The organism is Undibacterium sp. TC4M20W (assembly GCF_049340245.1).
Classification (GTDB): Bacteria; Pseudomonadota; Gammaproteobacteria; order Burkholderiales; family Burkholderiaceae_D; genus Undibacterium.
On the sequence record NZ_JBMPPI010000026.1, the window covers coordinates 1 to 57671 of the forward strand.

The window sequence follows — 57671 nt, forward strand, 5'->3', positions numbered from 1 at the left end:
GTCTTGGCATAGCGTTCAAAGCCACCTTCGGCAAATGTTGTCTGTCTCATGGTATTTATGATTCAATGGAAAATAAGCTTATATTACCGTTTCTGAATCATTGCTCGGGGACTTAATCAGAGATTCCCTAAATCATCGCTAGAAACCTGATATCCATCAAAATATGCACGGAACATTTTCAGTATCGAGGCCAGGCGAACGCTGACATTTGAATAGAAACCGGGAAAACAAAAAAGCCCGGTAATGAACCGGGCTTTTTGAAGCTAAGCTTTGATTTGCTTCGCGAAATTTTGGGGTGACCGATGGGGTTCGAACCCACGACAACAGGAATCACAATCCTGGACTCTACCAACTGAGCTACGGCCACCACTGTATCGAGCACAAATATTGCAGTGCAAGAGAGCTACGCATTATACGAGGAATTTGGCTTGCTGGCAATAGCATTCTTGGTAATCAGGCTCATTGCCACTTAAGCCATCAACCTCACAAATCCTCGCGAAACCATGTTACGCCCTGCCGCATGCGATAGATTGATCAGAATTTACCACCACCACCCGCGCCCTCACGCTGGCGCCCCATACCGCCTTTGCGCTGTGGAGCCTCGCCGCTATCCGGGCGCTTGGCTTTAGGCGCATCTGCGGTGGTACCGGTGGTACGCAAGGATGCATTGATAAACAATTGCAAGGCCTGGCGTTGCTTGTCATCCAGCGCATCATTGAGCGTCAACACCAGTTCACGCATTTGCTTGTTTTCTTGCAAGCTAGTTTGCTCTTCCTGCTCTATCTGCGGGTTCAGCTCACGCAATTCGATATTATTTTGCTCCAGACGCAACTCCAGCTCGGATTGCAGACGGTTCCGGCGGACATCGCGCTGATGCTGCATGGACGTCAGCTTGTTTTCCGTCTGCTGCCATAGCAATTGCTGATTGGCATTCAGGTTTAATTCTTTCTTCAACTCTCCTGCTTTGGCGAGCAAACTATCCAGGCGAACTTCCATGACTGGCGTTGCGTGTGCGAGGGAGGTAAACAGGGTGAAACAAGCGGATAAAGCTATCTTGCGTAAGTTGATAGTGTGCATATCATTCCTGCCAATAAAAGTAGCGGGCATAAAAAAGCCCACGCAAATAAATGCGTAGGCGAAATCTCACTGAGGTAGTGAGTTGAAGGAGCGTGCAATGAAACATAATCAATATATTCCGACAAGAACCCAACTCCACCATGTATTACAAATTCTTACGAATACTCGCGTTTCATTTACAAATTAGCTCATGTATCAGACTTGAATTTGGCACTCTCAAGCACATTCAACCATGATCATGCAGCAGAGGCTTGGACTTCTTGGCCGCGGTCGAAGGTAGTTACACTTTTCATGGCTAACGCAGCCTCCAGCAGCAACTCTGGTTGACCAGATGCAAGCCTTTTACTGTCTGACAGTATCTGGCGGAAAACACGTGCACCGACCAGACCCATCATAAGCCCCAGCATGTGCCGGATAACCGTATTCAGGCGCAGGCCTTTGCCGCCATTGCCATACAATTCCAGTTGCTGATAGATGTAGGGAATCATGTGCTGCAGAATTTCTTCCCTGCTTTTCACCGGAGTAGCGTCGCCATAATAGCGCTCGTCAAAACTCGCCATGAAGTAAGGGTTATGATAAGCCTCGCGACCTATCATGACACCATCAACATGCTGCAAATGCAAGTCCATGTCTTGCAGGGTCTTAATGCCACCGTTGAGAATGATTTCCAGATCAGGAAATTCTTTTTTCAGGCAATAGGCATAGTCATATTTAAGCGGCGGGATTTCACGGTTTTCTCTTGGCGAGAGGCCTTTGAGTATCGCATTGCGGGCATGGACAATAAAGGTCTTGCAACCCGCATCAGCAACGGTGCCCACAAAGTCACGCATGAACTCATACGAATCGACTTCATTGATGCCTATACGGTGCTTGACCGTGACATCAATCGAGACCACGTCTTTCATCGCCTTGACGCTATCAGCAACCAGTTGCGGCTCTGCCATCAGGCAGGCACCAAATGCGCCTTTTTGCACACGTTCAGACGGGCAACCGCAATTAAGGTTGATTTCATCATAGCCCCACTGCTCACCCAGCTTGGCAGCATGCGCCAGATCAGCCAACTCACTGCCGCCTAGTTGCAGGGCAACGGGGTGTTCGCCAGGATTAAACTCAAGATGACGTTGGACATCACCATGCAAGAGTGAACCGGTTGTCACCATTTCGGTATAGAGCCAGGAGTTGCGGGTGATATGGCGGTGAAACTGGCGGCAGTGTCTGTCAGTCCAGTCCAACATGGGGGCCACAGAAACGCGGCGCGGGGGTAGTGCTTTTGTATTCACAATAAAACAAGACGGCAATTTACGATATCGTATTGTACCTTGTCATTGGGAAATCGCCTTCGAGTGATACATATACTGGCAAAGCCACGACAACAGGAAACACAATCCCCGACTCTACAAATACCATGATTTACTCAGAAATTACCCCTTGCTTACGGGCTTATGCTGCGTGCCTTCACCACGCGTCATAAATAACATACGACTTTCTGCAAACACTTTAGCCGTATGCCAGCGCCCCTTGGGCACTAATACTGCCTCACCTGCTTTCATGTGTATATGTTCAACGGTATCTTCCAGCTCAATAAGAAAATCAGCGCGACCGGATAGCAAGTACACAAATTCATCAGCCTGCGGATGCATCTCCCAGCTGGGCCAATCTGATTCGCATGTGAATTCACTGATCAGCCAATGTTTGCCGTAGGCCTCGATTTCTGCTTCGGGCAAACTCCAGAATGCGGGACCTTGCTCCAGCACAGTCGCCATGCCGTCAGCCGCCAGCGCCACATAGGTTTTTTGAGCTTCTATTTTCATGCCTGATCTCCCTGGGAGTATGGATCATCTGCAAAAGACTATATGTATGGATGGAAACCCCATATTGCCAATTGGACAATACTAACTCAATAAGTTCAATAACCAGCAGATAAGCATGGCAAGTGCCAGGCAATTGAAGATAACTGTGGCAGCAAATGCGAGCCGGAAAGAAGTTTTAATGGTTTTGTGACGAAACCACCTTTGCGCCAGCATGGCACCCGGCCAGCCACAGGCGAGGCCACACAATAATAAAGTGCGTTCAGAAATTCTTGAGTCGCGCCGCCTGGCTGCTGCCTTATCCAGGGCATACATGATGAGCGTTACGACGCTCATGCTGGCATAGATGACGACTATGAGCAGCAATTGCAGTTGCTGATCGGTGCGCACAAGGGAAAATGCTTCTGTCATTTGATCAAAAAAATCCACGTCAGCCTGGTGAGAGTATGAGAAACCGGATTATTGCAGACCAAACATCGCCAGTCCATTCTTATAGGCAATGCGCTCTGCCACATCTGCTGGTAAATCACTGAGCATACGGCGATAGAAAGCCATCAACTGCGGCACATCATCCCAACGAGACGTCACCCAGGTATCGGTGCCGAGCACGAACCGGTCAGGGTAGCGCAAAAACAGACGCTTCCATTGCGGATTGAGACCACCGTTTTGCTCAAGATCCGAGCGGAAAGACAGTTCACCAACCAGATTTGGATATTGGGCAAACATGGCCTCGACTTTATCGAGAGAAGTGCTCATGCCGGTATGCGCCCAGATCAGTTTTACGCCGGGTGCGTGATGCAAAATACGTTCTATCGCATCTTCGTCAGAATGGGCATGCAGCCACAAATCACGCGCTTTGGCCAGCCTGGCAATTTTCGCCATATAGGGCGCATCAGCATCCTTGCCAAAGATATGGAATTCACCTATGCCGCGATAGATGCCGCGTTGCAGTTCTTTTTCAACGAAGCGCTCTATCTCGGGATTGGCAAACCAGTCATGTCTGTCGGGCTGCACTCTGTAGGGACGCAGGAAAGGAATTATCTTGATGTCAGGCGCATTTTGCGCGATCAAATCCAGCGTGCCATCATTTGGCCTACTGGTCGCCAGCACGGCACGTATGCCAAGCTGACGCCACAAAGCAATAACACGCCGCGGCGACCAGGTGCTGCGTGCTTCGATGTTGTAATGCATGTGGGCATCGAATATGGGCAAGGGCTCTGCTGCTGATGCAATAGCCGACATCATGAGCAAAGAGCAGGTCAATAAGAAATTCTGTAAACGCATTTTCATAGTCATGCTCCCTTGCCAAATTTGATACTCCTTTTGAATCAAGAATACACGCTATGAATGAAGCGTCAACTCCAGAATTACAACATCCTGGCAATCAAGGCTTTTTCATGTCTGGCATCCAGCGGAATACGTACCTTATGCCCTGCCCCACCTATGATGCTCAGAGGCTGGTTATCCGCATTGCGCATCTCGGCCAGTCTGATCATTTCATTGCCATTCGGTGAAATGATTTCTATCTCATCGCCAACAGCAAAGCGGTTTTTGACTTCGACTTCTGCCCAGCCATCTGTCAGCTGCAAGACTTGCCCGACATACTGGCTGCGGTGCGCCTTTGATACACCTTCCATGTAATTTTGATGTTCTTGCGTATGATGGCGCTGATAAAAACCATCGGTATAACCGCGATTGGCGAGACCATTCAGTTGGCCCAGCAAATCAGTGTTGAATGGAAGTCCAGCCACCGCATCATCAATTGCACGTCTGTAGGTTTGAGCAGTGCGGGCGACATAGTAGATAGATTTGGTACGCCCTTCGACTTTCAGTGAATCGATACCGATTTTCGCCAGGCGCTCGACATGCTCAACGGCGCGCAAGTCTTTGGAGTTCATGATGTAGGTGCCGTGTTCATCTTCAAGTATGGGCATGAACTGGCCGGGCTTGCCGCCCTCTTCTATCAGATACGGGCGGTCAGCCAGGGGATGACGCGGCATATCGCCCATGGCAGAAAAAGATTGATTGGCTTCTTCCAGCGCTTGCTGGTAATTGAATTTGATACTTTCAACCGGGACACGCGCGAGGTCACCGATTTCATTTTCTGTCGCATTTTCGACCTTGTAATCCCAGCGACAGGAATTGGTGCAGGTACCCTGGTTAGGGTCGCGATGATTGAAATAACCGGACAACAGGCAACGCCCTGAATAAGCAATGCACAAGGCACCGTGCACAAAAACTTCCAGCTCCATATCCGGGCATTGCTGGCGTATTTCTTCTATTTCATCGAGCGATAATTCACGCGAGAGAATGACACGGGTCAGGCCCATCTTTTTCCAGAATCTGACATCGGCCCAGTTCACGGCATTCGCCTGCACCGACAGATGTACAGGCACTTCTGGCCACTTCTCACGCACCATCATGATAAGGCCAGGGTCGGCCATGATAAGCGCATCCGGCTTCATGTTGATGACCGGCTCCATGTCGCGCAGATAGGTTTTGAGTTTGCTGTTATGCGGGAAGATATTGCTGGCGACGAAGAGCAATTTACCGCGCGCATGGGCGCCGTCTATGCCTTGCTGCAGTACATCGAGAGTAGAGAATTCATTATTGCGGGCACGCAGGCTATAGCGTGGCTAGCCTGCATACACCGCATCAGCACCAAAGTCGAAAGCGGCATGCATTTTTTCCAGCGAACCGGCGGGTAGGAGAAGTTCCGGGGATTTTATTGCGTTTTTTACTGAGGAGACAGTCATGGCAGGGTAATCCGAAAAGACAAATGTTCGCGATCATAAATCCCTGCCCTGCCATTTCAAAATTTACCTTTACAAGATTTGATGCGGATCAATCACGCCGCATGTCGGTCAATTCATTGAAGACCAGTGCTGTCAGCACGATAGCTCCACCTATTATGCTGGATTGCGCAGGCACCTCACCAGCACCCAGCCATGCCCAGATCGGTGCAAGTAATACCTCCAGCAAAGACAGTAAGGATATCTCCGGTGCGGACAGGCTGTTGGATGCCTTGACCATCAGCATGCAAGGCAGGCCCAGTTGAAAAAATCCCAAAATCGCCAATATGGCAATGTCGTGCAATGAAGTATGGAATGGCCAGGCCAATGGCAGCATGATCAATGCAGACAGGCTGCCACCGACAAATACAGCTGGCACCAGATCTACTGCATGCCCACCCTTTTTCAGGATGATGACATTGATTGAAGAAGCGAACGGTATGCCGAGCGCAATCAGCATGCCAGTCAGGCCACGGCTGTCCACCCCAGTCAAACTGCCAGCAAACATCCAGCACATACCCGCACCAGCAGCAGCAATTGCCCACCAAGTGCGCGCAGGAATATGCTGGCGCAATATCAACCATGCCAGGAAGGCCGTGAACAGAGGCGTCAGGCTTTCCATGATGGAGGTATTGGCCACCGTGGTCATGGTCAGGGCTATCATGAAACAGCTATACATGGTGGCCCACATGCAACCAGACAAAAAGCCTATTCTGCCCAATAATTTAAGGCGCGGAATGAAAGCCCATTTGTATTGCCTGACCATGACACCCGCAATAAAAACAGCGGCAAAAAAACTGCGCCAGAAAGTAACTTCAAAATCACGCGCAACTTCGAGGTGACGGGTAAATACACCGGCAATACTCCACAGGGTAGCAGCACAAATCATCAGCATCACCGCTTTGCGGTGAGACATTTTATTTTGCATATGGGTCCAAATAAAAAACCCGTTTGACCCTGACCAGACTGGCTAGAGCAAAACGGGTTAATCTTCATGCGGTAGTACTAAAACACTAGCTACCGCATTAGTCAGAACAGATCACGTTAATCGCGTGATGCCTTTTTACGTTCGTGCTCTTTCAGGAAGCGCTTGCGCAGACGAATGCTCTTAGGTGTAACTTCAACCAGTTCATCATCATCAATAAACTCAACCGCGTATTCCAGGTTCAACTGAATAGGTGGAACCAGGCGTACCGCTTCATCCGTACCGGAAGAGCGAACGTTGGTCAATTGTTTGCCCTTGATCGGGTTCACGACCAGGTCATTGTCACGGGAATGGATACCGATGATCATGCCTTCATACACTGGGTCATTGTGGCTGACGAACATACGACCACGGTCCTGCAATTTCCAGATAGCGTAAGCAACTGCTGCGCCGTCATCTTGCGAGATCAGTACGCCATTGCGACGGCCACCGAGTTCGCCTTTGGAATTATCAACTGGCGCATATTCATCAAACACGTGGCTCATCAAGCCTGTACCGCGCGTCAATGTCATGAATTCGCCCTGGAAGCCGATCAGGCCACGTGCAGGAATACGGTATTCCAGACGTACACGACCTTTGCCGTCCGGTTCCATGTTTTGCAGATCGCCACGACGACGACCCAGCTCTTCCATGACACCACCCTGATTGACTTCTTCTACGTCAACTGTCAGGTTTTCATATGGCTCATGACGTACGTCACCGACCATTTTGAAGACCACGCGTGGACGGGATACTGCCAGCTCAAAGCCTTCACGACGCATGTTTTCTATCAGGATAGTCAGATGCAACTCACCACGGCCAGAAACTTCGTACGTGGAATCATCGCCTTCAGCCTGCACTACGCGCAAAGCCATGTTGGATTTCAATTCACGTTCCAGACGGTCACGGATTTGACGTGTCGTCACGAATTTACCTTCGCGGCCAGCCAGTGGGGAGCTGTTAACCATGAAGTTCATGGTCAGAGTTGGTTCATCGATTTTCAACATCGGCAAGCCATCCGGCGTATCTGGTGCGCAGATAGTGGAGCCGATACCGATTTCTTCAATACCGTTGATCAGGACGATGTCACCTGCCAATGCTTCGTCAACCAGAACGCGGTCCAGGCCTTTGAATGTCAATACTTGATTGATACGTGCCTTGGTTGGCTTGTCTTCAGGACCATTCATCCAGACTACATCTTGCAATGCCTTGACGCGGCCACGCAGGATACGGCCAACGCCGATTTTACCAACGTAGGAAGAGTATTCCAGGGAAGTGATTTGCAATTGCAGAGGACCATCTGGATCATCTTCACGCGCAGGAACGTGTTCCAGGATAGCGTCAAACAAGGGCTCCATATTGCCTTCGCGCACGGAGTCTTCCAGACCTGCATAGCCTTTGAAACCGGATGCATAAACGATAGGGAAATCGAGTTGCTCGTCAGTTGCGCCGAGTTTGTCGAACAATTCAAAAGTCGCGTTGACGGCTTTTTGTGGATCAGCGTTTTCACGGTCGATCTTGTTGACGACAACGATAGGTTTCAAACCCAGAGCCAGTGCTTTACGCGTTACAAAACGCGTTTGTGGCATTGGGCCTTCTTGTGCATCTACCAGCAACAAAACGCTGTCCACCATGGACAGAACACGTTCTACTTCACCGCCAAAGTCGGCATGGCCTGGCGTATCGACGATGTTGATGTGTGTGCCCTTGTATTCAACAGCACAGTTCTTGGACAAAATAGTGATACCGCGCTCTTTTTCGATATCATTCGAATCCATAACACGGGCATCAACCTGCTGGTTGTCGCGGAAAGTACCGGACTGACGCAATAACTGGTCAACCAGAGTGGTTTTGCCGTGATCGACGTGAGCGATAATGGCGATGTTACGAATAGCGCGTTTTGAAGTAGACATGATAGCGTTCTTATTGGGTAATTCTATGAGGTAAATCGGATAACCTGCGATTATAACATGTTGCAGCGCAAAAGTAGAAAAACTCCTATTATTTCAAGGAGTTGCTACCGCGCGATGACACAATTAATGTTCAGTGGCAATCAGGCGCTCGGGCGCGAGTATGCCGTATTCCTGTAACTGGGCAGAACCCAGCAACTGCCCGTCCGATTCACGATAGACGCGAACGCGGCCAGTTTCAATGGGTAAAACGACTTCTTCTTTATTTAATGGCAGACGCTGTCCATGCAGAAAGCGGCGAGACAGCTCATCTGTGAGATAAATCGGATCAAAGCTGGACAATAAGGCATCAACCGGGTCCAGCAATGCCAGACGTTCTGGCTCTGGCAGACTTTCGAAATACTCCAGGGTAATGGATTTCTCCAATACCAGATGACCCACACCTATACGGCGCAATTCTTTCAAATGGGCACCACAACCCAGCATTGCACCTATATCTTCACCCAGCACGCGCACATAAGTGCCCTTGCTGCATTTGACCTTCAGGCTCAGGAAAGGTGCTTCATAAGCCAGTAATTCCAGCTCATGAATGACAACACTACGCGCTTCGCGCTCCAGCGTGATACCGGCACGTGCATATTCATACAATGGCTTGCCGTCGCGCTTAAGCGCAGAATACATGGGAGGCACTTGCTGTATGGGACCGGTGAATTGCTGTAAAGCATGCTGGATTTGCTCAATGCTGACCCCTACTGGTTTTTCTTCCAGCACTTCACCTTCGGTATCTCCGGTCGTCGTTGTGACGCCCAGATGAACGACTGTAGTATAGGTTTTATCAGCCTCCAGCAAATCCTGGGAAAACTTGGTAGCTTCACCAAAGCACAAAGGCAGCAAGCCTGTGGCAAATGGATCAAGCGTACCAGTATGCCCGCCTTTGGCGGCATTCAAAAAACGCTTGGCCTTGATCAGGGCATCATTACTGGAAAAACCAACTGGTTTATCCAATAGCAATACGCCGTGTACAGGCACACGTTTTCTTTTTATCTGCGGAGTCGTCATGTTGTCAGCAGCCTGTTACCAGGCTGCGCAATGTATCGTTCAGAATTTACTCTTCGCCATCGTCTTTGGCGCGGGTGGCATTGGCTTCATCGATCAATTTCGACATCGCCATGCCACGAATGGTGGATGTGTCATGCACAAAATGCAGTTGCGGCAAGGTGTGAATGTGCAAACGCAGACCCAGTTGATTGCGCAGGAAGCCAGATGCTTTGACCAAGGCCTCAACAGTATTCTTGACGGCCACAGGATCATCTACCAACGTAGTGAAATACACTTTTGCATGGGCGTAATCGGGAGTCAACTGCACTTCAGTCAGCGTGATCATGCCTACACGCGGATCTTTTAATTCAGACCAGATGATTTCTGCCAGGTCTTTTTGAATCTGATCTGCTACACGCAGGCCACGACCGGGGATATTTTTGCTATGTTTTGCCATAATTTTCTTACATCTCCATAAACCACAACCCCGGAACTAGTCCGGGGTTATCTTGAGTTACAGAGTACGTGCTATCTCTTGTACTTCAAATATTTCAAGCTGATCGCCAACCTGAATCTCGTTGTAGCCTTTCAGTGAAAGACCGCATTCCAAACCGGCTTTGACTTCTTTGGCATCGTCTTTGTAACGCTTGAGCGAATCCAGCTCGCCTGTCCAGGTAACCACGTTGTTGCGCAGCAAACGGACAGAGGATGTACGCCTGACCACACCATCGGTAACCAGACAGCCGGCAATCGCACCAACTTTGCTGACCACGAAGACCTGTCGAATCTCGACCATACCAATGATCTGTTCGCGCTTCTCTGGAGCCAACATGCCGGACAATGCTGCTTTGACTTCATCTACTGCATCGTAAATGATGTTGTAGTAGCGAATGTCAACGCCGTTAGACTCTGCCAATTTACGGGCAGATGCATCAGCACGGGTGTTGAAGCCGATGATGACCGCTTTGGAAGCGACAGCCAGATTGACGTCGGATTCGGAAATACCACCAACTGCTGCATGTACAACTTGTACACGCACTTCGCTGGTCGACAATTTGACCAGGGATTGCACCAGCGCTTCTTGCGAACCTTGTACGTCGGTCTTGACAATGATAGGCAAGTTCTTGACTTCGCCTTCGCCCATGTTTTCGAACATGTTTTCGAGCTTGGCCGCTTGCTGTTTCGCCAGTTTGACGTCGCGGAATTTACCTTGACGGAACAAAGCGATTTCACGCGCTTTGCGTTCATCAGCCATAACCATGACTTCTTCACCGGCGGACGGCACTTCTGTCAGACCTTGAATCTCTACCGGGATGGACGGGCCAGCCTCAGAGATATTCGCGCCATTTTCATCCAGCATCGCACGGACACGGCCATAAGCTGAACCAGCCAATACCACGTCACCACGCTTCAAAGTACCGGACTGCACCAGGATAGTGGCAACAGTACCGCGACCTTTATCCAGACGCGCCTCCACGACCAGGCCTTTGGCAGGAGCATCTTTCGGTGCTTTCAATTCCAGCACTTCAGCTTGCAACAAAACATGTTCCAGCAAGGCATCTATACCCAGACCAGTTTTTGCAGATACCTGTACGAATGGTGAATCACCACCGTATTCTTCAGGCACAACGCTTTCAGCGATCAACTCTTGTGTCACGCGGTCTGCATTGGCACCCGGCTTATCAATTTTATTGATAGCAACAACCAAAGGCACGCCAGCTGCTTTCGCATGAGCAATCGCCTCTTTGGTTTGCGGCATGACGCCGTCATCTGCAGCTACAACCAGAATAACAATATCCGTCGCCTTGGCACCACGGGCACGCATCGCGGTAAACGCTTCATGGCCCGGCGTATCAAGGAAGGTGATCATGCCACGTGGTGTTTCTACGTGATAAGCACCGATATGCTGCGTAATGCCACCGGCTTCACCAGACGCGACTTTGGCGCGACGGATGTAATCCAGCAGAGATGTTTTACCATGATCAACGTGACCCATGACAGTGACTACAGGTGCACGTGGGAAGGATTCATATTCACCGTGCTCTGTCGTATCCGTCAGCATTGCCTCAGGATCATCCAGTTTTGCAGCAAAGGCTTTATGACCCATCTCTTCAACCAGGATCATTGCTGTTTCCTGATCAAGTACCTGATTGATCGTGCACATCTGGCCCAGTTTCATCAAATGCTTGATGACTTCGGAAGCCTTGACTGCCATTTTGTGTGCCAGCTCAGCCACTGTCAGGGTTTCAGGTACAAACACATCTTTGATGATGGCTTCTACCGGCACCTGGAAATTGCTTTCGCGGTCATCATGATGACTATTACGACGCCCCTTAGGGCCGCCCTTCCAGCCATCACGTCCACCGGAAGTGTCACCACGAGTTTTCAGACCGCCGCCACGTTTCTTGGCTGCGTCGTCTTGCCAGGTCGAAGACACATTGGCAGATTTGATTGCCTTCTTGTCGCCAACGGCTGGTTTTTTCTCGTCTTTTTTCTCTACTGCTGCGCCAGGCTTTTTCTCAGCTACTTTTTTATCAGCAGGCTTGTGCAAAGTACCTTCAGCAACCTTAGGTGCCACTGCAGGAGCTGGCTCTGGTGCTTTGGCCGGGCGACGAGCAGCGTTCATCATTTCTTTGATTTGCGCAACTTCGTCAGCCACAGCTTTTCTGGCTTTTTCAGTCGCAGCAGCGCGCTCAGTTGCTTCCTTGGCGTCGGCTACCGCTTTTTTCTTCGCTTCTTCTGCTTCGACACGCTTTTTATCTTCATCAGCAGCGGCTTGTGCAGTTTGAGCGGCCTGCACAGGTTTTACCTCTGCAGGTTTAGCATCTGAAGGTTTGGCGTTAGCGCTGGCATTGAGTGCCTTGGCTACAGCAGCGGCTTGCTCGGCTTTGGCTTTTTCAGCTTCAGCTTTGGCGGCCTCTGCCAACTCGGCTTCACGCATGGCTTGCGCCTGGGCTTCTTTTTCAGCTTCGAGCTTGGCCAGACGTTCCTGCTTCTCCAGCAATTCTGCTTCCTGACGTGCGATCAGCTCTGCTTCGCGACGCGCTTCTTCATCAAGACGCGCCTGCTCAGCAGCATCCACTGGTGCAGCAGCCTGCGCTTCATCTGCGGGAGCATCATCACGTTTAACGAAAGTGCGTTTTTTACGAACTTCAACCTGAATGGTACGAGACTTCCCAGTCGCATCGGCTTGCTTGATCTCGGTCGTTTCCTTACGAGTCAAGGTTATTTTTTTCTTTTCGGTGTCCGCAGAAACGCCGTGGGAACGACGCAGATGCTCCAGGAGCTTATCTTTGTCTTCCTTTGTCAGCGAATCTGACGTCGAGCTCTTACTGACGCCCGCTGCACGCAATTGCGTGAGCAGCAAATCTGCTGACATCGTTAGCTCGGTGGCAAATTGGGCTACATTGTTACTCGCCATTCAGTCCTCTTTTTCTATGTGCGCGTTATGAGATTGAAACCCGTGAATTACTTAGCTTCTACGAGTTTCCAGGCTTTGGCTAACAAAGCCTTGGCCTGATCATCATATTTAGCGTCGATGAGTTTCATCTCATCATCGGTCACATCTTCAAATGCATCTTTAATTAATTGACGGGTGCGGTCGGCAGACAATGCCAAAATCGCGCCAAATTCGTCATAAGCCAATCCAGCGAAAGCCGCCAGGGTTTTAATACCAGCCAAACCCAGCTTACCTGCCGTCACGCGGGTCATACCTTCGAGATTGACTAATTCATCTTCCATACCTTCGAGACCTTCTTCAGAAGCAATTGCCTCTGTCAACAAAGCATCACGAGCGCGGTTACGCAACTCATTGACGGTATCTTCATCAAAGGCTTCGATTTCCAGCATTTCGCTGATAGGTACGTAAGCGATTTCTTCCAGACTGGAGAAACCTTCATCTACCAGAATGTCTGCGACTTCCTGATCAACGTCGAGTTTTTCCATGAACAGGCTGCGGATGCCGGCAGTTTCTTGCTCGGCTTTATTCGCAGACTCTTCAGCAGTCATGATATTGATTTGCCAGCCTGTCAATTCAGCTGCCAGGCGAACGTTTTGTCCACTGCGGCCGATAGCAATTGCCAGATTTTCTTCATCCACTACCACGTCCATGCCGTGTTTTTCTTCATCCACCATAATGGACGAAACATTGGCTGGTGCCAGTGCGCCGATCACGAATTGCGCCGGGTCTTCAGACCACAACACGATATCAACACGCTCACCACCGAGTTCGCCAGTCACTGCCTGGACGCGTGAACCACGCATACCAACGCAAGTGCCGATAGGGTCAATACGCTTGTCAGCAGTAAACACAGCGATTTTTGCACGCACACCAGGGTCACGCGCAGCAGACTTGATGATCAGGGAACCTTGCTCGATTTCTGGCACTTCCAGTTCGAACAGTTTCATGATGAATTCTGGCGCTGTACGCGACAGGATAACTTGCGGGCCACGGGCATTGCGGTCTATGCGCAAAATGTAGGCACGGACACGGTCACCAACACGCAGATTTTCTTTAGGGATCATCTGGTCACGTGGCAGGCGCGCTTCAATCTTGCCGGACTCAACCACGGCTTCGCCGCGTTCCATACGCTTGATGGTACCTGTTACCAGGGAATCACCACGCTCCAGGAAATCAGCAAGGATTTGTTCACGTTCGGCATCACGGATACGCTGCAAAACGACTTGCTTGGTATCTTGCGCAAAACGACGGCCAAAATCGACCGATTCAATTTCTTCTTCGATGTAATCATCAACCTGAATTTCAGGATCGTCTTCCAATGCTTCAAAATGCAGAATTTCCTGATCTGGCAATTGCAGACCTGCCTCATCCGGCACTACGTGCCAGCGGCGGAAAGACCTGAATTCACCAGTATCACGGTCGATTTCTACGCGAATATCGACTTCACCGGGAAAACGTTTTTTTGTCGCTTGCGCCAAAGCATGCTCCAGCGATCCGAAAACAACCTCTTCATCGACGTTCTTTTCACGCGCCAGCACATCCACCAATAACAACAAATCACGACTCATGCTTTGCGACTCCTAAAATCCACTTGCGGCACGAGACGTGCCTTATCCACATCGGCGAGCGTAAACTCCAGCATGGCCGACCCATCTTTTACTTCAAATTCCAGCTTCAGATTTTCACCTTCAGGTTCGTGCAAGACGCCTTCGAAAGTTTTGCGATTTGGTGTGCCCGGCATGGGCATACGCAATTTCACATTGGCTTTCTCACCAGCAAAACGCACATAGTCAGCGATTTTTTTGAGCGGCCTGTCGAGGCCAGGAGAAGAAGTTTCAAGGCGGCTGTAATTGACGTTTTCCACCGTCAGCACATGCGATAACTGGTGACTGACTTTTTCGCAGTCTTCCACCGTGATATTGCCGCGCTCCAGATCTTCCGGCAAATAATCAATATAAACCCTGAACAAGCCGCGCTCGGCCTGCTCAAAATCTACCAGATCATATCCGGTACCGTTGACGGTCTTTTCTATCAAATCCAACAAAGCCAAACTTATTCTCCGAAAAACACACTGACAATTTGCAAACCGGGCAAAACCCGCTACAGGCCTGGCGATTCGGGCTATTGAGTGTTGCGCCGCAACTCACTCAACACGATATCAATCGCTAAAACCAAAAAAAAATGGGCAACTGCCCATCTTTTTTTGTAGCGCCTCGATTTTAAATTCAAATAAAGGCTAAATCTGCTAACTACAAGATTATAAACGATAAATTACCTCGTCGCAATGGAAAACGAGGTAATTTCAACACGTCCCGCTACTGCAAAACGCTTAAAACGACCGAAAAACATTATGCGCCACGTGAGCGCCTGCGCGCTGCAATTCCCTGACCTATGGCCTGACCACTACCACGGGATGTAGGGCCACGACGCTGTCCAGCATCCGGGAAACCCAATGCCGTTTGCAATGGATCTGGCTGGCGGCTACGTTTTTTGCCGTTAGCGTTGTTGGCATTGTTGCCAGCACCGTTGCCAGGTCCATTACCCGATCCATTACCTGCGCCATTACGCGGATTACCTGCGTTACCGCCAGTTTTGTTGCCGTATGCATTGTTGCCGTTAGCATTACCGCCACGACCCGCACCATATTCAGCACGCTCACTACGGCCACTAGACATAGGGAAACCGACTTGCTTCTGGCTAAATGGGCCAGTACCAAAACCAGGCGCCTTATTACCAAATGGTTTGCCGCCCTTGGTTGGCACTGCGGGTTTGTCGCCACCGGCTTTTTCCAGGCCACTCAACTTCAACAAGGCACGAACTGCATCCTCTTCCAGCTCTTCCCAGCGACCACGCTTGAGGTTGGCAGGCAGGGTCATAGCGCCATAACGGGTACGGATCAGGCGTGAAACTGTCAGGCCGACAGCCTCAAACATGCGACGCACTTCACGGTTACGGCCTTCACCAATGATGACGCGATACCATTTATTGACACCTTCACCACCACCGTCAGTGATTTTGGAGAATTGCGCCATACCATCTTCCAGCTCAACACCGGCCAGCAAACGCTGACGCATGCCTTCTTCGAGCTCACCTAGAGTACGCACAGCGTATTCACGCTCAATACCATAACGCGGATGCATCAGACGGTTTGCCAAATCACCGGATGTGGTGAACAGCAACAAACCCTCAGTGTTGTAATCCAGACGCCCTACTGCCAGCCATTTGCCAACCTTCATGCTTGGCAAACTCTCGAACACGGAAGCGCGGCCTTCTGGATCATTAGTACTGACGATTTCGCCAGCAGGCTTGTGATAAATCAGTACGCGCGGTGGTTTTTTACTGACTTTACGCATAATGGGCTTGCCATTAATACGCACCTGATCAGTAGGCAAAATTCTTTGCCCAATATGGGCTGGCTCACCATTTACAGAGACACGGCCAGCAACGATCAGCTCTTCCATATCACGACGCGAACCCAGACCTGCTTCAGCCAGTACTTTATGCAACTTAGGCGCATCATCATCTGCAGTCAGATCACGGCGCACTGGCTTGCCACGGCCCTTGCCTTTGGTATCATCAGCAACACCCGAATCAAATGCCTCTGAAGTAACAAAAGAAAACACGTCATCGGCATTATTGCCAGCACCAGGGCGACCGCCACGAGTTTGTTGCTGCGGACGCTTGGATTTGTTAGCGCCTGGCTGGCCAGCGTTTTGACGCGGGCCACGATCATTGCGGTCACCGCGATCGGTACGCTCACTGCGTTCACCACGATCTGGACGCTCTGCGCGGTCGGCACGCTCGCCACGATCAGCGCGGATTGGACGTTCAGTTTTTTCGCCGCTTTCAGTTTTTTCACTGCGCTCTGTGCGCTCCGCACGATCCGCCCTTGGCGCACGTTCTGTGCGGGGTGGACGTTCGCCGCGTGGCGGACGTTCACTACGCTCGGCTATTTGCTCAGTACGCACAACCGGCTCGGCAACTACAGGAGCTTCGGGAGCGACTGCCACATGCTCCTCGACAACTTCCACAGGCTTGGCTTTGGCGCGGCTGGCGCGTGGCGCTGCCCCAGGCTCTTTAGGAGTACGCGGCGCGCGCGGTGCACGTGCTTTTTTAACTGGCGCTTCTGCAACATCATCGGCTGATGTTGTCACCGCTACAGTTGCTACTACTGCCTCCGTAGCGCCTGCTGATTGCTCTGCATTCTCTTGCTTAGGCTTGGATCGGCTTACACCAGTACGCGGGGCACGCGCAGCGCGCTTTGCCGGCTTTGCGTCATCACCACCAGCAGGGCCATTATCATTTGCGCCCGCACCATCAGCTTGGTCAGCATTTACATCTTCAGGATTCATTGGATTCATTCTTCAGTTCTATTGAAGGCAACTGACTCGCTGCAGCGCCCGGTACACTATCCGGTGCCGCAGTATCGGCTACCTGATCACTCAATTGCGTGACAGGTTGAGAGTCTCCCCCAACCTCACTTATTTCTTCGCTAATTTCTTTGCTTATATCTTCGGTAATTTCTTTCACTGTCACTTCTGATACTTCTACACTTTTTGTTTCGCTCGCGGTCTCGACTGGCCCTTCAGCAACAATATCTGCAGCCTCATCAGTTGCATGCGGCGCGCTACCCATCACAACATCAACAGCTACAGCATCGGACTCAGCGCCAACGACCGCATCTTCTTGCAGCTCTTGCCCGGATGCATTTTTATCATCCTGTACTGTCTCAGTATGCGGTTGCTGCTGCGCATCTTGTGAATTTTGTGAATCTTGAATTTCTTGCGGCAATGACTCTAATTCAGCATCTGCAAGTACCTTTACCTCTGCGATATCCGCTGACTCTTGCGCGAGTTCATTGCTTGCATCCACCATTGCTGCCGGCTCAGCATGCTCAGCATGCTCAGCATCAAGGGTATCCGCATCTTGCAAAACCACATCCGCTGCTTGCTCAGAAACAGTTTCGCCATCAGTTACAGGCTCCGCCACCAATGCATCGGCCTCAACAGCGGCAAACATTCCACCATCCAGAGCCGCCAATTCAGGAACCAGCTCCTCTTCAGCATCCCGTTTCACTTGCTGCAGAGGCGGCAACTGATCCAACGAAGACAGACCCAGATCATCCAAAAACTGCTTGGTAGTGGCGAACAAGGATGGGCGGCCTGGCACATCCCTGTGGCCTATGGATTCTATCCAGCCACGGTCTTCCAGAGTTTTAATCATCTGCGACGCCACGGTCACGCCACGAATTTCTTCTATGTCGCCGCGCGTCACCGGCTGGCGATAAGCAATAATCGCCAGGGTTTCCAGCGTTGCTCTTGAATACTTTGGTGGCTTTTCCGGGTTCAGCCTGTCTATATAGGCGCGCATCTCGGGCTTGCTTTGAAAGCGCCAGCCAGTAGATAAAGCCACCAGCTCTATGCCCTTGTCGGACCAGTCCTGACGCAAGCCTTCCAGCATCAGTTTGATAGTATCTGCGCCGACCACATCACCTTGATCATCCGCATCCTGGAACAGCTTTTTCATCGTATTGACTGTCAGCGGCTCTGGCGCGCATAACAAGGCTGTTTCGAGGACTCGTTTTGCCTCAGCAGTATTCATGCAATATTAAAGTACACGGGTTTATTTAGTTGATGTCATGCAACAAGACAACTGATACCTCAGTTACCATTTCGCTATTGTTCACATCAGTTTTGTATTAAATTTGTTGCCACCAACCTGGCAGCAACGCCCCTTATGCGGGCGGCTGGGACTGCATGGAGCGCGCAAAGAACTTAGCAGCGCACAATCCCTAAAATTAGTAGACACTGGATTGTAGTCCAGAAATTCGCAGACGATCAAAAAATATCGTCAACAAACAATAAAAAAGCCACGCTAAAACGTGGCTTAACTCATTATTTCCGTCTGCAAGCGGAAAATCAAGCACATTAACCGCTCGCATCCCCACTTCTGCCATTTCTGAACCCAAACCGGAAAGCCAACCACAAGCCCTCCAACAACATCTTGCATATGATTGCAAGAGGACGAGAGTACCATGCATTCAGAAAGTCCGTACAGGAAAATCTGGACAGATTGCATGCGACTTAAGTAAAACAAAGATTAAATTGCATTTACATTAACAACATTAAATAAGATTTTATGAAACAATGGCCAATGATTTTCAATCAAACTGATGACAAGCCATGTGCTTCATGACCATCCTGAGCACCAGTTCAGACTCCGATCTTTCTCTTGCCAGCAATGAGCTGATTCAGTTCGCAAAAAAGCTACCTGGCATTCCAGAAGAAAAATATCTACGCTTCGAACATAAATGGTTCCTTGCCTCAAATGCCGGATGCAGTTGCAATTTCAGGCATTTATCTGACGACAGCATAGAGCTCGGATTTGGCGAACCAGAAGCATGGTTTGAAGAAGATCACGATACTATTGAAGCAACACGTCAAATTGCAGCAAACATACGCATACTGATACAACAAGGCGCACATGTAGATTGCTTTGATGCATGGGCACATGGACAAAGCGATGCAGCAGCGCCCGTCGGCGACATTGAAGTCGATCTGACCGAGGTCAGCGACGCCGCATTCCGCTTTTTTGGGGAATACCGATTTACTTTCACGATCAAGCCTTAAGCTGACTGCCGCGCATAACTGACCGTCAGCATTTCCCACTGGTGACCATCAGGCTCATTCCAGTAAATTATGTTCCCGCCATAATCAGTATTGATTCGCATATCTACAGGCCCGCGCACAGAGCTGCGATAAGAAATGCCAGCCCGCTTGATACGCCCGAGTATGTCATCAAACGTCTGCTGGCTGACGCGAAAACAAAAATGATAAACAGGGAAGTCCTCGTCAGTCTGGATGAAGTCCAGCGTCAAGCCTTCGTTCACAAATACCGGGGCAAACGGACCCAAGGCTGTCGGCGACCAAGGCACACCCAGCAATTCAGCCAACAGTTTTGCCGAAGCCAGCTTGTCGCGCGAAGGGACAATAGTGTGATCGAGTTCGATATTCACGGCATTTCTCCTTGCCACATCAGATTCAGGATTTACAATAATAGTTTGCATTTTACTTATTTTATAAAATCAGGAAAATATGCAAAAATTGGTTGAATTTGCAATAAATTGCAATTTTTGCATAAAACATACACTTTGATTTTTCACGTGGACTTCAATCAAAGATGATGCGTAAAATGCAATTCAATGCCATTAAAGCAAGCAACATCTGTACATCGTTACCTTGGCAAGAAACCTGATATCTCGCATTAGCAATTGCCAGCAAACTTGCCACACCATTTTTTGAATTACTGTCTTCAAGGACGACCCGCTTCAGCCGCCGCTCATTGTCAATCGCATCCGACCAGCAGCACAGCCTTTCAGGGGATAAAAAATGTTTATTGCAAACCTCAAAATCAGTCAACGCCTGTATTCAGGTTTTGGCTTAGTTATCTTGATGCTGATCGCCGTTGTTGCCATAGGTGCTTCCCGCCTGACTTTACTCGACAGCGAAATTAACCTGACCGTCAATGATCGCTATCAAAAAATATATGTACTGAACGACGCTATCAAAAACCTGAATCTACAAGCCAGAAATTTGCGCAATATCTTGCTCATGAGCGACGAAGCTGAAATTAAAAAGGAAATCGACAGCGTACAAAAGTCTTCTCAGGTTATTACCAGCGAACTCGATAAACTGATCCCCACCATACGCAACCCAAAAGCCAAGGAATTACTCAGGCTCACCATAGAGCAGCGCGCACAATACATTCCCGTCAGAGACAAAATGATCAAGCTCGTGACGGATGGCAACAAAGATGAAGCAAAAGATTTTTTGTTTAAGGAAGTCCGCCCCAAACAACTCAGCTACCTGGAAGCGATGGAATCACTCATCAAGTTTCAAGAGGGATTGATGGCGGAGTCAGCCATAGAAACGAAGGAAACAGCTGAATCGGCGACTCAACTGATGATCGCTACCGGCATACTTGCAGCTATCATCAGCAGCTTTATCGCCTGGTCAATCACAAGGCGCATAGTCACTCCACTCAATAGTGCAGTAGAGATCGCCAAAACCGTCGCCAGTGGTAATTTGACCAGTGATATCGATGTTACTGGCAAAGATGAAATGGGTTCCCTGCTGCGCGCCCTGGCATTGATGAACAACAACCTGATAGACATCGTCGGACAAATACGCAGTGGTACGGACACGATAGCCACCGCATCCACACAAATCGCATCAGGCAATCAGGATCTTTCCGCACGCACGGAAAAGCAGGCGAGCGCACTGGAAGAAACCGCGTCATCCATGGAAGAACTCACGAGTGCCGTCAAGCAAAATTCCGATAACGCCCTTGAAGCCAATCAGCTTGCGAAAAATGCGTCTGAAGTAGCGGTCAAAGGGGGCAATGTCGTCACACGGGTGGTCGATACCATGTCATCCATCAGCGAATCATCCAGGAAGATTGTCGATATCATCAGCGTCATTGATGGCATCGCCTTCCAGACAAATATTCTGGCACTGAACGCCGCCGTCGAAGCAGCGCGCGCTGGCGAGCAAGGCCGGGGGTTTGCCGTGGTTGCCACTGAGGTACGCAATCTTGCCCAGCGCTCTGCAACCGCAGCAAAAGAGATCAAACTCCTCATCGATACCTCTGTAGAAAAGGTCAATGCAGGAACTCAGCTTGTTGATGAAGCCGGGCTAACCATGAGTGAAGTTGTCAGCAGCGTCAGACATGTAACCCATATCATTGCAGAAATAAGCTCCGCCAGCGCAGAACAGACTGCCGGCATAGAACAAATCAACCGGGCCATTGTGGAACTGGACAATACCACCCAGCAAAACTCTGCCCTCGTAGAAGAAATAGCCGCCGCCGCCGAATCCCTGCAGGATCAGGCAAGAAGACAAGCCGATGTCGTCAGCGTATTCAAAACCGACGACAACACACCTGCCACCGCCGCCAGATTACACAATATTTCCGAACACCCAAAAGCCGCAAGGCAAACGAATGCACGACAAGTCATTCCGCTACAGATATCTGCGTCAGCAAGAGAGAAATAAGCATCGGAGAGAACGATGGGAGAAGAAGCGAAAAAAGAAGAACGCAGAAAAGCAAAAAGTCCTTGATCATTTCTGATCAAGGACTTGAATACTTGGTTGCGGGGGCAGGATTTGAACCTACGACCTTCGGGTTATGAGCCCGACGAGCTGCCAGACTGCTCCACCCCGCGTCTGAAGAATGAAACTATACATGATTTTGCTGCTCAGCGCAATTCTTTTATAGGACATGGACTTTTGCCGCGCTTTTACGGACAGGTGTTACACTCTGCAGATTCGCCAATTTTGACTCTTTTTTGCCCATGAAATTCTGCTCTGAATGCGCGTCCCCGGTGGTCTTGCAAATTCCTGTTGATGATACCCGCGAGCGTTTTGTTTGCCCGGCTTGTGGCACTATCCATTATCAAAACCCAAAGATGGTCGTAGGTTCTATTCCTGCTTGGGAAGAAGATGGTGTCACCAGGATATTATTATGCAAGCGAGCCATAGAACCGCGTCTGGGCTTCTGGACCCTGCCTGCCGGCTTCATGGAAAATAATGAGACAACGGCACAGGCTGCACAACGTGAGACCGAGGAAGAAGCTGGTGCCAATATCAAATTACATGAGCTGTTTTCTATCTTGAATGTGCCACATGTACATCAGGTGCATTTATTTTATCGCGCCACCTTGCTGGATCTGAATTACGCCGCCGGGGTCGAGAGCCTGGAAGTGGCGCTATTCTCTGAAGAGCAAATTCCCTGGGATGACATCGCCTTCCCTACCATAGGCCATACACTGAAGTTTTTCTTTGAAGATCTGGCGAAAGTAAAAAATGGTGGGCGCTTCCGGACGCATGAGCATGATATTTTCAAGCCCATGCGGGATGGCTGAAATAACATTGGCCAGGCTAATATCAAAAAAAATGGGCAAATTTTAATTTGCCCATTTTTTTCGACATTATTTTCGTCATTACCAACTGGTTTCGCGTTCTGCAGTCGATGAGATTTTGTGTATAGCCAAATCTGCACCTTCAAATTCTTCTTCAGGATCAAGACGTATGCCTACGAGTTTTTTCAAACTGGCGTAGATGATATAGCCACCGATGAAAGCAATCGCAACACCCATGACGGTGCCCAGCAATTGCGACATGAAGCTGACGCCGCCAAGACCACCCAGAGACTTTAAGCCAAAGATACCAGCAGCAATACCACCCCAGGCACCGCATAGCCCATGCAGGGGCCAGACACCGAGTACATCATCGACTTTCCATTTGTTTTGCGTCCAGGTGAACATCCAGACAAAAATGGCGCCAGCCATGCCACCAGTAAACAGTGCGCCCAGCGGATGCATAAGGTCAGAACCGGCACAAACTGCCACCAGACCCGCCAGAGGGCCGTTGTAGACGAAGCCAGGGTCATTCTTGCCGAGGATGAAAGCGACCAGCGTACCGCCCACCATGGCCATGAGAGAATTCATGGCAACCAGGCCATTCATCTTTTCCATGGTTTGTGCACTCATGACATTGAAACCAAACCAGCCCACAGTGAGTATCCACGCACCCAAGGCCAGAAAAGGGATGCTCGATGGTGGGTGGGCGGCAATTGCGCCATTCTTCATATAGCGGCCACGGCGTGCACCCAGTAACAATACTGCAGGCAAGGCCACCCAGCCACCAAAGGCATGCACAACCACAGAACCGGCAAAGTCATGGAATTCTTCAGAGAAAGCTGCTTTTAACCAAGCCTGTATGCCAAAACGCTGGTTCCAGGCTATGCCTTCAAAGAAAGGATATAACACACCGACCAGCAAGGCTGTCGCGATCAGTTGCGGGTGAAATTTTGCCCGCTCGGCAATGCCGCCTGAGATAATGGCGGGAATGGCGGCGGCAAAGGTCAGCAAGAAAAAGAACTTGACCATTTCAAAGCCGTTTTTGGCGACCAGCACTTCGGCACCAGAATAAAACTGCACGCCGTAAGCAATGGTGTAACCGACAAAAAAGTATGCGATGGTCGATACGGCAAAATCAACCAGTATCTTGACAAGGGCATTGACCTGGTTTTTCTTGCGCACAGTACCCAATTCTAAAAACGCAAAACCCGCATGCATTGCTAAAATCATGATTGCGCCAAGCAAGATAAACAAGGCGTCCGCGCTGCTATTTTGTGCATTCATGCAAAATATCTCCCAATTTAAGTGCAAGTTTGAATTAAAGATGCACTGATAAAGCAAAATGCATTCCAATTTGGTGCAAACGATAAGTGATTGATTTAATGCGATTTTTAGAAACTGATTATTTGATGGCCAAGTTTGGCGCACTGAAAAATGGCGTTTTTTTGGTGCAAGCAATATTGGGGGCTGCGTGATCCCCTGGCTGGAAACTGATAGCCCCTTCCCTCATCCCAGCAACGCACTTACTGAAAAAGACGGTGCGGCAGGCTTGCTGGCAGCGGGTGCCGACCTGTCAGCAGGACGCTTGCTATATGCTTATAGAAATGGCATCTTTCCCTGGTTTTCTGATGGGCAACCTATTTTGTGGTGGTCCACCGATCCCCGCATGGTCTTGCAGGTGGAGGATTTCAAACTATCCGCAAGTCTGAAGAAGCGCTTGCGCCAGATCAGCAAAGACCCGCGCTGGGAGGTGCGCTTTGATACTGCCTTTGAAGATGTCATGCGGGCTTGTGCCGCGCCGCGCGGTGAAGAGCATGGCACCTGGATTTCTGACGACATCGTTGCTGGTTATTGTGACTTGCACAAGCTGGGATATGCCCATTCGACCGAGGTATGGCTGGATGGTGAACTGGTCGGTGGTGCCTATGGCGTTTGCATAGGCCGCATGTTTTATGGCGAATCCATGTTTGCCAGAGTCACGGATGCATCAAAAATAGCCTTGGCACACCTGGTATTTTTCTTGCGTGAACATGGGGTGAAAATGTTAGACTGCCAGCAAGAGACGGCACATTTGGCATCTCTGGGCGCAAAAGCGATTAGCAGAGCCGAGTTTTTGCGCTGGGTAGAACATGCCAGTGCCTTGCCAGCGATTAGCAATTGGACCATAGTCAACAAGATCAGCCCGTGACCCAGCTTAACGAACTCCCCTTCGCCAGCATACAGTTTTATGCGACAGCGCCCTACCCTTGCAGTTATCTGGAAGGCTTGCAGGCGCGTTCACAGGTGGCCACGCCTGCGCATCTGATTAATGCGGATGCATATTCAGAGCTGGTGAAGAGTGGCTTTCGCCGTAGCGGCATTTTTATTTACCGGCCGCATTGCGATAACTGCCAGGCCTGTACACCAGTGCGCGTACGCGTCAATGAGTTTGAAACCAACCGCAGCCAGCGCCGCGCCTGGAAAAAACATGGCAATCTGCATGCACGCGTCAGCAGCCTCAGTTATGTGCATGAACACTATGAGCTCTACCAGCGCTATCAGGGTGCGCGCCACTCTGGCGGCGGCATGGACAATGACAGCCGTGACCAATATGCGCAATTTTTGCTGCAAAGCCGGGTAAATACACGCCTGGTTGAATTCAGGGATGACAACAATATCCTGCGCATGGTCAGCATCATTGATGTGCTCACAGATGGCTTGTCGTCCGTGTATACCTTTTATGACCCGGATGATGCGACTGCATCCTACGGCACCTACAATGTCTTGTGGCAGATAGAGCAAACGCGCTTATTGAAGCTGCCCTATGTTTATCTGGGTTACTGGATCGCTGCCAGCCCCAAGATGGCTTACAAAACCAATTTCCGCCCCCTTGATGCCTTGATGCAGGGGCGCTGGCAGACTTTGCGGGAACTGTGAAGCTCTCCTTTCTGTTTGTCTCTCAAATTTTATTTTTAACTTTTCTTTCCCACCTATTTACATGTCTGCAAAACTTCTTTACTCCCTGATCCGCCCTGCCCTGTTTGCCATGGATCCGGAAAATGCCCATCACCTGACCTTACCTGCGCTGCAGCGTGCCAATAAACTTGGCCTGGGTGGCTTGCTGGGCAATAAACCTGCAGAAGATGCGCGCACTGTCATGGGTGTGCGTTTTCCCAATCCCGTGGGTCTTGCTGCTGGCCTGGACAAGGACGGTGCGTATATTGATGGCCTGGCGGCAATCGGTTTTGGTTCCATAGAAATTGGCACAGTCACACCGCGTGCGCAAGCGGGTAATCCCAAGCCACGCATGTTCCGCCTGCCGCAGGCAGATGCGATTATCAACCGCATGGGTTTTAACAATGGTGGTGTCGATGCCTTTGTCAAAAACGTACAGGCTTCGCGTTTTTACCAGGACAAACAAGGCGTGCTTGGCCTCAACATAGGCAAGAATGCCGATACACCGATAGAACGTGCGGCAGAAGATTATCTGCATTGCCTGGCCAAGGTGTATCCCTATGCCAGTTATGTGACAGTGAATATCTCTTCCCCAAACACCAAGAACCTGCGGCAGTTGCAAGGAGCGACTGAGCTGGATGCCTTGCTGTCGCAACTGAAGGAAGCGCAGCAAAAACTGGCGGATGAACATAAACGCTATGTGCCAGTTGCCCTGAAGATCGCTCCAGATATCGATGCAGAGCAAATCAAGACCATAGGTGAAGCCTTGTTACGTCACAAGATAGACGGTGTCATTGCGACCAATACCACCATTACCCGCGATGCGGTGCAAGGCTTGCCACATGCAGAAGAAACGGGTGGCCTGTCTGGCAAACCCGTGTTTGAATTATCCAACCGCGTGATCCGCGCCCTTAAAGCAGAACTGGGTAATGAAATCCCCATCATCGGCGTGGGCGGGATTTTTTCTGGTGCCGACGCCGTGGCTAAAATGCAGGCAGGTGCGGCGCTGGTACAAGTGTATTCTGGCCTGATTTATCAAGGCCCCGCATTGGTCAAAGACTGCGCAGATGCCTTGCGCGGACATAAATAATTTACTCCTATCATCATGAAGAAAATTTTACTTGGCAATAGCCAGCTGAATGTAACCACCATCTGCCTGGGCACCATGACTTTTGGCGAGCAAAACACTGAAGCAGAAGCGCACGAACAGTTAGATTATGCGCTGGAGCGTGGCATCAACTTTATTGATACGGCAGAGATGTACCCGGTCATGCCACGTGCGGCGACACAGGGCAAGACTGAGCAATACATCGGTAGCTGGATCAAAAAATCTGGCAAGCGTAATGAGATCGTGCTGGCGACCAAAGTAGCTGGCCCCTCACGCGGCATGGGCTGGATACGCAATGGTGAAAATGATTTGAATGAAAAGAATATTCGTGCCGCCATTGAGACCAGTTTGCAACGCCTGCAAACAGACTACATCGATCTGTACCAATTGCACTGGCCCAGCCGCAATGCCCCCATCTTTGGGCAAAAACAATTTGATCCAGCAATGGAAAGACCCTGTACAGATATAGCTGAAACAGTGGCAGTATTGAATGCCCTCGTCAAGGAAGGCAAGATACGCGCTTTTGGCGTATCGAATGAAACATCCTGGGGTGTCAGTGAATTTATCAAGCAGGCAGAATTGCAAGGCACGGCGAATATCGCCAGCATACAAAATGCCTACAACCTGGTGAACCGTGCATTTGAACAGGGCCTGGATGAAACCTGCTTCCGTGAAAATGTCGGCTTGCTGGCGTATAGCCCTCTGGCATTCGGGCAATTGACAGCCAAATATACTGACGATGCCAAAGCCCATGGCCGCCTGACAATATTTCCGCCAACGTGGAGCCCGCGCTACATGCGTGCCAGCGTATTTGAAGCCAGCAAACGTTATGCCGCTCTGGCACGTGAACACGGCTTGACGCCAGCACAACTGGCTCTTGCCTGGTGTTATTCGCGCAGCTTTGTCGCCAGCACCATCATAGGCGCAACAAACCTGACACAGTTAAAAGAGAATATTGATGCGCTGGAAGTGCAACTCAGTGATGCCCTCCTGCAGGGCATCAATCGCATTCATGAAGAGCTGAACAACCCCGGGCAGTAATGTTATTGCGATGGTACATCAATAAAATGATGCCTCCGGCAGGAAGTTTTCAACTGGCATAAAATACAAGCGCAATTGCAACAAATGCCTATTGATCCTTTTACCGGAGAACCAAGATGTCCCAATTGCGTATTAATATTTTCAAGTCCTTCGTCTGCTTTTTTGCCATAGCTGCTCTGCTGGTCATTTTTCTGCACAAGCTCTTACCTAATATCTCACCCTCACACACATTTCCTTATATAGCACTGGGTATTTTTGTATTTATCTTTTCTTTGTATCTGACTATCATCATCAGAAGCGGCTTTAATCAACGCAGCATTAATAAGGGAATTATTGACCCAGCCTGGCCATGGCTTTCAGTGAATTCACCCGGTCAGGAATTCATTACCAGTAGCAATAACCCCGTAACACTAGCGCAAGATATAAACAGTGCCACTTCAGCGGCCATTATTGCTTGCAGTGTTGACATAGGTAATTCTTGCCCAGTATCGGGCATGGACAGCTCGAGCTATTAATCATTTCTGTTAGAGCAAGCACATGTGACGCCTGAACAGGGCGTCACATACTTCAGGCGTTTGATTACTTTTGCGGCCTGACTGACAGCGGCACATTACACAGGTCGATATACCCTGCCGGCACCTTATACCAGTCACCGCCACGATTTCTTTGCGCATCGATAATTGATTTGAAAGTTGCAGTATCAGTGCGGATGATTTCCAGTTTGCTGCGTTCAGACTCGGGCACATCGGCAGCTATTTTCATACTCTTAATGGGCGTGCGCTCTTCGGCTTTTTCATAAAATCCCAAGGGCCCTGTACCACGTGGCAAGGTCGTCAGTAATTCCATGCCTTGCACAACACGACCAACTACCGTGATATTTCTATCCAGCTGTCTTGGCGCATGCCCGGTCACCACGTACAAAGATGTGCCGTTGCCGCTGTTCGCATCAGTGCCACGGGCAACGCCTACACTGGCATAACAATGTGCCAGCCAGGCTGTGCCGGTCCTGGGATCACGCCCCGCCGGAAAACTGTTTGCATGACCCGCTTGCGGCGCATAGCCATCAACATCAGGTAATTGCGTAAACGGTAAATTGGCTGGGTATTTGACGGTGAACTCACCTTCAAGCTTGCGTTTGGCAGTTTTAACTTCACGCTTCTCATCCGGGTCTGCCCATTGCGCGACATAGTTCTCTTGTGAACGTACGATAGCCAAACCATCAAAATAACCCTCGTGTACCAGTGCCTTGATATTTTGTGCATGATTGGGGGCAAAATTGGGTGCCAGCTCAATGACGACACGGCCTTTGTCCAGATTCAGGTACAGCGTATTTTCAGGATCAAGCGGCCTCCAGTCAGTGGCCTTGGAATCTTTAAGGATATCGCCAAGATTCAGTTTGGATGCCTGCACTGCCTTGACAGGCGGGTTCTTGGCTTTAGCTGGTGCAGCTTGTACGGTAGCAGACAAACACAGGCCTGCGACCAGGCAAGTTATCAAGGATTTTCCAGCGGGCACAGCAACAAAACGTAAAGACATTATTCGACTCCGGTAAAGTGCACAAAGAAACAGAAGACCATTGCCGCTCAGGCAAGAAGGGGTGACCTTACGCGAATGAATTAATTTTGTCCATATACCCCAAATATATCTAGCTGGCTACTTGGCTTATTATTTGGGCCAAATATGCTATTTCCTGGCTCTTCTCATTGTAATATTGCAAAATTCCGGCGAATCCGGTAAAACCTGATTCAATCTTTTATTTCAAGGAGTCCTTGTTTGAAACCTCAACTTCACGCACCTACCGGTGCATTTGTGGGCGCATCATGGGCCGCATTGTTTATAGGTGCAGCCACTTATTTTGCTGGCGTCTGGAATGCAGAGATGCAATTGAATGAAAAAGGTTATTACTTTACCGTCTTGATGTATGGCTTGTTTGCTGCCGTTTCCCTGCAAAAATCAGTGCGCGACAAACTCGAAGGTATTCCTGTTACCGGCATCTACTTTGGCCTTTGCTGGCTGTCGCTGGGTTTATCCATACTGTTACTGGCTGTAGGTCTGTTCAACGCAGCACTGGGCTGGAGTGAAAAAGGTTTCTTTGCCATGGCATTTTTGCTGAGTCTGTTTGCTGCTGTTGCAGTACAAAAAAATGTGCGCGACATCAAGCTGTTCAAACCTGATTCAGATACCTTGCCCATGCACGATGGCCACGAAAACTGATTTCTGGCTAAAACCATAGAACGAAAAGCTCATCGTGAATAATGATGTTCCCAAAAACGGTGACTTTGCCGCTTATCTGGAAAGCCTGGGCAAACAAAGTACAACAGGTGCGCCACAATATCCTGAGCCAGACTATGGCTTACCCTCCTTTCAAGCCAGTCCAGAATTGACTTTCGAGGAAAAATTACACCTGCAAGAACTTGCTGAACTCCCGCCTGTAGCAGACGATGATTTATTGACGCAAGCCCTGGCAACTGCTGGAGATGGGCTTGAATATGATCTGGATGGAGAGTCTGGTGACGATGCTGACAATGAAAACTTGAATGCGCATGCCAGTCCGCAGGAGAAGCCAGAAGATGAGCGGGATGGCCTGGCATTTCTGGGTGAGCATGCCCTGAACCTGGCACATCAAGCCAGGCCAGAAGAACTGAATGAGTTGCCGCCAATCTCTGAAGAGGATTTGATACAGCAGGCACTGGCTAATCCGGCAGGAGAGGAAGATAATCGACCAGACTAAAACAGTCGCCGCAAAAACAGTCGTCACAAAAAAAGAGCCTGCATTTGAAAAAATGCAGGCTCTTTACATTTTACTGGAATCAGCCGTAAGCCAGCGACAAATGCCCAGCACGGACACTTGCAGTGGATTTCACTTCCACCTGCATGGAGTTTTGCAGGGAAGCGATGGAACCACCAGCACGATACTGGAAGCTGACTTGCAACAGATCACCTTCTTTTACCGCAACTGGCTGGGCCAGTGGCAAGGCCATATAGTGATTCAACCAGTCTATGGTCGATGAAGTTTCCATCAATACCGCCAGGATATTCTTGGTCACAAAACGCAAGGCGCTGACCGTTCCCGATTTTTCTATCGTAAAACTGCCTTCCCATTTGATTTGCAAGTCATTGGGTTGACTGAAGTCAATAATGCTGTACAAGGCTGGCTGCGCCAGCTCTATCGTGTCGGCAGAAAAAACGCCCGCCTGCTGAAACTGGATAATCGGCGCCTGATAGCCAGAAAAATCATAAGCCTGCTGCAAAGGCTGGACTGCCATGACGACGGCTTCTGGTATGAATATTGGCAATGGCCCGCCAAATTTGGCAGCATAACGTTTCTTGAAATTTTCTATTACTTCAACCTGCTTTTCACGCAGCATGGCGACATGGATCATTTCGCAAATGACGATATCAACGGGCTCGGGTGGCAGGTATTCAAAAGCATCGGCGTGAATGACTTCAACTTTTTCACCATCACGGTTCATGGCCAATAAGCGACGTGCCTCATCCACCATGTCAGGATTGAATTCTACGCAATACACCTTGGAGGCAGCTTGCGCCGCAAACCAGGACAACACGCCTGTGCCACCGCCAAGCTCCAGCACTTTTGCGCCTTCAAATACCTGACGTCGTATCGCCGCCTTGAAGTTATCCATGCGGTTTAAATCCATCAACATATTGTGATGGTATTGCAGGGGGATAAACTGTCCGAGGTAGCAGCTCTCTGCCTCACGTTCAATCAACATGCTCACTCCTTCATTTCCTGGTTTCATCATGTGGCTGCCATCTGAAAGTAAAAGGACAGTCATCTCTATCGCCGACCATAAACAAATACTGCATTTGTTTTATTGATGGCTCTGGAAGCTGATTATCCTAGTGTTGTAAGGAAATGAAACGGGGAGTTGAACAGCGAATCTGCATCAATTCTTGCTTATGGCAAAGACAGGGAATGCAAGATAGATGTAATGTCAACTTATGCGAAGAATCGTGTATTTGCAATACCTGTTTTGAAAAAACGAGTGTCAAAAATCTTGGGGACGATCCGGGAGGTCCTGCAGATCCTGCAGATCCGACATCGGCGCGGGATACTTCAGCTTTTTTTAGGACGCTCGCAGCGTGCATCAAGGTAAGCCCTCGGTTGTTGCTCCCAGCCCTCGCCTGGCGAAGTTTGGGAGCAGACTACGTGAGCATTGAGCTTACTGTACCATTTATACCAGGCGGCAGGCTCGGCCTGCACCGCGGTGACGGCCAATAACATGGTCAGCACCACAACTTTTCTGAATATGTTCATGGCCTCACTCCTGGTATCAATACATGTAATTACCCGCTCAGGATACTACACAGCAGTTGATGCGCGATAGCTGGCAAGCTCATCAATCGTGAGTATCACGATATCGTGGGTCACTGCATATTCTATGATTTGCGCGCCTTTGGCCATGCTGCCATCCGGGTTCATCAATTCACATAATACAGCTGCCGGAGACAACCCTGCCATGATAGCCAGATCAACAGAACCTTCGGTATGCCCACGACGGCTGAGTACACCACCGGGCGCAGCCCGTAAAGGGAAGACATGGCCAGGCCGGGCCAAATCCTCAGGTTTAGCATCTGCTGCGATGGCAGTCAGGATAGTCGTGACGCGGTCAGCCGCAGAAACACCGGTAGTCACGCCTTGTTTGGCCTCTATCGACACCGTGAAAGCTGTGCCATAACGGCTTTCATTGTGACTGACCATGGGGGGCAGATCGAGTTGCTGCAACTTGTCGTCAGTCAGGCACAGGCAGACAATACCGCTGCAATCGCGTATCAGCCTGGCCATGGATTCAACGGTGATTTTTTCTGCGGCAACAATGAGATCAGCCTCGTTTTCGCGGTCAAAGTCGTCCATGAGCAACACAGGACGGCCATTGCGCAAGTCTGCCAACGCTCTGGACAGGCGCTGCTCAAAAGGACTAAGGGATAAAATTTCCGGCGGGGAGGAAACAGAGGATGGGACAGTAGTACTAGTATTACTAATAGTATTGAACATAATGAAACGCTCCGGCAAAAGTGAATGTGCAAAAGACGTTTCAGGGAGTAAAAAACGAATAGCCAAACACCAACGCCCACGGCTTTGACCATAGGAGTTTTGTATAAGGCGCATCTTCTCTCATCCGGACTATGACCGTCGGCCCTGGAATCTCACCAGATCTGCTGACCTTGCAAACTGATACAAACTCATTGCAACAGTTTTTACTGCAAGCGCTCGCGGGCTTGTTCACTCGCATTGCCAGGGCAATACTGTGAATTTACCGCCGGTGGGGAATTACACCCCGCCCTGAAGACGTACAACCTGCCGAGATATTCGGCCATTGAATTATACGCAAAAATAAAATGGCTGCTTGAACATGCTTTAATCGACAATTTTCACTGAATACGAAAAACAGATATCAACATGAGGATTATTAAAAATATTGTTCGAATAGCCTCGCATTTCCACAGAGCAACATCTATGCTTGTTTTTAAGTAGCTTCTGGCGTTTCTACTCAAAAACCACATGAATTTTTCAAACCACGCCACGTCAGTAAATAAAAACACATCAAAAGCACAAGCTTTTCTGTATAAATTGTCTCTTGAATAATTTATTTATTTTTTACGAATTAAACTAAAGGCAATATCAGTCCAGCGATTTTGCATATATCAAATACGTATATAAGCAAATGAATACTAAGTAGTTTGGAATAAAGCCTGTATTCATTACGATGCACCTACTTTGCGCGAGGCGACATGACGTTAACCTATATATTTTCAGGATTTGCAGTGGGCACTCTGGTCGGCCTGACCGGTGTAGGTGGCGGCTCGCTGATGACTCCCCTGCTTACCTTGCTGTTTGGTGTTTCACCATCAGTGGCAGTAGGCACCGACCTCGCCTTTGCATCGATTACCAAGGCCGCAGGTACTTTTACCCATAGATTGCGCGGCACGGTTGAATGGCATGTAGTACGCCTGCTGTGCTACGGCGCTTTGCCTGCCGCCGTCGTTGCGACGCTGTTCCTCAAGCACTTTGGTGCACTGGACAAGGAAATAGGCCAGCTCATACGCTACTCCATCGCTGTTTCTGTGCTGCTGACCGTGGTTGCCTTGCTGTTTAAAGGCAAGATGTTGAATTGGCTCAACAAGCACCCTGAAAAACAACTGCAAGGCAAAAAACTGGCTGCAGCCACGATCATCGCAGGTGCAGTGTTAGGTACGCTGGTGACCATTTCTTCTATCGGTGCTGGCGCGATCGGTGCGACTTTGCTGGTCATGCTGTATCCACGCATGTCTGCCGCGCATATCGCCGGCACGGATATCGCCTATGCTGTACCTCTAACGGCCATTGCCGCTTTTGGTCACTGGTGGCTGGGTTCGATAGACTGGGTCTTGCTGGGCAGCCTCTTGATCGGCTCATTGCCTGGTATTACTTTGGGCTCAATGGCAGCACGCGCAGTACCGGAAAAATTTTTACGTGGCCTGTTGGCAACCACCCTGACTTTGGTTGCTGCCAAGCTTGTCCTCTGACTCTGTTTGCAATCGCGTACTTACAGACGCATTTTATGGGTAATTAAAGATGTATCGTTACGACCAGCACGATCACCAAATCATCAAGGAACGTATTGCACAATTCCGTGACCAGGTTAGCCGTCGGCTTTCGAATGAATTGAGCGAAGATGAATTCCGTATTTTGCGTCTGCAAAACGGCCTGTATATGCAGCGTCACGCCTATATGCTGCGGGTAGCAGTGCCTTACGGTATGCTGTCGTCGATTCAGGTACGCAAATTTGCCCATATTGCCCGCAAATATGATCGTGGTTATGGTCACTTTACGACCCGTCAGAATATCCAGTACAACTGGATTAACCTGGAAGATACACCAGACATACTGGAAGAACTGGCATCAGTAGAAATGCATGCCATCCAGACTTCTGGCAACTGCATGCGCAATATCACCTCCGATGAATTTGCCGGTGTTGCTGCGGATGAAGTGATAGACCCACGCGCCTATGCAGAAATCCTGCGTCAATGGACGACCTTTCACCCTGAGTTTGCCTACCTGCCACGCAAATTCAAGATCGCCATCAATGGTGCAAAAGAAGACCGTGCCGCGATTGCAGTACATGATATAGGCCTGACTGTAGTACACAATGAAGCTGGCGAAGTCGGCTTTAAAGTCATGGTAGGCGGTGGTATGGGGCGTACCCCTATTCTGGGCAGCGTGATACGTGATTTCCTGCCATGGAAGCATGTCATGACCTACCTGGAAGCGATACTGCGTATCTATAACCAGTACGGTCGTCGCGACAATATCTACAAAGCCCGTATCAAGATTTTGGTGAAAGCCATAGGTGCTGAAGAATTTGGTCGCCAGGTAGAAGAAGAATGGCAAGACATCAAAGATGGCCCGGCTACTTTGACAGAAGCTGAATTGAAACGTGTAGCGAGCTATTTCACAACGCCAGACTATGAAAACCTGCCTGCGCAAGATGCCGCTTATGAACAGCATTTGCAAGACAATAAATCCTTCGCCAACTGGGTCAAGCGTAATGTCAAGCCACATAAAGTGGCTGGTTATTCTGCTGTGGTGCTGTCGCTGAAAAAACCAGGTGTGCCACCGGGCGACGCCAGTTCTGAACAACTGGACTTTATTGCTGATCTGGCTGACCAATACAGCTTTGGTGAATTGCGTGTCACGCATGAGCAAAACCTGGTGCTGGCAGACGTTAAAGTTGCTGACTTGTTCACCGTCTGGCAAGAAGCCAAGGCCCATGGACTGGCGACACCAAATATCGGCTTGCTGACCGATATGATTTGCTGCCCTGGCGGTGACTTCTGCGCGCTTGCAAATGCCAAGTCCATTCCTATCGCGCTGGATATCACTGACCGCTTCAACGACCTTGATTACCTGCATGATATCGGCGACATAGAACTCAATATGTCTGGCTGTATCAATGCCTGTGGCCATCACCATGTCGGCAATATCGGCATCCTGGGTGTGGACAAAGATGGCAGCGAGTTTTACCAGGTGTCCATCGGTGGCGCACAAGGCAATAATTCGGCAATAGGCAAGATCATAGGCCCGTCTTTCGCTGCAGGACAAATGCCGGAAGTGATAGACCGCATCATCCAGGTGTATGTGCGTGACCGCCTGGAAAATGAGCGCTTCATCGATACGGCACAACGCCTGGGTATCGCGCCATTCAAAGAATTTGTGTATGCAACGCCGATACGTACCAATGAACATCATGGTGAAGACGCCGGTACTGCAGTCAGCTACTGAAATTAAGAAAGTGCATCATGCGAGAAATTATTAAAGACAAAGCCATCGTCAGCGACGACTGGACCGTACTGCGTCTCACCGAAAATGAAACACCGGATGCCATCAGCGTGCCCGCAGGCAAAGTCATCATCCCGCTGAAAGTATGGCTGCTGCAACGCGAAAGCCTGCTGAACCGTACTGACATAGCCGTTTGGTTCAGCAGCGATGAACAGGCTAAAGAATTGAAAGAAGATATCGGCCGCTTTAAGCTGCTGGCAGTGGATTTCCCTAAATTTGCCGATGGCCGTGGTTATTCCATCGCCTATAACCTGCGCTCACGCCTTAACTTCACTGGCGAACTGCGCGCTATTGGTGATGTCTTGCGCGACCAGTTGTTTTACATGCAGCGCGTGGGCTTCAATGCCTTTGCCACACGTGAAGACAAAAACATCCATGACGCGATCAAGGGTCTCACCGATTTTTCTGAAAAATACCAGACTTCCTGGGATGAAAAAAACCCCTTGTTCCGCCGTGCGGAGCGCACCGGAGCGCAGGCATGAGTGATTTTTTGGAGCGCCTTGCCGCAACACAGGCTATATTGGAAAGAATCGCCAGCGACTTTGAGCCAGCCGTGTTTGCATCCAGTCTGGCGGCAGAAGATATGGTGTTGACTGACTTGATTTTACGCAAGAAACTGAATATCACGATTTTCTCACTGGAAACCGGACGCCTGCATGCAGAAACCCTGGGCATGCTGGATAAAGTCAAGGAAACCTATGGCACAGAAATCAAGTTGTTCAAACCTGATGCAGCCGCAGTAGAAAATTATGTCAGCCAGCACGGCAAAAACGCGTTTTACGACAGTGTGGAAATGCGGAAGGAATGCTGCCGCATACGCAAGGTAGAACCGCTGAAACGTGCCCTGGCAGGCAATAAGGCCTGGGTCACAGGCCAGCGCCGTGCGCAGTCTGCAACACGTACTGAACTGGCGATACAGGAAGATGATGCAACACATGGCCTGCAAAAGTTTAATCCTTTGGCAGATTGGTCAGAAGATGATGTCTGGCACTATCTCAGAAGCAACAATGTGCCTTACAATCCTTTGCACGACAAAGGTTATCCATCAATAGGCTGTGAACCCTGCACCCGCGCCATACAGCCAGGTGAAGATGTCAGGGCTGGACGATGGTGGTGGGAAAACCCCGATTCCAAGGAATGTGGCCTGCATGTAGTGGATGGCAAGCTGATCCGAATTAAACAAGCTGTCTGAAGAAGAAAAATCATGAATACTGTCGTGGAAAACCATTTTATTGATGCTGCGAGCAATCGCCACCTGGATTGGCTGGAATCCGAAGCCATCCATATCATGCGCGAAGTCGCGGCTGAATGCAGCAACCCTGCCCTGCTGTTTTCTGGCGGCAAAGACTCCATCGTCTTGCTGCGTCTGGCAGAAAAGGCTTTCCGCCCGGGTAAATTCCCTTTCCCGCTGGTGCATATCGACACTGGTCATAACTTCCCTGAAGTCATCGCATTTCGCGACAAGCGCGTGGCGCAACTGGGTGAACGCCTGATCATTGGTTCGGTAGAAGAATCGATACGCCGTGGCACAGTACGCTTACGCAACCCGGCAACTGATTCACGCAATGCAGCACAAGCCGTGACCTTGCTGGAAACCATTGCCGAACATAAGTTTGATGCCTGCATAGGCGGTGCCCGTCGCGATGAAGAAAAAGCGCGTGCCAAGGAAAGGATATTCTCTTTCCGCGATGAATTTGGTCAATGGAACCCGAAAGCACAACGCCCAGAACTATGGGATTTGTATAACACCCGCGTACACGCCGGTGAAAACATGCGCGTCTTCCCTATTTCCAACTGGACCGAGCTCGACGTATGGCAATACATCGCCCGTGAAAAACTCGAATTGCCACAGATTTATTTTGCCCATGAACGCCAGGTCATACCGCGCAATGGCTTGCTGGTGCCGCTGACGGATTTGACTCCGCCACGTGATGGTGAAACGGTAGAAACGCAAATCGTGCGCTTCCGCACTGTTGGCGATATCTCCTGCACCTGCCCGGTGTCTTCTGACGCTGCAACGGTTGAAGCCATTATCGCTGAGACAGCGATTACCCAGATCACAGAACGTGGTGCCACACGCATGGATGACCAGACATCAGAAGCATCGATGGAAAAACGTAAAAAAGAAGGATATTTCTAATGAACGCCGTAGAACAATTGACTGCCGCCGTTGGTAGAGAACGTGGCCTGTTGCGCTTCATCACGGCGGGTTCAGTGGATGATGGCAAGAGCACTTTGATCGGTCGCCTGCTGTTTGACAGCAAGGGTATTTTTGCTGACCAGCTTGACGCCATCTCTCGCGCCAAACACAAGCGCACCGTTGGCGATACCATAGACTTGTCCCTGCTGACGGATGGCCTGGAAGCAGAACGCGAGCAAGGCATCACCATCGATGTGGCCTATCGCTATTTCGCGACGCCAAAACGCAAGTTCATCATAGCCGATACACCAGGCCATGAACAATACACGCGCAATATGGTGACTGGTGCCTCCACTGCAGATGCAGTGATCATTTTGATCGACGTCTCCAAGGTCAAACTGAATGATGATGGCAGCGTCGATTTGCTGACGCAAACCAAACGCCATTCCACCATTGCCCATCTGCTGCAAATTGAGCACGTGATTGTTGCCGTCAACAAGATGGATCTGGTGGACTATGACCAGAAGGTATATGAGCGCATCATTGGTGCCTACCAGGAGTTTGCTGATCAATTGGGTTTGAAAGACATACGACCTATCCCGCTGTCTGCCCTGGCGGGTGACAACGTGGTCACAGCCAGCGAAAAACTGGCGTGGTATAAGGGCCCAACGCTGATAGAGTTGCTGGAATCATTGAGCGTCTATGATGCCTGCCATGACGAGCCTTTCCGTTTCCCAGTACAACTGGTGGCGCGCCACAATGGTCATGAAGCGAATGACTTCCGTGGTTATATGGGCCGTATTGAAGCTGGCAAGGTCAGCAAGGGCGATAAACTCCTGGTGCAACCTGGTGGCCAGACAGCTACTGTCAAAGACATTCTGACGCTGGATACTTCACTGGACACTGCCGTCGTCGGCCAGTCAGTGACTATCTTGCTGGATGAATATGTGGATATTTCACGCGGCGACATGCTGGTTGGCGCGGACCGCCCGGCCACGCTGCTGAAAACCGTCAAGGCTGATTTGTGCTGGCTGTCAGAAGATGCGCTGGATATACGCCGCAAATACTGGCTTAAGCACACCACCAGGCAAGTCGCTGCCCGAGTCACCGGCATTGATACCCTGCTTGATATCAATACGCAAGAACGCCGCCCTGCAGACAGCCTGAAGCTCAATGATATTGCAACCGTCACGCTGAATGTGGCGCAGGCACTGGCAGTTGATGATTACAATGACTTGCGCTCTACGGGTGCATTCATCCTCATTGATGAAGTCACGCATCAGACAGTGGCGGCCGGCATGATACATCTGGCTTGATTCATGCAACAGACTCAGGGCAAGGTTTATCTGATAGGAGCAGGTCCAGGTGCTGCGGACCTGATTACGGTACGCGGCGCCCGTCTGCTGGCACAGGCAGACGTGGTGCTGTATGACGCACTGGTCACGGCAGAGATGCTGGATCTGTGCCCACAGGCAGTCAAAATCTCGGTAGGCAAGCGCAGCGGACAACGCTCTGCTGCGCAGGAGCACATCAATCAGCAAATGCTGGAATGCGCGGTGCAATATGCCCTCGTCGTTCGCCTCAAGGGCGGTGATCCCATGCTGTTTGGCCGTGCTGATGAAGAATTGACTGCGCTGGAAGCTGCAGGCATAGACTACGAAATCGTACCCGGCATCACCACTGCACTTGCAGCGGCAGCCAGTGTCAGGCAACCGCTGACCAAGCGCGGGGTAGCACGCAGCGTTGCCTTGTTCACTTCCAGCACCGCGCCTGGCGAAAGCGCAGATACCCGCATACCCGAATGTGACACCCTGGTACAGTATATGGGTGGCAAAGAAGCCACACTGACTGCGCAACGCATGCTGGCAGCCAATTTCCCTGGCAATTTGCCTGTGGTCATCATAGAAAACTGCAGTCGTCCCAATGAATGCAGCCAGGCCCTGAGTCTGGACGAATTATCCAAAGGTCTGCCGATTAGCACAGGACCGGTATTAGTGATGATGGGTGAAGCAATGCGGGCTCGTACTGGCAAATCAACTTGAGAACAACGACAACCCACAGACCCCACGGAAGAGGCTAAGGGGGCAAACGCACCCCAAGTCTGCGTGCCATTAATTGCAATATCCCGCCATCCCGCAGTTGCTCATACGGCTCATCGTAACGCAAGCGTAATTGCTCGCAATTGGCATTTTTACAGTAAGCCAGATAACCATCCTGCATATCCATGAAGGGCTCTATCATTTGCAATTCATTGCTGATGCCGATGGTTTTCATGGTCGCTTCGGTATTGCGCATATTACTGGCCAGGTAATCGACGCGCTTTGCCAGCAACATATTGAGGCCATTGGTCAGGGTGTTGGCGACCACAGGTTTGATGGTGGTGCGAAGGTTCTCAAACTGAGGGCCATATACCCAGCCGTTGATTACACCGAGTTTAAGACCAGGCATGCTGGCATAATTGCCATCCCAGTTCAGGTCTGAACCTTTGCGTATATACAAGGCCATGATGTCGCGATAGAACGCACGTTTGGCAAAGCCGTATTTACTTTCTCTTTCTACTGTTTTATACGGACCTATGAGTATCTGCGCCTGCTCATGTTCGACCATCCATTGCGCCCTTGCCCAAGGGTAAATTTCGAATTTGACTTCATCCCCATTTTGCCTGGCAAGCGCACGTATGATGTCGGCACCCAGCCCAGTGAATTCGCCAGTGGGAGTACGTTCAAATACATTGGCGAATTCGGTACCGACAGCCAATACCTGGCCAGCATGGGCTGGCGTGACAGGCAGCGCAACAGCAAGTGCCAGCAAGGCAATTGAAAATACAGTTTTCAATTGGATCATACTTTTTCCTGCATTCGGGGTCAGCACAGAAATAGCATTATTGATGAACTACTGATGAACAATAACCTTGCACTCATTTACCAGGAATAGTGACAGCCTTCATAGCAAATTGAGGCAATAATCACGTATAGCCTGCAAAACCGTTTCATCTTCGCCAACAGCATTTACTATCTTGAACTGCAAACCAGGATGGCTTGCACGTATCGCGTCTGCCAACACAGGTAAGTCCCGCAGAACATGACCGCCCTGCCCTAAAAATACCGGAGCCAGGGTGATATTCTCACATCCGTCTGCAACCAATTGTGCAGCCAGTTCTGGCAGTGATGGCGTCATGAATTCCAGGAATGCCAGAGCCACGGTGACGTTTGGCAAACTCGCTTGCGTCATCGTTTGCAGACGCTGGAAAGGTGCAGCCCAGCGCGGGTCGCGGGCGCCGTGGGCAAACAGGATCAGGGCTGATTTATTTGCCATCAGTTTCTTTCAACATAGCGCAGGCCTAGCGAGGCAATAATAAGGAACAGGATACTCGGCACCACGGCAGTCACCAGCGCAGGCCAGGTATTGAGCAAACCCACATGCGAAAACAAGGCATTGATGAGGTAAAAAGTCATACCTATCATGATGCCGCTGAAAATCTTAAGACTGACGCCACCGCTGCGCACATGCAGGTAAGCAAACGGTAGCGCCAGCGCCATCATGACCAGCGCCGCAAATGGATAAGTGATCTTTTTCCAGAAGGCGATTTCATAGCGCTCACCATCCTGTTTATTGTCTGCCAGATGTTTGGTGAACGCGGCCAGATCGGTTGCCGACATGCGGTCAGGATCAGCAAACAGTACCGACAAGATATCCGGAGTGACTTCTGATACGACGTCACGGCTGGCCAGCTTCTCACTCTTGACAGCGGCAATATCTTCACTGGTCAGAGTTTTGGGGAAAGAAGTTTCTATCACGTCAGAAAGACGCCAGATATTCTTGCCCATGTATTCAGCATCCGTCGCTGTCATTTCACGTGACAGGTGGAAGTTTTTATCAAACTCGAATATCTTGACGCTCTTCAAATGGCGATTCGGCAGGATTTCTTTGACATTCAAAAAACGGGAACCGATGATGTCGCCAGTCAAACCATTTTCCCGCACCAGGTCCTTGGTCCACAAGCCGGTACGGAATTCCTGCTCTAGTGATTCACCGATGGCACTGAGCTTCATTTTCTCGGCAAACTTGCTGGAAACCGGCGAAATGACTTCGCCAAACAAGAAGGTCAACAAAACGAAGATCATGCCAATCTTGAGCAGGATACTACCCGCCATCATGGTGGACATGCTGGAGGCACGCATGATGGTGAATTCAGAATTGGAAGCAAACTGCGCCAGCACATAAATCGTACCGATCAGCACCGCAATAGGCATGAATTCATAGATGCGGCCAGGCCAGCCCAGCAATACATAAATCACTGCGTGCTTGAGCTGATAGCCGCCCCTGTTCACCGAAGACTGTAATTCATTGACCAGGTCAAAGAAGGAAAACAAGGCCAGCAAAGCCAGCATAACGAACAGGACTGAGCGTAATATCTCAACGCCAAAATATCTTTGTAAAATTTTCATGCTGGGCACTTTTCCTTACCGCGCAAACCTGATTTAAAACGTACCCACAACATCAAAGGGTGCCAGCGGCTATTCACTTTCAAACGCCATAAAAACATGCAGAGAGTCAGGACAGCCACGAACAAATGATGTGGCCACCAGGCCATGCCGAAACTGCTACGTTCCTGCACCACCAGCGCCTGCAGGATGTTCGTGATGGACAGGTAGATCACTACCAGCAACAGCGCAACGATCAGATTGGCAGAACGCCCGACGCGGGGATTAACATAGCCCAGCGGGATAGCCAGCAGCAGCAACACCGCGCACATCAAAGGCAAAGATATGCGCCACAACAGCTCGCCGAGTTTGGTACTGTCAAGATTTTCGATCAGGGCTGTCAAGGGCATGGATTTGGCTGATTTGTCTCCGGCGATACTGGCATTCTGGCTGGATATCAGCACGCCATATTTTTCGAACTGCATCATCTGGAAATCAGGCGCCGTTGGCACGCCATCGTAACGGCGCCCTTTGCTCATGACCAGAAATTTGTCACCAGCTTTGTCGATTTCTACCATACCCTCTTTGGCAACGACGATGCTGGAACGGCCATCTTTATAGGTATTGATGAAAATGTTTTGTACTTTACTGAGATCGCCAGCCACTTCTTCGACAAAGAAAATGCGGTCGGATGAGGCAGATTCCTGAAACTTGCCAGGTGCCACCTTGGCAATATCGGAGCGCTTTTCAAACCGCTCGCGGAATTCCACATTTTGTTGATTGGCCCAGGGCGTGACAATAAAACTCAGCAAGCCAGTCAGAATGACCAGCGGACCACCAAAGCGCAAAACCGGCTTTATCCATTGGGTCAGGCTCAGGCCAGAGGCAAACCAGACCACCATTTCAGAATCCTGGTAACTGCGGGTCACCACCAGCAAGACCGAGATAAAGCCGGTCAGCAGCAACAAGATATGCATGTTCATCAATGCAGTAAACCCGATCAGGGCAACCACGTCAGCAGACGCAACCTTGCCTCCTGCTGCTTTTCCAAGGATGTTAATAAGCATCACGGATATCGTGATGGTGAACAGAGTTGTGAAGACTGCGCCGGCGGCACTGTTTAATTCACGTCGAAGCGCGCGCTGAAAAATCATGAGTAGGATTATAATGTCTGTTTTACGAGACTTACAAAGAGGAGTAATACGTGGACTTTAGCATAAAAACAATCGACGCAAAAAGTGCCTCGACTGCCCATAAAGCAATTAAGACAGGCTGTATCGTCGTTGGCGTCTATGAAAACAAGAAACTTTCTGCTGCAGCAGCAGGTCTGGACAAGTCCGGCGACATCGCCGCCGCCCTGAAATCTGGCGATATCACAGGCAAAGCGGGCACATCCCTGCTGTTGCGCAAACTGGCTGATGTCGCTGCAGAGCGCGTATTGCTGGTAGGTTTGGGTGAAGAAGCAGCTACTGTTGGCGAAAAAGCCTACAACCAGGCGGTACAGGCTGCTGCCCGTACCCTGGCTGGTCTGGGTGCCAATGATGCAGTGATCGCCCTGCCTGCGGTCAAAGACCGTGACCTGGGCTGGTCTGTCCGCGCTACTGTGCTGGCTTTCCGTGAAAGCATTTTCCGCGCTGATGGCCTGAAAAGCAAAAAAGACACATCCACTGCTGGCGTTAAAAAAGTCGCCATCGCTGTTGATGCAGCAGACGCAACTGCTGCCAAAAATGCACTGGTACAGAGTGTAGCCCTGGCCAATGGCATGGATTTGACCAAAGAACTGGGTAACCTGCCACCTAACTTCTGTACCCCGACTCACCTGGCCAATACTGCCAAGAAAATCGCTACCGACTACAAAATGGTCGCCGAAGTGCTGGACCGCAAACAGATACAAGCCCTCAAAATGGGTAGTTTCCTGTCTGTCACCAATGGTACGGTAGAGCCACCGAAGTTCATCGTGCTCAAGCACAATGGCGGCAAAGTCAAGGATGCCCCAGTTGTTCTGGTCGGCAAAGGCATTACTTTTGATTCCGGCGGTATCTCGCTGAAAGCCGGTGCTGGTATGGATGAGATGAAATACGACATGGGCGGCGCAGCTTCTGTGCTGGGTACCATGCGTGCCATCGGTGAAATGAAGCTCAAGCTGAATGTCATCGCCGTTATCCCTACTTGCGAAAATATGCCTTCCGGCAGCGCAACACGTCCTGGTGACATCGTCACTTCCATGTCTGGTCAGACTATTGAAATCCTGAATACGGATGCCGAAGGCCGCCTGATCCTGTGTGACGCCTTGACATATGCAGAACGTTTCAAGCCAGCAGCCGTGGTCGATGTGGCAACACTGACTGGCGCCTGCGTGACTTCCCTCGGTCACCACAACTCTGGCCTGTTCACCCGCCATGACGAAGCGCATGACCAACTGGCAGCAGAATTGCTGGCAGCGGGCAAGCAAACTGGTGATACAGCATGGCGCATGCCTATAGAAGAAGCGTACAACGAGCAACTGAAATCCAATTTTGCAGACATGGCAAACATTGGCGGCCCAGCTGGTGGCAGTATCACGGCAGCCTGCTTCCTTGAGCGTTACACCAAGAAATACACCTGGGCCCATCTGGATATCGCCGGGACAGCCTGGAAATCTGGTGCAGCCAAAGGCTCTACTGGTCGTCCAGTGCCTTTGCTGACCACATTCCTGATCAATCGCGCAGGCTGATACCTGTCCGTGTTGAGATGAAATGAAAAAGCCGGGGTCTGATCTGTTCAGACCCCGGCTTTATTTTTGCTGACATCAGGGCTTGAACCAGAGCTCGGTGCGGTTCAATGGCATATTCGCCGGATTCAGGAAAGGATTTTGCAGCTCCAGCACCATTCTTTGCTTCAGAGCCGCCCTTTGTATGGCGACCTGGTGATATTTGAGGAAAATTTTCTCGAACTGGCCATTACGCACCATGTTTTCCAGCCCGTTGTTCAGGTCTTCAGCAAACTGACGCTTGCTGGGAGTGACAAAGAAGTAGTAGGCAGCGGGGTAATGCAGAGCGATGTCCTGGCTGATGACAAGATTTTTACCGGCATGCAAGTCCTGTTCTCTCCAGATTTCCATGATAGATCTGGGGAAGTAATCAAAGCGACCGGCTTCCAGCATGCTGAACAAAGCTTCATAAGAATTAGCTGTATTCACCTTGAGGCCATTGTGCTCCAGGATTTTGACGTCTGGCCAATCCTGTTCTTGCCCTGCCGAGTAATTCTCCATATCCCGCAAAGTTCTGATGGTCTTGAACATCTGGCGGTTTTCACTGAGAACAAAGGGGATGCGCCAACCGAGCAAGCCTTTGTCTATCGGTATTTTAATGGCGATCAGCGCTTTTTCTCTTTCATCCGTGGACATGCTCCACAAGAGATCAACTTCACCCGTGCCATATTTCATCTCATGCACGGCCCGGCCTTGCTGCATGGTCGCCTTGCTCGGCAATAGCTGGTATTTATTAGCGGATAAAGTCAGGGCCTCGGCCAGTAATTCGTGGATATAATCAAAATGACTATCTGTCTTGGCCGACGGACGTGGATAACGTATGACTGTCATATCTGCGTAGACAGCCTGGGAGCCAAAGATCAACATGGCGAAAAACAGGATTACTGAGCACTTACGCATAGTGTGTCTATAAAGAAAGCTCGTTACTGCATTTTAGTCTCTTTCCAAGATGAAATAAATTGCAGGCTCAATGAAAAAGTCAAAGATTGAAAAGTCTTGCTCCCTTCTGGTAAGCTGCTTCGCATACTAGCAAGTATTCACAGCGAATTCCAAATGCACAACATCGTATAAAATACCGTGCATATAAATTCGTTCAACAACCCAGCCTGCTTCCCGGTAAATTGAACGACACCTCACACTAAAATAAGTAAAACACACATGAAATTAGTCACCTGGAACGTAAACTCCCTGAAAGTCAGATTGCCACAAGTCTTGCAATGGCTGGAAACCAATCCTGTCGATGTGCTATGCATACAGGAAACCAAGCTCACCGACGACAAGTTCCCTCAGGCAGAGATAGAAGCGGCAGGCTACCACGTTGCTTTTACTGGTCAAAAAACCTATAACGGTGTGGCGATTTTATCGAAGCACGCGATGACGGATATTCAAAAGAATAACCCGCAGTTTGAAGATGAGCAGCAGCGCATCATTGCCGCCACCATAGAAGGCATACGCGTCATCTGTGCCTATGTGCCGAATGGCCAGTCACCGGATTCAGACAAATTCCAGTACAAGTTGAAATGGTTTGCAGCGCTGGAAAACTGGGTCAGGGAAGAAATGACACGCCATCCAAAACTGGCTGTCCTGGGTGACTACAATATCGCCCCGGAAGACCGGGATGTGCATGACCCAGCCGCCTGGGTGGGCATGAACCTGGTGTCACCAGAAGAAAGAACTGCGCTCAAGAACCTTATAGCTCTTGGATTGAGCGACAGCTTCCGCCAGTTTGAACAGGCAGAAAAATCCTTCAGCTGGTGGGATTACCGCGCCCTCGGCTTCCGCCTGAACAAAGGTGTACGCATAGACCATATCCTGTTGTCTGCAGAATTGGCTAAACAATGTACTTCCTGCGTCATTGACCGCGTACCACGCAAGTGGGAGCAACCATCGGATCATGCACCGGTGATTGCTACCCTGGCTTAAGATTTAGCCAACAAATTCAACAAATTTTTCGTCAACAAGTTTAATCGTCATATCCCAGACTGGGTGCAGAAGCCTTGTTCTTCGCCCAGCTTGATTTGGCTGGCGCTATACGTGGACCAGCAGCTGAATCTTCCATACGGAAGGCCGACATTGCAGTTTTCAGCAAGTTGGCCTGCTCTTCCAGTGAACCCGCTGCTGCCGCAGCCTCTTCTACCAAGGCAGCGTTTTGCTGGGTTGCCTCATCCATGTGCGCCAGTGCCACATTGACTTGCTGAATACCGTCGCTTTGTTCTACCGAGGCGGTGGTAATTTCATTGATGATCGCGGCAACCTGGTCAACCGCAGAGACAATACGGTTCATCGCAGCCCCGGCTTTATCCACCAACTCAGAGCCTTCACTGACTTTATTGACCGAATCTTCAATCAGGTTCTTGATCTCTTGCGCCGCTGCAGCACTGCGTTGCGCAAGAGTACGCACCTCACTGGCAACCACCGCAAAACCGCGGCCCTGCTCACCTGCTCTGGCGGCTTCCACCGCTGCATTCAATGCCAGGATATTAGTCTGGAAGGCAATGCCTTCGATGACGCTGATGATGTCGACAATCTTGCGTGAGCTGTCACTGATGCCCTGCATGGTCGTGACCACCTTGCCCACTACTTCGCCGCCCTGAGTCGCTACATCGGATGCATTGACCGCCATCTTGTTGGCTTCACGCGCATTGTCGGCATTATTGCGCACGGCTTCGGTCAGTTCCTCCATGCTTGCAGCGGTTTCTTCGAGGGATGAAGCCTGTTGCTCGGTTCGTCCAGACAAATCCATATTGCCAGTGGCAATTTCTGTCGCACCCACAGTAATGGAATCGGTCGCCTTGCGTACATCAACAACCATGACGCGCAATTGCTCCAGAAAGCGATTGAAGGCTGACGCAGTCTGGGCCACTTCATCATCGCCCTCGACATCGATCTTGCGGCTCAGATCACCGCCACCAGCGGCGATGTCCGACATGGCATCGCGCACCCTCTGCAAGCCAGCCAGCATACGGCCCACCAGCAAAGTCGTCAAGGGCATGATTACACCCAGCAAGACCAGCAGGACAACGGCAGAGAGTATCAGCAACTGATCCAGCGCTTCCAGCGCTTTTTTCTTGTCAATGACCAGCGCCAGGTAAATATCAGAACCGGTAATTTGCTGCAAGAGCATGAAGTGCTGCTTGCCACCTATCTCGGTCAGTATCGGGTCTTTTTGTTTGGACAGGTTTGCCAGATTATCGAGTGCCAGATCAGGGGTAATTTCCTTTGCCATTTTCATGACCCTGGCCTGATCTGCATGGGCCAGCACTTGGCCGCTCTTGTCCAGCAAGAAGGCATAACCGCCACCCGCCAGTTTGATGGTCAAAATCTGGTCAACAATCTTGGTCAGAAAAACGTCAGCACCCACTACACCACCCTCACCGCCTTTGACAGGTGCGGCAAAAGTGATCATCAGGCCAGGTGGCGCGACGCCCATGTACGGCGATGTTACGATGGGCTTTTTGGCCTCCATCGCAGCTTTATACCAGGGACGCACAGTAGGGTCGAAACCTGCAGGTGGTGGGTCAGGCGGGATATTGGTGAATTGCTTGTCGGGCTGGCCTTGATAAACACTGAGGAAGCTGCCGCCACCCCGCATCATGGTCAGGCTGGCCTGTAGATCAGCGCCGTTACCCAGGCCTTGTGACAAGCTGTCCATCATGGACAAATTGGTTTGTATCCAGTTACTCAATACCGCGTTATAACCTGCTGCAACACCGCGCATTTCATTGTTCAGGTCATTCTCTATCTGCGACTTCATCCTTAGATAACTGCCTATAGTCAGGACTATGGTACAAATTGCGAGCAATAATCCTATAACAACAATGAGTCTGGCCTTGAGTGATTTCATAGCTTCCCCTGAGTACGGATATGGATAAGTAACAAGACTTTGCTCAAGCAAATCCAGATGCGCGCAAGCACGCATATAGAAAAGCTTAATGCCTTACAACAATATTACGCCGCAGACTACGCAATGTGAGAAAAATTTTATCCAATTTACCACTTTGTAAAACAAGTTCACAAGTCTGTCGGTTTGCAACATCAATCCGGCTCAAATCAGCTTGATTCAATTCTTACTCAAACACAAAGAAAAGCGACTAGGCTTTTTAAAGCTAGCGCTTTAAACTAATCGTTTCTAAGGAGACAATAATGACCATCATCATCACGACAGAAAGGCTCTATCTGCGCACTATCACAACAGATGATGCCGCCTTTTATCTGGCACTGGTGAATGATCCTGCCTTTATCACCAATATACGTGACAAGGGCATACGCACGCTGGAAGAAGCCAGGACAGATATCATCAATGGCCCCATGGCCAACCAGGAAAAGATAGGTTTTAGCCTGTATGTGATGGAACGCAAGGAAGATGGACAGGCAATTGGCCTGTGCGGTCTGGTCAAGAGGGAAACCCTGAAGAACGTGGATATAGGCTATGCCCTGTTACCGCAATTTACAGGACAGGGCTATGCCAGAGAGGCAGCCAGAGCGACGCTAGATTACGCGCATACGCATCTGCGCATAAACAAACTGGCCGGCATTACTTCACCTGACAATGGCCCCTCCAATCAATTATTGCATGACCTGGGCTTTCAGTTGGAAGCTGTGGTGGTGTTGGCAGGTGAAAGCAGAGATACCAATTTATACGGCTATGAGTTTTAAACTGGTACCAATGCAATCACAAAGAAGTATTACAAGAAGCGGTCGAGTATCTTGCGGCTATGCTTGTCTATCTCATACATATCACGTATCAGGAATTGTATGCCGTGATTATCGGTAATCAATAAAGATGTCTTGCCGATGCGGCGTATATCTTCATCACCCTTAAGCACAAAATCGGTCTCGCCACGGTCGGTTGCTACCTTCCAGGTACATGGCAGGGCAAAGCTGGTGACGCTGATGATGTTGTTGATTTCAGGCATGAATTCGCGCCCTTCCAGCTCTTCCATGACCAGTTCACGTGCATCTGCGGCCAGATCATCAAGCTGATCTATCCATGCGACTTCCCGGCCATCTGTCATGACCAGCGAGATGCCCACCAAGGGTGACTGGATAGGAAATGCCCGCACCGGGCTGACGCCTTCAAACACTTCACCAGCCTCGTTACTGAGTATCAGTTTGCCGAAAAAATTGCGGGTCAGGGTAAATTTTGTCGTTGTCATCTTCTTTTACTCCTCAACCAGTTCTGCATTACGGGCTTGCGCCTGGTAAAGCTTGTAGTAAGCACCTTCTTTGGCCATCAATTCATCATGGTTGCCCACTTCGACTACCTGGCCTCTGTCCAGCACAACCAGACGGTCGGCCTTATGCAGAGTAGATAACCTATGCGCAATCGCTATGGTGGTACGGCCTTGCACCAGGTTATCAAGGGCTTTCTGAATTTCTTTTTCTGTTTGCGAATCCACGGAAGAAGTCGCTTCATCCATGATCAAAATGCGTGGGTCTATCAGTAAAGCACGGGCAATCGAAATACGTTGACGCTCACCACCCGACAAGCCCTGGCCGCGCTCGCCAACCATGGAGTCATAACCTTGCGGCAGGCGCAAGATAAATTCATGCGCATGGGCCGCACGCGCCGCCGCGATGATTTCATCACGCGTGGCTTCTGGCTTGCCATAGGCAATATTTTCGGCAATGGTGCCAAAGAACAGGAAAGGCTCTTGCAAGACCAAGCCGATATTTTGGCGGTAGTCAGATACTACAAATGAGCGTATATCAACACCATCCAGCAAGATCGCACCTTCCGAGACATCATAGAAGCGGCAAATCAGGTTCACCAGGGTACTCTTGCCGGAGCCGCTATGACCGACCAGACCTATCATTTCACCTGGTTTGATGTTCAGATTGATGCCACGGTTGACCGCACGGTTACCGTATCGGAAGCCAACTTCGCGCAATTCTATCTGGCCTTTGACTTCTTTTACCTTCACCGGATTTTGCGGATCAGGCACGCTCGATACATGGTCAAGGATATCGAAAATACGCTTGGCAGCCGAAGCAGATTTCTGCGTCACAGACACGATACGGCTCATGGAATCAATACGGCCATAGAAGTTACTGATGAAAGCGACTGCAGCCACCAGCGAACCAACGGTAATATCACCCTTGGAAATCTGCCAGATACCAAAGCCCCAGACCACGAGAATACCGAGATCTGTCAGGAATGACACGGTAGGTGAAAACAGCGACCAGACCTTGTTGAGCTTGTCGTTGACGGCCAGATTATGCTTGTTGGCTTCGCGGAAGCGCCCTGCTTCGCGCTTTTCCTGGGCAAAGGCTTTAACCACACGTATGCCAGGGATGGTATCGGCGAGGACATTGGTCACCTCGCCCCATACCCTGTCTATCTTTTCAAAACCGGTACGCAACTTGTCGCGCACCAGATGGATCATCCAGGCGATGAATGGCAACGGCAACAAAGTCACCAGGGCCAGCTTGGTATTGATCTGCAACAGGAAACCAGCCGTCATGATGAACATCAGCACGTCAGTTGCAAAGTCCAGCAGGTGCAGGGACAGGTAAACGCAAATGCGGTCACTTTCGCTCCCTATACGCGACATCAGGTCGCCAGTGCGTTTGCCGCCAAAATATTCGAGAGACAATTTCAACAAATGTTCATAGGTAGCGGTACGCAAATCGGCGCCTATGCGCTCTGACACCAGCGCCAGGATATACGTCTTGCCCCAGCTCAGCAGCCATGCAACAACCGCAGAACCTAGCAGGCCGCCAATGTAAAACACCACCAGCTTGGGGTCGACATAGGTACCGTTTTGATAGGGAATCAGCACCTCATCCGTCAACGGCTTTGTCAGGTAACGCGGGATCATGTGCGCAGCCGTGCCCAGCAACATCAGCGAGAAGCCAATGAACAGTTGCAAGCGGTAAGGATGGGCAAACCGCCACAGGCGCAATAGTGTCCAGGTAGAAGGTGGTGTGTACGTTACTTTGGTGCAGACCGGGCATTCTTCCTGGTCCGGCTCCAATACAGCTTTACAGCTAGGGCAGATATTTTGTTCGGCGCGCACTACAGGCATGCCGGTAACATGACTTAACAATTGTTCCTTGAAGTGGTCCAGCAGGCGTATCGCATGCAAATTCTGGCCCAGGGTAAAACGCCAGCTCGCCTGCAAGCCTTGCTGATCCACCAGTTCCAGGTGGCCGACACCGGCATGGTCATGATGACTTAATTGCAAACCGTGGCGAAAACGCCATTCTTTCCACTCAGTTTCGCCGGGTGATTTGGTCAGCAAGCGCTGCTCTGTCACCACCAGCAAGCCCTTGCGGAAGCGAAGTTTGTTGTCGAGGTCAACCTCCAGAGCAGCTAAAACGTTCTCGCCCTTGGCGATCTGACTATTGAGGTCAGACTGCCAGGATACTGGAAGTGATGTAACAGGCTGTTCGGGGCTGAATTGTGTTGTAGTCATCGTAAAATGAACTCCTGCTCAAGAGCTGGTCCCGAATCAAATCAGGACATAAATTTTAGTAAAAGAGATCACTTGGTTTCCGTTTCCGGCATAAGCCATGTCACGGAAGCAGCAATTTACGGTATTCTATCGAAAGAAAAATAATCAGATAACTCTGATCAAGAGGATGAACTGCTTTTGCGCTGGCGCGCAAGTATATCAGCAGGCGTGCCTTTCACAGCCGCTTTCAATATGATATACAAAGTAACATTGTGGCGATGACAAGATTTTCAAGACACCAGAAAATTTTGCATGGCCGGCCAGCCCAAGATGTTGTGCATTCAGGGAAAACGAAGAAACGCTCTAAAATGACAAGACCTGGTCTGCATAAACCTGGCTTATAAAAGTTTACATACATGACAACAAACAAGAAAGACATCCGCATTCTCAGCGCAACGCACTTGCGGGGCCCGAATATCTGGACTTATCGCCCTGTCATTGAAGCAGTGCTGGACATAGGTGAGCTGGAAGAATTTCCATCGAATAAAATCCCTGGTCTGTATGAACGCCTGACGACCTGGTTGCCCGGCATCATAGAGCATCGCTGTGGTGTCGGTGAACGTGGCGGATTTCTGGAACGCCTGCGTGAAGGCACCTGGTCTGGTCACATTCTTGAACATGTTGTACTCGAACTGCAAAACCTGGCAGGCATGCGTACCGGTTTTGGCCAAACCCGTTCTACCAACGTGACTGGCGTGTATAAAATGGCTTTCCGCACCCGTGAAGAACAGGTAGGCCGTACTGCCCTGCAAATTGGCCGTGATCTGTTGATGGCGGCGATTGAAGATCAGCCTTTTGACCTGCAAACCAAAGTCACCGAATTGCGCGAACTGGTGGATGACCGTTGCCTGGGCCCAAGTACGGCCAGCATTGTTGATGCCGCCACTGAACGCCGCATCCCGTCCATACGCCTGACAGATGGCAATCTGGTGCAACTGGGCCATGGCGCAGCGCAGCGCCGTATCTGGACCGCAGAAACTGACCGCACCAGCGCCATTGCTGAAAGCATTGCGAGCGATAAAGACCTGACCAAGACCCTGCTGCAATCTTGCGGCGTGCCTGTGCCAGAAGGCTCCTTGGTGCGCAGTGCTGAAGAAGCCTGGGAAGAAGCACAGGATATAGGCCTGCCCGTTGTCATCAAACCTTATGACGGCAACCATGGTCGTGGTGTGTCACTGAACCTGATGAGCAAGGAAGACGTGATTGCCGCCTATGAGCTGGCTTCACGCAAAGGCGACAGCAAGAGTGTCATCGTTGAGCGTTTTGTCACTGGTGACGAGCACCGTGTGCTGGTCGTTGGTAACGAGGTCGTTGCTGTAGGCAAAGGTGAATCGCTGTGGGTCACTGGCAATGGCAAATCAAATATTACTGAACTGGTCGATGACCAGATCAATACTGATCCGCGCCGTGGTACGACTGAAGACCACCCCCTGAATGCGCTGGACCCGGCAGCAGGTGCAGAGATCATCCTTGAATTGAAACGTCAGGGCATGGATGCCAATTCCATCCCGCTGGCAGGTCAAAAGGTATTGATACAGCCTAATGGCAATGTCGCTCTTGATGTCACCGATAAGATCCATCCTGATATCGCCTATGCGGCGACACTCGCTGCACGTATCGTCGGTCTGGATATCGCTGGCGTTGATCTGGTGGCAGAAGACATTTCCCGCCCCATGGCAGAACAAGGCGCGGCAATTATTGAAGTCAATGCCAGCCCAGGCTTGCTGGCCCATATCAAACCTGCCAATGGTGAAGGCCGTCCGGTTGGCAAGGCCATCATCAATCATTTGTTTGCGCCTGAAGAAAGTGGCCGCATCAGCATCGTTGGCGTTGCCGGTACCAAAGGTTGCAGCCTGATTGCCCGCCTCATCGGTGCCCTGATCAATATCAGCGGCAAGGAGACCGGGGTCGCTTGCGCCCAGGGCTTGTTCCTGAACAAACGCCTGGTCACCGATGGCGATTGCGCGAATTGGGAAGCAGGCCAAAGACTGTTGATCAACCGTTCTGTAGAAGCTGCCGTATTTGAAACCAATGCCAAAGCCATGCTCAGCGATGGTCTCGCCTATGACAAATGCGCCGTTGGCGTCGTCACCGATCTGGATGGCCATGCCGATCTGGGCCCTTATTACATAGACAGCCCAGACCAGATGCGCAAAGTATTGCGCACCCAGGTGGATGTGATTTTGCCTGACGGCGTCGCGGTATTGAATGCTGCCGACTCTGCCGTGGCAGACCTGGCTGAGCTCTGCGATGGCAAGGTGATTTTTTATGGCAAGGACCCGGCACTGGAAGCCATCGTCAACCACCGCGCCCTTGGTGAACGCGTGGTGTTTTTGCGTGATGACAATATCGTACTGGCAGATGGCGAGACAGAAACTGCTCTGCTGCCCCTGAGCGCCTTGAAACCTGCAAAAGTCGCCCAGGCAGAGAGTGTACTGGCAGCAGTTGCAGCAGCATGGGCCTTGAACATCACACCAGAACTGATAGGTGCTGGCCTCAGGACTTTTGACTCCAGCAAGAAAGCTCCTTACTGATTGCTTTAAGCATAGTGCGGATGTCAAATCTGGCCTCCGCACAAATACAAGATATATTGTTTACTCTTAGAATTTGCTATTTATCTGATGGTGTAGTTTCTGCCGCTTGCATGCTCAGGCTGTAAAAATCAGTACACCCTCGTTTGACGCCCTTTTCAACAGGATTAAGTTTTATGGAAGTATCACGCATCCGTGCCCTGCGCGGTCCCAATCTCTGGAGCCACCATACGGCCGTAGAAGCGATTGTTGCCTGCACAAATGAAGAGATGTCAATTGCTGGCCTGAACGGCTTTGAAGACCGTTTGCGCGCCTTGTTTCCGCAACTCAGTATTTTGCAACCGACAGGCCATGATGATGCCATCCCCATGGCTCATGTATTTGAATTGCTGACCCTGGGCCTGCAGGCAGAAGCCGGTTGCCCGGTCACCTTCAGCCGCACTACGCAAACCCTGGAAGCAGGTATTTTCCAGGTCGTCGTTGAATATTCGGAAGAAGCTGTAGGCCGCCTGGCAGTAGAACTGGCTGAACAACTCATCAATGCCGCATTGAAAGACCAGGCCTTTGACCTGGCCGCTGCGCTTGAACAATTGCGTGATCTGGATGAAGACGTGCGCCTGGGGCCATCGACTGGCTCCATCGTCAATGCCGCCGTTGCCCGCAATATCCCTTACCGACGCCTGACGGATGGTAGTCTGGTTGCCTTTGGCTGGGGTAGCCGCCAGCGCAAGATACAGGCAGCAGAAATGGATGGCACCAGCGCCATTGCTGAAGCCATTGCACAAGATAAAGAACTGACCAAGAAGCTCTTGCATGCTGCTGGCGTGCCTGTGCCTTTGGGGCGCTCAGTATCCGACCCTGATGATGCCTGGGCAGCAGCCCTTGAAATCGGCCTGCCTGTGGTGGTCAAACCCAAGGATGGCAATCAGGGCAAAGGCGTGACTGTCAACGTCACAACGCGTGAACAACTGGATGCAGGTTTCCAGGCCGCCAGCGAATTCCGTGATGACATCCTGGTCGAGCGCTTCTTGCCCGGCAATGACTTCCGCCTGCTGGTAGTTGGCAACAAGCTGGTTGCCGCTGCCCGCCGTGACCCGCCGCAAGTAGTGGGCGATGGCAAGCAAAGCGTGCGTGAACTGGTCGAGCAAGTCAATAAAGACCCGCGCCGTGGCAGTGGTCACTCCACTTCCCTGACCAAGATACGTTTTGATGATATCGCCTTGGCCAGCCTGGCCAAACAGGGTTTTGTGGCTGACTCCATTCCGCCCAAGGGCCAGCGCGTGGTCTTGCGCAATAATGCCAATCTCTCTACTGGTGGCGCAGCGACCGATGTAACGGATGATGTGCATCCAGAAGTTGCGGCTCGCGCAGTGGCTGCCGCGCAAATGGTAGGTCTCGACATCTGCGGTGTTGATCTGGTCTGCGACAGCGTCTTGAAGCCGATAGAACAGCAAAATGGCGGCATCGTTGAAGTCAATGCTGCGCCAGGTTTGCGTATGCATCTCTCGCCTTCCTTTGGCAAAGGCCGCCAAGTTGGTGAAGCTATTATCGCCTCGATGTTTGATGATAATGACGATGGCCGCATCCCTATCATTGCGGTTACCGGCACGAATGGCAAAACCACGACAGTACGCCTGATCGCCCATCTGCTGACTGCCAGCGGCCTGCGTACAGGCATGACCAATACGGATGGCGTGTATGTTGCAGGCCGCCAGATTGATAGCGGCGATTGCAGCGGCCCACGCAGTGCCCGCAATGTTCTGTCCCACCCGGATGTCGATGCAGCCGTGTTTGAAACTGCCCGTGGCGGCGTCTTGCGTGAAGGCCTGGCCTATGACCGTTGCCAGGTTGCTGTCGTCACCAATATAGGTTCTGGTGACCACCTTGGTTTGAATTACATCACCACGGTAGAAGACCTGGCCGTATTGAAACGCGTCATCGTGCAAAACGTTGCCGACAACGGCTATGCCGTGCTGAA

Annotated in this window: 50 protein-coding genes, 2 tRNA genes, 1 pseudogene and 1 riboswitch (1 of these 54 running past the window's edge); of the genes and pseudogenes, 22 read left to right on the forward strand and 31 right to left on the reverse strand. The window is 50.4% G+C overall.

Going from position 1 to position 57671, the window contains the following annotated elements; genetic code table 11:
- Positions 1 to 291 precede the first annotated feature (291 nt).
- The 16 genes and pseudogenes from ACO0LL_RS23440 to scpB all read right to left on the reverse strand — a co-directional run bounded on the left by ACO0LL_RS23440 (position 292) and on the right by scpB (position 18650).
- Positions 292 to 367: transfer RNA gene (locus tag ACO0LL_RS23440), tRNA-His, on the reverse strand.
- A gap of 167 nt (positions 368 to 534) precedes the next feature.
- Positions 535 to 1077 (reverse strand): hypothetical protein, encoded by a 543-nt coding sequence (locus ACO0LL_RS23445; RefSeq protein ID WP_422953228.1) that lies wholly within the window; start codon positions 1075 to 1077, stop codon positions 535 to 537.
- A 236-nt stretch (positions 1078 to 1313) separates the two neighbouring features.
- Positions 1314 to 2357, reverse strand: coding sequence for a tRNA dihydrouridine(20/20a) synthase DusA (dusA, locus tag ACO0LL_RS23450; protein WP_422953229.1), 1044 nt, complete (start codon positions 2355 to 2357; stop codon positions 1314 to 1316).
- Between the two features lie 141 nt (positions 2358 to 2498).
- Complete coding sequence (locus tag ACO0LL_RS23455; protein ID WP_422953230.1) at positions 2499 to 2888, reverse strand: cupin domain-containing protein; 390 nt, start codon at positions 2886 to 2888, stop codon at positions 2499 to 2501.
- 81 nt (positions 2889 to 2969) lie between these two features.
- Positions 2970 to 3296, reverse strand: a complete 327-nt coding sequence (locus ACO0LL_RS23460) for a DUF1294 domain-containing protein (RefSeq protein ID WP_422953231.1) — start codon at positions 3294 to 3296, stop codon at positions 2970 to 2972.
- Positions 3297 to 3344: 48 nt separating this feature from the next.
- Positions 3345 to 4175 carry an amidohydrolase family protein gene (locus ACO0LL_RS23465; protein ID WP_422953232.1) on the reverse strand — a complete coding sequence of 277 codons (831 nt, stop codon included), beginning with the start codon at positions 4173 to 4175 and terminating at the stop codon, positions 3345 to 3347.
- 77 nt (positions 4176 to 4252) lie between these two features.
- Positions 4253 to 5641 (reverse strand): annotated as a pseudogene (yegQ, locus tag ACO0LL_RS23470) (tRNA 5-hydroxyuridine modification protein YegQ).
- Positions 5642 to 5729: 88 nt separating this feature from the next.
- On the reverse strand, positions 5730 to 6593 hold the full coding sequence (locus ACO0LL_RS23475) for a DMT family transporter (protein WP_422953233.1): 864 nt from the start codon (positions 6591 to 6593) through the stop codon (positions 5730 to 5732).
- Between the two features lie 128 nt (positions 6594 to 6721).
- A complete protein-coding gene (gene typA, locus ACO0LL_RS23480) occupies positions 6722 to 8554 on the reverse strand; it encodes a translational GTPase TypA (protein WP_422953234.1) in 1833 nt (610 codons plus the stop codon).
- Between the two features lie 123 nt (positions 8555 to 8677).
- Positions 8678 to 9610, reverse strand: coding sequence for a tRNA pseudouridine(55) synthase TruB (gene truB / locus ACO0LL_RS23485; protein ID WP_422953235.1), 933 nt, complete (start codon positions 9608 to 9610; stop codon positions 8678 to 8680).
- A gap of 46 nt (positions 9611 to 9656) precedes the next feature.
- The gene (gene rbfA / locus ACO0LL_RS23490) at positions 9657 to 10046 is read right to left on the reverse strand and encodes a 30S ribosome-binding factor RbfA (RefSeq protein ID WP_422953236.1); all 390 of its coding nucleotides are present in this window, start codon (positions 10044 to 10046) and stop codon (positions 9657 to 9659) included.
- A 57-nt stretch (positions 10047 to 10103) separates the two neighbouring features.
- Complete coding sequence (infB, locus tag ACO0LL_RS23495; RefSeq protein WP_422953237.1) at positions 10104 to 13010, reverse strand: translation initiation factor IF-2; 2907 nt, start codon at positions 13008 to 13010, stop codon at positions 10104 to 10106.
- A 47-nt stretch (positions 13011 to 13057) separates the two neighbouring features.
- Positions 13058 to 14617, reverse strand: coding sequence for a transcription termination factor NusA (gene nusA, locus ACO0LL_RS23500; RefSeq protein WP_422953238.1), 1560 nt, complete (start codon positions 14615 to 14617; stop codon positions 13058 to 13060).
- Entirely contained in the window at positions 14614 to 15099 is a 486-nt protein-coding gene (rimP, locus tag ACO0LL_RS23505) for a ribosome maturation factor RimP (protein ID WP_422953239.1), read from the reverse strand. Before rimP ends, nusA begins: the two co-directional genes overlap by 4 nt.
- A gap of 298 nt (positions 15100 to 15397) precedes the next feature.
- Positions 15398 to 17401, reverse strand: a complete 2004-nt coding sequence (locus tag ACO0LL_RS23510; RefSeq protein WP_422953240.1) for a pseudouridine synthase — start codon at positions 17399 to 17401, stop codon at positions 15398 to 15400.
- Complete coding sequence (gene scpB / locus ACO0LL_RS23515; protein ID WP_422953241.1) at positions 17391 to 18650, reverse strand: SMC-Scp complex subunit ScpB; 1260 nt, start codon at positions 18648 to 18650, stop codon at positions 17391 to 17393. The genes ACO0LL_RS23510 and scpB overlap by 11 nt, the downstream gene beginning before the upstream one ends.
- A 590-nt stretch (positions 18651 to 19240) precedes the next feature.
- Here scpB and ACO0LL_RS23520 point away from each other — a divergent pair.
- Positions 19241 to 19678 carry a hypothetical protein gene (locus ACO0LL_RS23520; protein WP_422953242.1) on the forward strand — a complete coding sequence of 146 codons (438 nt, stop codon included), beginning with the start codon at positions 19241 to 19243 and terminating at the stop codon, positions 19676 to 19678.
- Here ACO0LL_RS23520 and ACO0LL_RS23525 read toward each other — a convergent pair.
- On the reverse strand, positions 19675 to 20064 hold the full coding sequence (locus tag ACO0LL_RS23525) for a VOC family protein (RefSeq protein ID WP_422953243.1): 390 nt from the start codon (positions 20062 to 20064) through the stop codon (positions 19675 to 19677). The genes ACO0LL_RS23520 and ACO0LL_RS23525 overlap by 4 nt on opposite strands.
- Before the next feature lie 373 nt (positions 20065 to 20437).
- Here ACO0LL_RS23525 and ACO0LL_RS23530 point away from each other — a divergent pair, with 373 nt between their 5' ends.
- A complete protein-coding gene (locus tag ACO0LL_RS23530) occupies positions 20438 to 22102 on the forward strand; it encodes a methyl-accepting chemotaxis protein (RefSeq protein ID WP_422953244.1) in 1665 nt (554 codons plus the stop codon).
- A gap of 93 nt (positions 22103 to 22195) precedes the next feature.
- Here the strand turns inward: ACO0LL_RS23530 and ACO0LL_RS23535 are convergent.
- Positions 22196 to 22272, reverse strand: a tRNA-Met gene (locus ACO0LL_RS23535).
- A gap of 129 nt (positions 22273 to 22401) precedes the next feature.
- Between ACO0LL_RS23535 and ACO0LL_RS23540 the strand changes: the two genes are divergently transcribed.
- Complete coding sequence (locus ACO0LL_RS23540) at positions 22402 to 22971, forward strand: NUDIX hydrolase (RefSeq protein WP_422953245.1); 570 nt, start codon at positions 22402 to 22404, stop codon at positions 22969 to 22971.
- A 78-nt stretch (positions 22972 to 23049) separates the two neighbouring features.
- On the opposite strand, the gene ACO0LL_RS23545 is transcribed toward ACO0LL_RS23540, so the two are convergent.
- Complete coding sequence (locus ACO0LL_RS23545) at positions 23050 to 24252, reverse strand: ammonium transporter (RefSeq protein WP_422953246.1); 1203 nt, start codon at positions 24250 to 24252, stop codon at positions 23050 to 23052.
- Between the two features lie 187 nt (positions 24253 to 24439).
- On the opposite strand from ACO0LL_RS23545, the gene aat reads away from it, so the two are divergent.
- The 5 genes from aat to ACO0LL_RS23570 all read left to right on the forward strand — a co-directional run bounded on the left by aat (position 24440) and on the right by ACO0LL_RS23570 (position 28566).
- A complete protein-coding gene (gene aat, locus ACO0LL_RS23550) occupies positions 24440 to 25156 on the forward strand; it encodes a leucyl/phenylalanyl-tRNA--protein transferase (RefSeq protein WP_422953247.1) in 717 nt (238 codons plus the stop codon).
- Complete coding sequence (locus ACO0LL_RS23555) at positions 25153 to 25884, forward strand: arginyltransferase (protein ID WP_422953248.1); 732 nt, start codon at positions 25153 to 25155, stop codon at positions 25882 to 25884. Before aat ends, ACO0LL_RS23555 begins: the two co-directional genes overlap by 4 nt.
- Positions 25885 to 25945: 61 nt before the next feature.
- Positions 25946 to 26992 carry a quinone-dependent dihydroorotate dehydrogenase gene (locus ACO0LL_RS23560; RefSeq protein WP_422953249.1) on the forward strand — a complete coding sequence of 349 codons (1047 nt, stop codon included), beginning with the start codon at positions 25946 to 25948 and terminating at the stop codon, positions 26990 to 26992.
- 15 nt (positions 26993 to 27007) lie between these two features.
- Positions 27008 to 28051: an aldo/keto reductase gene (locus tag ACO0LL_RS23565; protein ID WP_422953251.1), complete on the forward strand. Its 1044-nt coding sequence runs from the start codon at positions 27008 to 27010 to the stop codon at positions 28049 to 28051.
- 116 nt (positions 28052 to 28167) lie between these two features.
- On the forward strand, positions 28168 to 28566 hold the full coding sequence (locus ACO0LL_RS23570; protein ID WP_422953252.1) for a hypothetical protein: 399 nt from the start codon (positions 28168 to 28170) through the stop codon (positions 28564 to 28566).
- Between the two features lie 64 nt (positions 28567 to 28630).
- Here the strand turns inward: ACO0LL_RS23570 and ACO0LL_RS23575 are convergent, their stop codons facing one another.
- A complete protein-coding gene (locus tag ACO0LL_RS23575) occupies positions 28631 to 29587 on the reverse strand; it encodes a peptidylprolyl isomerase (RefSeq protein ID WP_422953253.1) in 957 nt (318 codons plus the stop codon).
- A 237-nt stretch (positions 29588 to 29824) separates the two neighbouring features.
- Between ACO0LL_RS23575 and yiaA the strand changes: the two genes are divergently transcribed.
- Entirely contained in the window at positions 29825 to 30265 is a 441-nt protein-coding gene (yiaA, locus tag ACO0LL_RS23580; protein ID WP_422953254.1) for an inner membrane protein YiaA, read from the forward strand.
- 34 nt (positions 30266 to 30299) lie between these two features.
- Entirely contained in the window at positions 30300 to 30782 is a 483-nt protein-coding gene (locus ACO0LL_RS23585; RefSeq protein ID WP_422953255.1) for a hypothetical protein, read from the forward strand.
- 79 nt (positions 30783 to 30861) lie between these two features.
- Here ACO0LL_RS23585 and ACO0LL_RS23590 read toward each other — a convergent pair whose 3' ends face one another.
- From ACO0LL_RS23590 to ribB, 3 genes are all read right to left on the reverse strand, one after another.
- The gene (locus ACO0LL_RS23590) at positions 30862 to 31785 is read right to left on the reverse strand and encodes a methyltransferase domain-containing protein (protein WP_422953256.1); all 924 of its coding nucleotides are present in this window, start codon (positions 31783 to 31785) and stop codon (positions 30862 to 30864) included.
- Between the two features lie 344 nt (positions 31786 to 32129).
- Entirely contained in the window at positions 32130 to 32330 is a 201-nt protein-coding gene (locus ACO0LL_RS23595) for a hypothetical protein (protein WP_422953257.1), read from the reverse strand.
- A gap of 45 nt (positions 32331 to 32375) precedes the next feature.
- Positions 32376 to 33068 (reverse strand): 3,4-dihydroxy-2-butanone-4-phosphate synthase, encoded by a 693-nt coding sequence (gene ribB / locus ACO0LL_RS23600; protein WP_422953258.1) that lies wholly within the window; start codon positions 33066 to 33068, stop codon positions 32376 to 32378.
- Between the two features lie 108 nt (positions 33069 to 33176).
- Positions 33177 to 33368: riboswitch (FMN riboswitch) on the reverse strand.
- 437 nt (positions 33369 to 33805) lie between these two features.
- Between ribB and ACO0LL_RS23605 the strand changes: the two genes are divergently transcribed.
- Genes ACO0LL_RS23605 through cobA form a run of 7 tightly spaced genes read left to right on the forward strand, consistent with a single transcriptional unit; the run spans position 33806 to position 40574 of the window.
- Positions 33806 to 34579 carry a sulfite exporter TauE/SafE family protein gene (locus ACO0LL_RS23605; RefSeq protein ID WP_422953259.1) on the forward strand — a complete coding sequence of 258 codons (774 nt, stop codon included), beginning with the start codon at positions 33806 to 33808 and terminating at the stop codon, positions 34577 to 34579.
- Between the two features lie 49 nt (positions 34580 to 34628).
- A complete protein-coding gene (locus tag ACO0LL_RS23610; RefSeq protein ID WP_422953260.1) occupies positions 34629 to 36335 on the forward strand; it encodes a nitrite/sulfite reductase in 1707 nt (568 codons plus the stop codon).
- A 17-nt stretch (positions 36336 to 36352) separates the two neighbouring features.
- Entirely contained in the window at positions 36353 to 36874 is a 522-nt protein-coding gene (locus tag ACO0LL_RS23615; RefSeq protein WP_422953261.1) for a DUF934 domain-containing protein, read from the forward strand.
- A complete protein-coding gene (locus ACO0LL_RS23620; protein ID WP_422953262.1) occupies positions 36871 to 37584 on the forward strand; it encodes a phosphoadenylyl-sulfate reductase in 714 nt (237 codons plus the stop codon). Before ACO0LL_RS23615 ends, ACO0LL_RS23620 begins: the two co-directional genes overlap by 4 nt.
- Positions 37585 to 37596: 12 nt before the next feature.
- A complete protein-coding gene (gene cysD / locus ACO0LL_RS23625; RefSeq protein WP_422953263.1) occupies positions 37597 to 38532 on the forward strand; it encodes a sulfate adenylyltransferase subunit CysD in 936 nt (311 codons plus the stop codon).
- Positions 38532 to 39848 (forward strand): sulfate adenylyltransferase subunit 1, encoded by a 1317-nt coding sequence (locus tag ACO0LL_RS23630; protein ID WP_422953264.1) that lies wholly within the window; start codon positions 38532 to 38534, stop codon positions 39846 to 39848. The genes cysD and ACO0LL_RS23630 overlap by 1 nt, the downstream gene beginning before the upstream one ends.
- A gap of 3 nt (positions 39849 to 39851) precedes the next feature.
- Positions 39852 to 40574, forward strand: coding sequence for a uroporphyrinogen-III C-methyltransferase (cobA, locus tag ACO0LL_RS23635; RefSeq protein ID WP_422953265.1), 723 nt, complete (start codon positions 39852 to 39854; stop codon positions 40572 to 40574).
- 34 nt (positions 40575 to 40608) lie between these two features.
- Here cobA and ACO0LL_RS23640 read toward each other — a convergent pair whose 3' ends face one another.
- From ACO0LL_RS23640 to lptF, 4 genes are all read right to left on the reverse strand, one after another.
- Entirely contained in the window at positions 40609 to 41376 is a 768-nt protein-coding gene (locus ACO0LL_RS23640) for a substrate-binding periplasmic protein (RefSeq protein WP_422953266.1), read from the reverse strand.
- A gap of 99 nt (positions 41377 to 41475) precedes the next feature.
- On the reverse strand, positions 41476 to 41847 hold the full coding sequence (locus tag ACO0LL_RS23645) for a sirohydrochlorin chelatase (RefSeq protein WP_422953267.1): 372 nt from the start codon (positions 41845 to 41847) through the stop codon (positions 41476 to 41478).
- On the reverse strand, positions 41847 to 42980 hold the full coding sequence (lptG, locus tag ACO0LL_RS23650; protein WP_162041764.1) for an LPS export ABC transporter permease LptG: 1134 nt from the start codon (positions 42978 to 42980) through the stop codon (positions 41847 to 41849). Before lptG ends, ACO0LL_RS23645 begins: the two co-directional genes overlap by 1 nt.
- On the reverse strand, positions 42977 to 44110 hold the full coding sequence (lptF, locus tag ACO0LL_RS23655) for an LPS export ABC transporter permease LptF (RefSeq protein ID WP_422953268.1): 1134 nt from the start codon (positions 44108 to 44110) through the stop codon (positions 42977 to 42979). The genes lptG and lptF overlap by 4 nt, the downstream gene beginning before the upstream one ends.
- 50 nt (positions 44111 to 44160) lie before the next feature.
- On the opposite strand from lptF, the gene ACO0LL_RS23660 reads away from it, so the two are divergent.
- Positions 44161 to 45669, forward strand: coding sequence for a leucyl aminopeptidase (locus ACO0LL_RS23660; protein WP_422953269.1), 1509 nt, complete (start codon positions 44161 to 44163; stop codon positions 45667 to 45669).
- Positions 45670 to 45744: 75 nt separating this feature from the next.
- Here ACO0LL_RS23660 and ACO0LL_RS23665 read toward each other — a convergent pair whose 3' ends face one another.
- Positions 45745 to 46605, reverse strand: a complete 861-nt coding sequence (locus ACO0LL_RS23665) for a substrate-binding periplasmic protein (RefSeq protein WP_422953270.1) — start codon at positions 46603 to 46605, stop codon at positions 45745 to 45747.
- 258 nt (positions 46606 to 46863) lie between these two features.
- Between ACO0LL_RS23665 and xth the strand changes: the two genes are divergently transcribed.
- Positions 46864 to 47628: an exodeoxyribonuclease III gene (gene xth, locus ACO0LL_RS23670; RefSeq protein ID WP_422953271.1), complete on the forward strand. Its 765-nt coding sequence runs from the start codon at positions 46864 to 46866 to the stop codon at positions 47626 to 47628.
- Between the two features lie 40 nt (positions 47629 to 47668).
- Here xth and ACO0LL_RS23675 read toward each other — a convergent pair whose 3' ends face one another.
- The gene (locus ACO0LL_RS23675; protein ID WP_422953272.1) at positions 47669 to 49549 is read right to left on the reverse strand and encodes a methyl-accepting chemotaxis protein; all 1881 of its coding nucleotides are present in this window, start codon (positions 49547 to 49549) and stop codon (positions 47669 to 47671) included.
- Positions 49550 to 49848: 299 nt separating this feature from the next.
- On the opposite strand from ACO0LL_RS23675, the gene ACO0LL_RS23680 reads away from it, so the two are divergent.
- A complete protein-coding gene (locus tag ACO0LL_RS23680) occupies positions 49849 to 50361 on the forward strand; it encodes a GNAT family N-acetyltransferase (RefSeq protein WP_422953273.1) in 513 nt (170 codons plus the stop codon).
- A gap of 29 nt (positions 50362 to 50390) precedes the next feature.
- Here the strand turns inward: ACO0LL_RS23680 and ACO0LL_RS23685 are convergent, their stop codons facing one another.
- The gene (locus ACO0LL_RS23685) at positions 50391 to 50861 is read right to left on the reverse strand and encodes a DUF1854 domain-containing protein (RefSeq protein WP_422953274.1); all 471 of its coding nucleotides are present in this window, start codon (positions 50859 to 50861) and stop codon (positions 50391 to 50393) included.
- A gap of 6 nt (positions 50862 to 50867) precedes the next feature.
- Positions 50868 to 53123: an ABC transporter ATP-binding protein gene (locus ACO0LL_RS23690; protein ID WP_422953275.1), complete on the reverse strand. Its 2256-nt coding sequence runs from the start codon at positions 53121 to 53123 to the stop codon at positions 50868 to 50870.
- Positions 53124 to 53518: 395 nt separating this feature from the next.
- On the opposite strand from ACO0LL_RS23690, the gene cphA (ACO0LL_RS23695) reads away from it, so the two are divergent.
- Together cphA (ACO0LL_RS23695) and cphA (ACO0LL_RS23700) are read left to right on the forward strand one after the other, a co-directional pair.
- The gene (gene cphA / locus ACO0LL_RS23695) at positions 53519 to 55696 is read left to right on the forward strand and encodes a cyanophycin synthetase (protein WP_422953276.1); all 2178 of its coding nucleotides are present in this window, start codon (positions 53519 to 53521) and stop codon (positions 55694 to 55696) included.
- A gap of 173 nt (positions 55697 to 55869) precedes the next feature.
- Positions 55870 to 57671, forward strand: partial view of a cyanophycin synthetase gene (cphA, locus tag ACO0LL_RS23700; RefSeq protein WP_422953277.1) — the 5' portion only. The gene runs 769 nt beyond the window's last position; the window shows 1802 of its 2571 coding nt (coding positions 1–1802); it begins with the start codon at positions 55870 to 55872; the stop codon falls past the right edge of the window.

Excerpts from the sequence above, each read along its gene's own strand:
- ACO0LL_RS23520 (WP_422953242.1), top strand. The coding sequence starts at position 19,241 with ATGACCATCCTGAGCACCAGTTCAGACTCCGATCTTTCTCTTGCCAGC.
- ACO0LL_RS23620 (WP_422953262.1), top strand. The coding sequence starts at position 36,871 with ATGAGTGATTTTTTGGAGCGCCTTGCCGCAACACAGGCTATATTGGAA.
- ACO0LL_RS23530 (WP_422953244.1), top strand. The coding sequence starts at position 20,438 with ATGTTTATTGCAAACCTCAAAATCAGTCAACGCCTGTATTCAGGTTTT.
- ACO0LL_RS23455 (WP_422953230.1), bottom strand. The coding sequence starts at position 2,888 with ATGAAAATAGAAGCTCAAAAAACCTATGTGGCGCTGGCGGCTGACGGC.
- ACO0LL_RS23575 (WP_422953253.1), bottom strand. The coding sequence starts at position 29,587 with ATGTCTTTACGTTTTGTTGCTGTGCCCGCTGGAAAATCCTTGATAACT.
- nusA (WP_422953238.1), bottom strand. The coding sequence starts at position 14,617 with ATGAGTCGTGATTTGTTGTTATTGGTGGATGTGCTGGCGCGTGAAAAG.
- ACO0LL_RS23545 (WP_422953246.1), bottom strand. The coding sequence starts at position 24,252 with ATGAATGCACAAAATAGCAGCGCGGACGCCTTGTTTATCTTGCTTGGC.
- ACO0LL_RS23560 (WP_422953249.1), top strand. The coding sequence starts at position 25,946 with ATGTCTGCAAAACTTCTTTACTCCCTGATCCGCCCTGCCCTGTTTGCC.
- lptF (WP_422953268.1), bottom strand. The coding sequence starts at position 44,110 with ATGATTTTTCAGCGCGCGCTTCGACGTGAATTAAACAGTGCCGCCGGC.
- ACO0LL_RS23610 (WP_422953260.1), top strand. The coding sequence starts at position 34,629 with ATGTATCGTTACGACCAGCACGATCACCAAATCATCAAGGAACGTATT.
- truB (WP_422953235.1), bottom strand. The coding sequence starts at position 9,610 with ATGACGACTCCGCAGATAAAAAGAAAACGTGTGCCTGTACACGGCGTA.
- scpB (WP_422953241.1), bottom strand. The coding sequence starts at position 18,650 with ATGAATACTGCTGAGGCAAAACGAGTCCTCGAAACAGCCTTGTTATGC.
- ACO0LL_RS23475 (WP_422953233.1), bottom strand. The coding sequence starts at position 6,593 with ATGTCTCACCGCAAAGCGGTGATGCTGATGATTTGTGCTGCTACCCTG.
- ACO0LL_RS23605 (WP_422953259.1), top strand. The coding sequence starts at position 33,806 with ATGACGTTAACCTATATATTTTCAGGATTTGCAGTGGGCACTCTGGTC.
- cphA (WP_422953276.1), top strand. The coding sequence starts at position 53,519 with ATGACAACAAACAAGAAAGACATCCGCATTCTCAGCGCAACGCACTTG.
- xth (WP_422953271.1), top strand. The coding sequence starts at position 46,864 with ATGAAATTAGTCACCTGGAACGTAAACTCCCTGAAAGTCAGATTGCCA.
- ACO0LL_RS23565 (WP_422953251.1), top strand. The coding sequence starts at position 27,008 with ATGAAGAAAATTTTACTTGGCAATAGCCAGCTGAATGTAACCACCATC.
- ACO0LL_RS23665 (WP_422953270.1), bottom strand. The coding sequence starts at position 46,605 with ATGCGTAAGTGCTCAGTAATCCTGTTTTTCGCCATGTTGATCTTTGGC.
- ACO0LL_RS23630 (WP_422953264.1), top strand. The coding sequence starts at position 38,532 with ATGAACGCCGTAGAACAATTGACTGCCGCCGTTGGTAGAGAACGTGGC.
- ACO0LL_RS23590 (WP_422953256.1), bottom strand. The coding sequence starts at position 31,785 with ATGTTGATTGAACGTGAGGCAGAGAGCTGCTACCTCGGACAGTTTATC.
- lptG (WP_162041764.1), bottom strand. The coding sequence starts at position 42,980 with ATGAAAATTTTACAAAGATATTTTGGCGTTGAGATATTACGCTCAGTC.
- ACO0LL_RS23685 (WP_422953274.1), bottom strand. The coding sequence starts at position 50,861 with ATGACAACGACAAAATTTACCCTGACCCGCAATTTTTTCGGCAAACTG.
- ACO0LL_RS23675 (WP_422953272.1), bottom strand. The coding sequence starts at position 49,549 with ATGAAATCACTCAAGGCCAGACTCATTGTTGTTATAGGATTATTGCTC.
- ACO0LL_RS23615 (WP_422953261.1), top strand. The coding sequence starts at position 36,353 with ATGCGAGAAATTATTAAAGACAAAGCCATCGTCAGCGACGACTGGACC.
- ACO0LL_RS23540 (WP_422953245.1), top strand. The coding sequence starts at position 22,402 with ATGAAATTCTGCTCTGAATGCGCGTCCCCGGTGGTCTTGCAAATTCCT.
- infB (WP_422953237.1), bottom strand. The coding sequence starts at position 13,010 with ATGGCGAGTAACAATGTAGCCCAATTTGCCACCGAGCTAACGATGTCA.
- cysD (WP_422953263.1), top strand. The coding sequence starts at position 37,597 with ATGAATACTGTCGTGGAAAACCATTTTATTGATGCTGCGAGCAATCGC.
- ACO0LL_RS23460 (WP_422953231.1), bottom strand. The coding sequence starts at position 3,296 with ATGACAGAAGCATTTTCCCTTGTGCGCACCGATCAGCAACTGCAATTG.
- ACO0LL_RS23595 (WP_422953257.1), bottom strand. The coding sequence starts at position 32,330 with ATGAACATATTCAGAAAAGTTGTGGTGCTGACCATGTTATTGGCCGTC.
- ACO0LL_RS23680 (WP_422953273.1), top strand. The coding sequence starts at position 49,849 with ATGACCATCATCATCACGACAGAAAGGCTCTATCTGCGCACTATCACA.
- ACO0LL_RS23640 (WP_422953266.1), bottom strand. The coding sequence starts at position 41,376 with ATGATCCAATTGAAAACTGTATTTTCAATTGCCTTGCTGGCACTTGCT.
- ribB (WP_422953258.1), bottom strand. The coding sequence starts at position 33,068 with ATGTTCAATACTATTAGTAATACTAGTACTACTGTCCCATCCTCTGTT.
- ACO0LL_RS23445 (WP_422953228.1), bottom strand. The coding sequence starts at position 1,077 with ATGCACACTATCAACTTACGCAAGATAGCTTTATCCGCTTGTTTCACC.
- cobA (WP_422953265.1), top strand. The coding sequence starts at position 39,852 with ATGCAACAGACTCAGGGCAAGGTTTATCTGATAGGAGCAGGTCCAGGT.
- ACO0LL_RS23465 (WP_422953232.1), bottom strand. The coding sequence starts at position 4,175 with ATGAAAATGCGTTTACAGAATTTCTTATTGACCTGCTCTTTGCTCATG.
- typA (WP_422953234.1), bottom strand. The coding sequence starts at position 8,554 with ATGTCTACTTCAAAACGCGCTATTCGTAACATCGCCATTATCGCTCAC.
- rbfA (WP_422953236.1), bottom strand. The coding sequence starts at position 10,046 with ATGGCAAAACATAGCAAAAATATCCCCGGTCGTGGCCTGCGTGTAGCA.
- ACO0LL_RS23570 (WP_422953252.1), top strand. The coding sequence starts at position 28,168 with ATGTCCCAATTGCGTATTAATATTTTCAAGTCCTTCGTCTGCTTTTTT.
- ACO0LL_RS23690 (WP_422953275.1), bottom strand. The coding sequence starts at position 53,123 with ATGACTACAACACAATTCAGCCCCGAACAGCCTGTTACATCACTTCCA.
- ACO0LL_RS23510 (WP_422953240.1), bottom strand. The coding sequence starts at position 17,401 with ATGAATCCTGAAGATGTAAATGCTGACCAAGCTGATGGTGCGGGCGCA.
- ACO0LL_RS23645 (WP_422953267.1), bottom strand. The coding sequence starts at position 41,847 with ATGGCAAATAAATCAGCCCTGATCCTGTTTGCCCACGGCGCCCGCGAC.